Here is a 56,158-nt window from a genome sequence, read left to right on the forward strand (position 1 = left end):
CGCCATCTCGTCGATCCACCTGCTGCAGATATTCCTCAACGCCACCCAATACGAGAACGCCAAGCTGATGTGGCTGACCATCATGCACCTCGCTTTCGTCGCCTCGGCACTTCTGCTCGGCTATCTGGAGCGGATCATGGCTAAGGCGAAAAGCAAGGAGGCCTGAGGCGAAGGCATATTTACTCGCCGACGACAGGCGAAGCGGGCGGCCGGGCGGCACATTCCGCAATCGACTGCTTGCCCTTGCAATCCCTGGCGGCAACGAGTTGATCGGCAGCGGCAAGCTCCGTCGTCAATCGCAGCTTCAGCGCATCCATCTGCGCGATGAGATGGATCGACGTCGGCGCGGTGCCGAGCATCAGATCGACAAGCGATTTGTCGACACCCATTTCCTCCAGGAAATCGACGAGCCTCGCCGTCTGTCGCCTGTCGAGCTTGGTCGTATCGTGCTTACCGACGAATTTGCGCCCCACCTCCCGTTTGGAGAGGATCTTTCGCTTGCCATTCACCATTTCGTATTCGGTGCGGTACTGGACGCGCACCTCGCTGTAGGTCGTGGTGATCTGATGGACGCCGAGAAGCGCGAAGGGACTGGAGACGCGCTCGGCGCCGCCGGCAAAAAACAGCGGGCAGGCCGAAAAGCAGATGGCACCGAGAGAAAATGTCTCACCCTTGATGGAGCCATCCTTAGTGCGGGCGGCCGAACAGATCGGCTCGGCATAGGGACAATCGCGCGAGCGCGTCCTGCCGACGGCGATTGCGAGTTTCTGCTTGCGGATGGCATAGGCCATCTCCATGGCTGCCCGGACATCGCCGCCCGGCGAACTGACAATGATCGGCAGTTTCCTGCCGCCGAGGCGTTTCAGCAGCTTTTGCAACTTCTTCGGCGAATCCGCCATGATCTGCCCTTCGGCGGAGATCCAGTCCGGGCAATTGTTGTCGGCGCGGCACCAGGCCATGTCACCATGCACCAAAACAAAGTCCATGGACTGACCGGCGGCAGCGCCCGAAGCTTCAGCGGAGGTGAAAGAAAGCAACAGAAGAAAAACGGTTGTCAGGAACCACAAGGCCCTTTGGCAACACCGAGCGACACGCTGCGGGAACAAGCAGAAGATCATGAAATAGAAGCCTGGAAGCAATTGCTGTGAAAGACCGATAGCAATCGCTTTTGACCTTCGCAAGGCAAGCCTCGATAGTCTTCCGTCAGCCGTCACCAATGGCGATCAGCTTGGCATTTCCGCCGGCCGTTGCCGGATGTCCGCAGGCCCGGCGCCCATGCCGGAATGGAGAAATCAAGAAAGCAACATTTTTGCTCAAAAAACCACTTTTCGGAAAAGTAATACAAATCAGAACTTTACCATATTAAGACATATGAAAATGGAATTATTTCTGATTGGTGTCGCAAATTTGTCTCTAGCATTCGCCCGGAAATCCGGTATTTGATACCGATAACACGCTGTGGGCGCTTACATCAAAATGTCCTATTTCATCACCGCCGAGAGACAATTATTGCTTTCCGCCGAATTGGCCGCAGCCCGGACACAAACGGCTTTTGCGCAGGCTTTGGATCGTGCGAGCTCCGCTTTCGGCTTCAGCCACGCAGCCCTGATGAATGCTCCGGTTTCCGAAGATTCCATGTTGACGCCGCTGGTCATCGAAGGCTCGATGCCGGTGCAGTTTCTCCGTGATTTCGATCGTAACCAGTTGCTCCGCCAATGCTCGATCTTGATGCGCGTGCGGGACTCGGTCATGCCGCGTTCGTGGCATCTGCTGGAAAAAGGCGCCGCCCACGATGTGGACCTGCCGCGCGAGCTGCGGACGCTCTTCACCAATCACAATTGTCCGATGGGCGTCGTTATTCCCATCAACTCCTCTGACGGACAGCGTCTCGTCTTCTGGTTCATGGGCAATCGCAGCAGTCTCGGGCAGAGCGAGCTCAACGAGCTCACCATGATCATGCTACAGGGGCTCGACACCTACAACTGCATCAAGCGCAACGACGGTGCCGTGCCGCACATGCTTTCCGCCCGGGAGCTGGAAGTGGTTCGCTGGACGGCGCAGGGCAAAACTTCGGTCGAAATCGGCCAAATTCTCTCCCTCTCCGATCACACGGTCAACGCCTATATGACCAACGCGATCAGAAAGCTCGATTGCGTCAACCGCACACAGTTGGTCGCCAAGGCCATCCGTTTGAAACTGATTAGCTAAAGCAATTCCAGGAAAAGTGCGAAGCGGTTTTCCGTCCGGAATTGCGTGAAAACAAAGAGATAGAGCGGGAAAGCGATTCCGTGACACGCTTTCCCGCTCTAATCGTTTCAGCACATTCCCCTGACGACCGCCCGTCCTTTAACGGCCGCCAAGAACGCTACGCATTTCCACCAGATTCGAGCGCACACGCAGGATGTAGAATCCCATGGTCGCAAGATGGCTCGGCATGATCCAGCCATCTTCGCGCCCATTCGAAATGATGGCGGGCTGAATCCGCAAGGCGGCTTGCAACTGCTTCATCGTGCCGGTCCAGAGCGTACCCAGGTTACGCTCGGCGATGACCTGCTGGAAATCGGCACCAACCGCGCTCAGAATGCCGTAATAGCCATAGAGCTGGCCATAGGCGAACCAGAAACGGTCATCGGCGCGCATGTCAAACCAGCCGTAATTGTGGTTCTCCGAGCGCTCCGCCAGAATGTCCGACGTGCTACCGAGATCGTTGGCAACGCGATCGATGAATTGCAAGAGATTGTCGGCCCGGCTATCGAAAACGGCATTGCAGGCGCCGAGATCGGTATTGAACTTGCGCAAGCTGCCGATGGCAGCGCGATAATAGCTCGGCGTCGGCGTCTTCAGACCAAAGGGGCGCAGGCCGAAGTACCAGCTCGATTCGTCGAACTGCAGATTGCCACGAGCGCTCTGCAGGTCGCTGTTGACGCCGGATGTGCCACGCACGCGGACGAGCGTATCGACCAGCTCCACCGATGTGCGCCGCACAGCCTGATTCACGCCGCGCTGAAAAGCCGCCTTATTGTCGAGGAAAGGCGTGTCATCCCAGCTCATGCCGACGAACCCCAGCTTGAAGAGCAGCATCGAGGAGATCCACGCATTCTGGTTGACGTTGAAATCGGTAAGATCGGCCGTAACGTCGACGATCGCGGAGGTCTGGCAGGCCTTCGGCGCATTCGCGGCTGCTTGCTGCCCATTCACAGCCGGCAGTTCCTGCCCTGCCCCGACCTTGCGGTCTGAAAACTTGTAGACGTCGGGATAATTGGCATCGAAGCCGTTCCAGACCTGCGTCTGCCAGATGAAATAGACGTAGAGCACCGCCATCAGCGCCACGAAAGCGGCAATCGGCAGTTTGATCATCCAATTGCGCTGCCGGTACCAGCCGTGAGCGGCAAGGAAGGGCCAGAGTATCCCAACGAAGAGGAGCCCCAGGCCGCGTGCAATGGCGCTGCCGATCCGCTTGAAGAACGCAGTGATCGAATCAAGCATGAACCTCTCCTTTGCCGCGCTGCGCGCCTGTCGGACGAGCAATGAACGCGGGACACCTTGAGCTTCCCTTCTGCGCCGAAAATCGCTTCGGATTCTCGTGCATGTGGAGGCATGTCGTTATTCTCGTTCAAGCAGATATGTGTTCCCGGAGGAGACAGCAACCGGCTGTTGTCATTTTTCAATCAATGATCAGGTCTCCGGCTCGGTCTCTTCCGACGGCTCGACGACTGCCGCAGGCGCTGCCAGCAGATGCGGCTCCAGCCGCCGCGTAAAGATATCATCGGCACGAGCCTTGCGCGCTGCGAGATCATGCCCCGCAAGCACATTCGCTTCGAAGGCCGCAATCAAAGCGGAGACCGCGGCTGGCCTTTCGGTGGCCGGCAGCGGCGGCGCAGCTTCCGATATCACCGCCCGCAGCAAGGCAATCCGCTGCTCGATGTCGATGGCAAGCTTGCCCGCCATCGCATTGACGGCGGCAATTTGCGTGTTCAGGACGTTTGCCAGCTCCTCATAGATATCGATCAGCCGCTGTCGCGCTGCTCGCCCCGGCTGCAATGCCCGCTCCCGCTCATGCAGATCATCCCGCTCGGCGGTCAGCCGGCTATATTCCGCCTCCAATTCGGATCGTGAACCGGCATCGCGAGCCGACGAAATGCTGCTGCGCCGATCGAAAATCCTTGGAATCAAGACATCCGCCTGGCGCTGCACGTCCTCAATCTCGAAATCGATGTGTTGCCGCCGCTCGATGACCCGCACCAGATGCGCCTCGCAATCGCGAAAGGAGCGAACCAGCGCCGGTCGCGCGGTCCTGAACTGCGCATCGAGCGAAGCCGAAGCTGCCAGCGCCGCTTCGAGATCGGCCGCAATCGACGCCGGCTTGGCCTGACTTTGCCCGATCCTGCGCCCGAACAGCCCCGACGTGTCGATCCCGGCCGTCTCATCGAACAGCCGCCGGTGCTGCAAATCAGCGGTCGCGGTCAGTGAATCCAGTTGCTTCACCAGCGACAGGGCCAGATTTCTCCAGCGATCGAGCAGCTCGATCGTTTCACGCACCAGCGCCTCTTCCACCGGGAAATTGATGGCGTCGACGCGCCCGTTGCCCTTGGCATTGCCGCCGAGCCCGGCATTGGCCGCATCCATGCCCTTGATCGCGTCCTCGAGCGCCGCGCGGGCCTTGTCGATCTCGCCGTCGAAAGAGTGGGCCTTGACCATGAAAGCGTCTCTCAATTGCCGTTGTTGGCGAGACTAACCGCTTAAATGCACAAAGAAAATGCCTGAGCGTGCAAACCTGCCTCAGTGTGTGACAGAAGGGTTCTTCAAATAGGCGATCAGATTGTCCAAATCCTTGTCGCTCTTCAAACCGGGAAAGGTCATCTTCGTGCCTTTCACCAGGAATTGCGGACTGGGCAGGTATTTCCGCAGCAGCGCCTCGTCCCAAACCTTGCCATCGGCGCCGAAGGCCTTCATCGCCGGCGAGTAGTTATAATCCGGCACGGTGGCCACGGGACGACCGACCACGCCCATCAGCGATGGCCCGACATGGTTCTCATGTTCGGTTGCCGTGTGACAGACGGCGCACTTCTTGAAGACTGCCGCACCGGCAACTGCATCTCCGTCGGCAAGAGCGGCCGAAGCGGAAAGAAGAACGGCGGCCACGGCCGTCAGACAGCGCAATTTCATGTTTCCTCCACCATCGGATGTCTGGATGCGATTCCGATTGCCACGACCATAAAGAAATTCGCCGCCATCTACCGGATGACGCAATGCCGCGGACGCTTCATTCCCCGGCCATGGCTTCCTCCCAGTGACGGCGGCAGAGAGAAACATATTTGTCGCTGCCGCCGATCTCGATCTGCGCGCCCTCGTGCACCACCCTGCCCTGTCGGTCCAGGCGCACCAGCATCGTCGCCTTGCGGCCGCAGTGGCAGATCGTCCGCACTTCACGCATCTCGTCGGCAATCGTCAAAAGCTCCTGCGAGCCCGGAAACAGCTTGCCTTGGAAATCGGTGCGCAGCCCATAGGCCATGACCGGTACGCCGAGGCGATCGACAATGTGGGCAAGCTGCCAGACCTGCTCGCGCGACAGGAACTGCGCCTCGTCGACGAAGACGCAAGCAAGCGCTTCCTCGGCGTGCAGGTTGTCCACCATTGCAAAGAGATCGTCCGTTTCATCGAAGGGCGTGGCGGCCATCTCCAGGCCGATACGCGAAGCGATCTTGCCGCGGCCGGCGCGATCATCCAGCGCGGCGATGAAGGCAACCGTCCGCATGCCGCGCTCCTCATAATTATAGGCAGCCTGCAGCAGCATGGTCGACTTGCCGGCATTCATCGTCGAATAGTGGAAGTACAGCTTGGCCATGATATTCTCCTTGAGCGTCTCATGGGTTCTCCATCGCCGGAAGGAAAGACGCCTTCGGCGAAAACCACAGGAATTGCGCGGCCCGGACAGGACAGATCGGCTCGGCAATATATGGCTGAAAAAATATTGGGGAGTCGCAATCAGCCCCTACAAACCGACGCAAATACAATGAGGTCGCTTGAAAATGTCAGTTATTGGTGGTTGCTTGGGAACGTTAGACTGGGAGTCACACAATGATAAAAATGACTTTAACCGCATTTGCCTTCGCTTCAGCTCTTTCCGCGCTGATGCTGGGCGCAACCACCGCATCCGCCGCTGAGCCGGCAAGCTGTGGCAACGTACATTTTGCCGATGTCGGCTGGACCGACATCACCTCCACCACCGCGACGGCCTCCATCCTCCTGAAGGCTCTCGGCTACGACACCGACGTCAAGGTGCTCGCCGTGCCGGTGACCTATCAGTCCCTGAAGAACAAGGACATCGACGTGTTCCTCGGCAACTGGATGCCCTCCATGGCCGAGAACATCAAGCCGTTTGCCGCTGACAAGTCGGTCGAAACCGTACGTGCCAACCTCGAAGGCGCCAAATACACCCTGGCGACCAACGAAAAGGGCGCAGCACTCGGCATCAAGGACTTCAAGGATATCGCTGCCCACAAGGACGACCTTGACGGCAAGATCTATGGCATCGAGCCGGGCAATGACGGTAACCGCCTGGTCATCGACATGGTCGACAAGAACACCTTCGGCCTGAAGGGCTTCGAGGTGGTCGAGTCCTCCGAGCAGGGCATGCTGGCTCAGGTGTCGCGCGCCGACAAGGAAGGCAAGCCGATCATCTTCCTCGGCTGGGCGCCGCATCCGATGAACAACACCTACAAGATGACCTACCTCACCGGCGGTGACGACATCTTCGGACCGAACTTCGGCGGCGCGACCGTCTACACCAACGTCCGCGCAGGCTACCTGCAGGAATGCCCGAATGTCGGCACCTTCGTCAAAAACCTCGTCTTCTCGCTGCCGATGGAAAACGAGATCATGGGTAAGATCCTGAACGACAGCAAGGAGCCGGAAGCGGCTGCCACGGAATGGCTGAAGGCAAATCCGACTGCGATCACTCCCTGGCTCGCTGGCGTCACCACCAAGGACGGCGGCGACGGGCTTGCAGCGGTTAAGTCCAAGCTCGGTCTCTAACAACATCCGGGGATAAGGGGCGGCTCAACCGCCCCTTTCTCTTCCGGTGGACGAGAGACTGTTTCCTTCCTATTGCGCCACATATCCGGCAGTGACCGGGTGGCGCCATAGGCCGTTATTCTCCGGCGGCCCTATCCGGAATCATTTAAGACGCCCGGAATTGCCGCCCCAATGGTGGGCAAAGACGTGAACTGGTTAAACGATTACCGCATCCCCATCGGTCCATGGGCCAAGGCCGTCGTGGATTGGCTGACAAGCAATTTCATATGGTTCTTCGACGGCCTTTCCTTCGTTGCCTCACATGGGATCAAAGGACTGCTGTTCCTCTTGCAGGAACCACATCCGCTGGTCGTCGTCGTCATTTTCGCGGCCGTTGCCTACTGGTTGCGCCGGAGCATTCCGGTCACGATCCTGACCCTGGTCGGCCTGCTGATCACCATCAATCAAGGCTATTGGAAGGAAACGACGGAGACGCTAGCGCTGGTGCTGGCCTCGACCTTCGTCTGCATGCTCGTGGGCGTCCCCCTCGGGATAGCCGCCGCTCGCCGCCCCTGGCTCTATGCCTTCATGCGGCCGATCCTCGACCTGATGCAGACCATCCCGACCTTCGTCTATCTGGTACCGGCGATGATCCTGCTCGGCCTCGGCATGGTCCCGGGCCTGATCGCCACCGTCGTCTTCGCCATCCCCGCATCGATCCGTATGACCCGTCTCGGCATCATCTCGACACCGCCTTCTCTCGTCGAAGCAGCCGAAGCCTTCGGCGCGACGCCGCGACAGGTGCTGCGCAAGGTCGAGGTGCCCTTCGCCATGCCGCAGATTATGGCCGGCCTGACGCAGACGATCATGCTGTCGCTCTCGATGGTCTCAATCGCCGCCCTCGTCGGTGCGCCTGGCCTCGGCGTGCCGGTGCTGCGCGCGCTGAATAGCGTCAACGTCGCCAAGAGCTTCGATTCCGGCTCCTGCATCGTCATCCTGGCGATCATTCTCGACCGCATGTTCCGTGCCCCCGGCGAAGGAGAAAAATCATGACCACCGCCGTCGGCTTCAAAAATGTTAGCATTATCTTCGGCGACCGTCCCGAGGCAGCGCTCAAGCTTGCAGATGCGGGAAAAACGCGCGACGAGATCGGCAAGGCGACCGGCCTCGTGCTCGGCGTCGCCAATGCCTCGCTCGAGATCGAAGAGGGCGAAATCCTCGTGCTCATGGGCCTGTCCGGCTCTGGCAAGTCGACACTGCTGCGCGCCGTCAACGGCCTGGCGCCGGTCGTGCGCGGCGAGGTCGTCGTCAACAGCAAGACCGGACCGGTCAATCCCTATAGCTGTAATCCCAAGGCACTGCGCGACCTGCGTATGCATACCGTCTCCATGGTGTTCCAGCAGTTCGCGCTGCTGCCCTGGCGCACCGTCGCCGAAAATGTCGGCTTCGGTTTGGAGCTGGCGGGCGTGCCCGAGGCTGAGCGCAAGAAGCGTGTCGACGAGCAATTGCAACTCGTCAACCTGACGCAATGGGCAAACCGCAAGGTCAACGAACTCTCCGGCGGCATGCAGCAGCGCGTTGGCCTCGCCCGCGCTTTCGCCACCGGCGCGCCGATCCTGCTCATGGACGAGCCGTTCTCGGCGCTCGACCCGTTGATCCGTACCCGCCTGCAGGACGAGCTTCTGGAATTCCAGCGCCGCCTGAAACGGACGATCCTCTTCGTCAGCCACGATCTCGACGAGGCCTTCCGCATCGGCAACCGCATCGCCATCATGGAGAGCGGCCGGATCATCCAGTGCGGCACGCCGCAGGAAATCGTCAAGAACCCCGCTGACCAATATGTTGCCGACTTCGTGCAGCATATGAACCCAATCAGCATGTTGACCGCCCGCGATGTCATGCAACAGGGTCTCGGCCACTCCGGAGCAGGCGGCTCGGTCACTGCTACGGCCACGGCCACGACACCGCTCATCGATATCCTCGACGCGCTGACACATCAGCCAGGCAATATCGGCGTCGTTGACAACGGCGTGATTATCGGGACGATTTCCGCCCAGGATGTCGTGGCTGGCCTCACCAGCCACCGGCGGAGAGAGTAGTCTATCTCAGGCTCTCTCCCGTCTTGTAGAGAGAGCAACTATGAACGACAAACCGTCCGTATTGCGGGAAACCGATGACGAGGCGCGCAAGCAGGCACGTATCCTGCTGCGCGCCGCTCGCTATGCGGCCATGGCCGTCATCGATCCGGAAACAGGCTTCCCTTCCGTCAGCCGCGTGCTGACCGGCACGGATATCGATGGCGTGCCGGTCATTCTCGTCTCCGGCCTTTCCGCCCACACTAAAGCGCTATCGAAAGACCCCCGCGCCTCGGTTCTCTTCGGCGAGCCCGGCAAAGGCGATCCGCTCGCCTACCCGCGCCTCGGTGTTCAGTGCAGGGCCGAGCGCGTCGATCGCGAAAACCGTCTGCATGGACGCATTCGTTCGCGCTTCCTTGCGCGGCATCCCAAAGCCAAGCTCTATGCCGATTTTGCCGATTTCTGCTTTTTCCGCCTTATACCGCTTACCGCCAGCCTGAATGGCGGTTTCGGAAGAGCATATATTTTGCCCGGGAACGATCTGATGATTCTTTCAGCGGCGAACGAGATGCTTGCTGAACAAGCAGACGAGATAGTGCGAGAATTACTAGCCCACTACCCACGTATCATTACAACTATAGTGAGTAGTCTAAGAGGATCGGGCGGCAAAAATTGGCGGATTTGTGGCCTAGATATGGCAGGAATCGACCTAATTTGGGGAGATGAGGCCTTGAGATGGGAATTTGACCCACCTTTGGCGGAGCCGCACGACGCTCATACATACATATCTAAAATAGCATACTCGATACCTTAAATTTAGGTATATACAATCTTTGGCCTGTATTGGTATTGTTACTTATCGGATTAATTCCCCGATTAGAGCAAAAACCCGCAATTTCTGATGTACGCTCCGCATTAGGAAGATTAAAAAGATGAAGACAAGAAATTTGGCCGAACACTCCAACGTGGCGGCAGCATTATTATCTGCTATGGCGAACCCGAAGCGCCTCATGATTCTTTGCAGCCTGGTCAAGGGTGAAGTTCCGGTTGGTGTATTGGCCAATCAGGTGGGGCTCAGCCAATCTGCACTTTCCCAGCACCTTTCGAAGCTGCGCGCCCAGAAGCTGGTGAAGACCCGCCGCGATGCTCAAACGATTTACTACTCCAGTACTTCAGACTCGGTTATCCGGGTTCTGGAAACACTGGAAGACATTTATTGTGAACCGGAAAAAAGTAGATCGGCTGCTTAATAGCCAAAACTGGCTATGAGTATGTCGAGGCAAGGTCCGCAAGGAAAAGATAGTTTCCAACCTTAGGATCAAGCCTCTTTCATCACCACATATATAAATGATTTGGCTGGCAAATTACCCAATTTGCCAGCCTTTTCGTGTTCGGTGCCTTGCTCTTGGGCGAGCGCGGTGCGGCATGCGAGCATTGCGCCAAGCGCTGCGGCACGCGGGGCGGGGCAGGATCCACTATAGACCCGCGCGCTATCCTAACGCCCACCTTTGTCTTGACACCCATGTTTGTCTTGACGCCAAGGGGCCGGCTGATAATTTGACCAGGCAGTAAATAATCACGCGGCCCCACGGCTGCGATCGGGAAATGGCCCCCGAATGGCCATGGAGAACAGCATGTCCGACCGTCAGAATGCCACCCCCAACGATCTGCGCGCCTTTTGGATGCCGTTTACGGCCAATCGCCAGTTCAAGAAGGAACCACGTCTCTTCGTCGGCGCCAAGGATATGTACTATACGACCCATGATGGGCGGCAGGTGCTTGACGGTACGGCCGGCCTCTGGTGCGTGAATGCCGGCCACTGCCGGCCGAAGATCACTGAGGCCATTCGCGAGCAGGCGGGCGAACTCGATTATGCGCCGGCCTTCCAGCTCGGCCATCCCAAGGCTTTCGAATTGGCGAACCGGCTGGTGGACATCGCCCCCGAGGGCATGAACCACGTTCTCTATACCAATTCAGGTTCCGAATCCGTCGAGACCGCGCTTAAGGTGGCGCTCGCCTACCATCGCGTGAAGGGTAACGGCTCGCGTTTCCGCCTCATCGGCCGCGAGCGCGGCTATCACGGCGTCAACTTCGGCGGCATCTCCGTCGGCGGCATCGTTTCCAACCGCAAGATGTTCGGTACGCTGCTGACCGGCGTCGACCACATGCCCCATACGCATATTCCCGGCAAGAATGCCTTCACGCGCGGCCAGCCGGAGCACGGCGGCGACATTGCCAGCGAGCTGGAGCGCATCGTCACGCTGCATGACGCCTCCACCATCGCCGCCGTCATCGTAGAGCCGATCGCCGGCTCCACGGGCGTGCTGATCCCGCCGAAGGGCTATCTGCAGAAGCTGCGCGAGATCTGCACCAAGCACGGCATCCTTTTGATCTTCGACGAAGTCATCACCGGCTTCGGCCGCCTCGGCGCTCCCTTCGCCGCGCAATATTACGATGTCGTCCCGGACATGATCACCACAGCCAAGGGCCTGACGAACGGTGTCATCCCGATGGGCGCCGTCTTCGTCACCTCGGAAATCCATGATGCCTTCATGCAGGGACCCGAGCACATGATCGAGTTCTTCCATGGCTACACCTATTCCGGCAACCCGATTGCCTCTGCCGCCGCTCTTGCGACGCTCGATACCTATAAGGAAGAAGGCCTGCTGACGCGCGCTGCTGAGCTTTCGGACTATTGGGCCGATGCGCTGCATTCCCTGAAGGATTGCCCGAACGTTATCGACATCAGAAACACCGGCCTGATCGGCGCCATCGAGCTCGACCCCATCGCCGGCGAACCCACCAAGCGCGCCTTCACCGCCTTCCTGAAGGCCTATGAAAAAGGCCTGCTGATCCGCACCACCGGCGACATCATCGCACTCTCCCCACCGCTGATCATCGAAAAGCACCATATCGACGAACTCTTCGGCAAACTCAGGGATATCTTGCAGAATAATATCTGAGGCTTAGTCTCGTCAGAATCAGCCCCTCATACCCCCATTGCAATTGCAGAATGGTCGGGCATGAGGGGCAAACTTTATACGAGGAATGGACATGTCGGAAAAACTTGAACGCTATATCGACCAGGGTGTCGGCCGGGAGCCGGCGGATATCGTGCTCAAGGGCGGGCGGTTCTTCGACCTGGTGACGGGCGAGCTCGTCGCCTCGGATATCGCCATCTGCGGCGATCGCATCGTCGGCACCTGCGGCACCTATCAGGGCCGCGAGGAGATCGATATCTCCGGGCGGATTGTCGTTCCGGGCTTCATCGATACGCATCTGCATATCGAATCCTCCCTGGTGACACCGCATGAGTTCGATCGCTGTGTTCTGCCCTATGGCGTGACCACGGCCATCTGCGATCCGCATGAGATCGCCAATGTGCTCGGCACGGAAGGTATCCAGTATTTTCTGGATTCCTCGCTGGAAACCATCATGGACGTCCGCGTCCAGCTTTCCTCCTGTGTGCCGGCAACGCATCTGGAGACGTCGGGAGCCGATCTGCCGATCGAACGACTCCTGCCCTTCCGCGATCATCCGAAGGTCATCGGCCTGGCAGAATTCATGAATTTCCCGGGTGTCGTGCACAAGGATCCCATCTGCATGGCCAAGCTCGACGCCTTTCAGGGCGGCCATATCGACGGCCATGCGCCGCTTTTGCGTGGCAACGACCTCAACGGCTATCTCGCCGCCGGCATCCGCACCGAACATGAATCGACGACCGCCGAGGAAGCGCTCGAAAAGATCCGCAAGGGCATGCATATCTTGGTGCGCGAAGGCTCGGTCTCCAAGGACCTGCATGCGTTGATGCCGATCCTCACCGAGCGCCTGTCGCCCTATCTGGCGCTTTGCACTGACGATCGCAATCCGCTCGACATCGCCGAACAGGGCCATCTCGATTATATGATCCGCACTGCGATCGCCCACGGCGTCGAGCCGCTGGCGATCTATCGCGCAGCCTCCATCTCGGCCGCCCGCGCCTTCGGCCTGCGGGACCGTGGCCTGGTGGCGCCCGGCTGGCGCGCCGATCTGGTCGTCATCGACAGTCTGGAGAACTGCAAGGCGGAGACCGTCTTCTCCGCGGGCCGGCGCGTCACTGCAGAGCTTTTCGCCACCCGCAAATCCGTCGCCCCGGTCGGTCTCGACAGCGTCAAAGCGCGCCCGATCAACGCTGCCGATTTCGGCGTGCCGATGACCGAGGGCGAAAGCTCCGTGATCGGCGTCACCCCCGGAAAAATCATCACGCAGCATCGCCGTTACCGCCTGCCGGTCAAGGGCAACCAGACCGATATCGATCTCGGCAACGATGTCATCAAGGTGGCCGTCATCGAGCGGCACGGCAAGAACGGCAATCATGCTAATGGTTTCGTTCAGGGCTTCGGCCTGAAGAAGGGCGCCATCGCCTCGACGGTCGGTCACGATAGCCACAACATCTGCGTCGTCGGCGTCAATGAAGACGATATGGCTCAAGCCGCCAACCGCCTCAGCGAAATCAATGGCGGCTTCGTCGTCGTCGAAAACGGCGTCGTCACCGGCGAAATCGCCCTGCCAGTCGCCGGCCTGATGAGCCTCGAGCCCTATGAAAATGTGCGCGATACGCTGCATCACCTGCGCCAGGCTGCTTACGCCCTCGGCGCGACGCTGGAAGAGCCCTTCCTGCAGCTCGCCTTTCTGCCGCTGCCGGTCATCCCACATCTGAAGATTTCAGACCGAGGTCTTGTCGATGTCGACAAGTTTATGCTGATTGGGTGATGAAGCCCGCAATCAAACAATTCACGCGCTGGGACTCCAATTGAGTGGCGCGTATTGTTATCTTTTAATCGCAACGCAAAATCACTTGGCAACGGAAAATACTCGTGACGAAGCTTGAGCAGATTGAGAAAAACATCACCGAACTGGGACAAGAGGATTTCAAGGCGTTCACCGAATGGTTTGAAGCTCTCCAGGCGGCTCGCTGGGACAAGCAGATTGAGGCCGATATCAACGCCGGTAAGTTGGACCAGCTAGCAGACGGAGCCCTCGCCGATTTCCGGGCAGGAAAGACTAAGGCGCTGTGAAACATCATGCGGCGCCGACATTCTGGCAAGCTTATGAAAAGCTGCCAAAACACGTCCAAGAACTGGCTGATCGCAACTTCGAACTACTGAAATCGAACCCGAAGCATCCGTCGCTTCACTTCAAGCAAGTGGGACGCTTTTGGTCAGCCCGTGTAGGAATTTCCTGGCGTGCGCTTGCCGCAGCGGATGGGGAGGATCTCATTTGGTTCTGGATCGGCTCCCACACCGACTACGACAAACTCCTGCGCTGATCATCCCACCTGCCCGCAGAACACGTCCAGTGCCGCGAGGGTCACCGCCTCGCTGGCGTGGGCGGTCGCAAAGCCCGGCATCGGCACGGTCTTTGTCACTTTGATCCCCTTTGGCAAAGCGACCTTTACAGGCTCCCGGGACAGGTTGAAGACAAAGAGCAGTGTTTCGCCCCCCTTCTTGCGCGTAAAGGCGAGAACATCTGCTTTGGTATCGAGGAAGGTCATGTCGCCGTCGACCAGCGCTGCGTGCCGCTTTCGGAAGGCCAGCGTCGCACGGTAATGATGAAGAACGGACTGCGCATCCGCCTCCTGCTTGTCGACGGCGAGTGACGCGTGCTGATAGGGCACCGGCAGCCATGATTTCTCGGCCGTGCTGAAGCCCGCATGCACGCGGCCCGCCTCCCAGGGCATCGGCGTGCGGCACCCGTCGCGGCCCCTGAAGGCCGGCCAGAAGCGGATGCCGTAGGGGTCCCGAAGATCCTCGAAAGCGAGCTCCGCCTCGGGCAGGCCCAGTTCTTCACCCTGATAGAGACAAATCGAACCGCGCAAGGTGGAGAGCAAGGAGATCGCCAATTTGGCGACACGCGGCTGCTCGGCCTCCGTTTCGGCAAACCGGCTAACATGACGGTTCACGTCGTGGTTGGAGAAAGCCCAGCAAACCCAGCCGTCTGTGACGTTTTCCTGGAAATCGCCGACACAGCGGCAGAAATGTTCTGGCGTGAAGTCCGGGCCTAGCAGGTCGAAGGTATAGCACATATGCAGCTTGTCGCCGCCGCTGGTATAGGCGGCGACCGTCTGCAGCGAGCGGGCGCCATCGCCGACTTCGCCGACGGTCGTGCGTCCCTCGTACTGATCCAGCAGCTTGCGGAAGCGCTTCAGGAAGCCGATATTTTCCGGCTGCGTCTTGTCGTGGAGGTGGTTCTGCATGCCATAGGGGTTGCTTTCCGGCGCATCCAGTCCGCCAATGGCAACCGCGGCCGGCGGATTGTCCCGCAGCTTCTTGTCACAGAAATAATAGTTCACCGTATCCAGCCGGAAACCGTCGACGCCGCGATCGAGCCAGAACTTGACCGCCGCAAGCACGGCATCCTGGACCTCGCCATTGTGGAAATTCAAATCCGGCTGAGAGGTCAGAAAATTGTGCTGGTAATATTGACGGCGCACGCCGTCCCATTCCCAGCCCGGCCCGCCGAAGATCGACAGCCAGTTGTTCGGCGCCGTGCCGTCCGGCTTCGAATCGGCCCAGACATACCAGTCCGCTTTGGGATTGTTGCGGCTTGCCCGGCTCTCGACGAACCAGGGATGGCGATCCGACGTATGCGAGATCACCTGATCGATGATGACCTTGAGGCCGAGCGCATGTGCAGCCGTCATCATCTCATCGAAATCGGCGAGCGTGCCGAAGATTGGATCGACGTCGCAATAGTCGGCGACGTCATAACCCATATCGGCCATCGGCGAGGTGAAGAACGGAGCCAGCCAAATGGCATCGACGCCGAGTGAGGCAATATGCGGCAGGCGGCGGGTGATGCCTTTGATATCGCCGAGCCCGTTGGCGTCGGTATCCTGAAATGACCGCGGATAGACTTGATAGATCACCGCACCGCGCCACCAATCGGCTCCCGCCGCTTTGTCCGTTGATTTCATGAAACAATCCGCCTCGATTTCCTCTCGCCCTTCAGATTGCACACTAAGCCTTGGGCGGCAAGCTGCAACTCAGGCGAAGGGTGAGCCCGTGCTTATATGAGCAAAAATTTGTGAAGTGATTTCGGAAAACTGCCAATGTAGATATTCACAGCCGCGAGCCCGAGCTTGCTTTAGGACTTGAAAGCGACGTTGCATCGGATAACTTGCGACATTGACCTGCACGTACAGGTCACCTGCGGGATAAAAATAGCCTTAAAAAACAAGGCCCATAGCTCCAGAAAGGTGGGGAAAGATATGACTCATTTTAGCAAGAAGTTCATCGTGTCGGCATTCGTCGGCACGTTGTTAAGCGTCTCTGCACATGCAGCAACCCTCAATATCCACAACGGCGGCGACCCCACGTCGCTCGACCCGCAAAAAATTTCCGGTGACTGGGAAAACCGCATCGACGGCGACATTTTCGAAGGCCTGGTGACGGAAGATTCCAAGGACAACCCGATCCCTGGCCAAGCGGCAAGCTGGACCGTTTCCCCCGACCAGAAGGTCTATACCTTCAAGCTGCGTGACGGCATCAAGTGGTCCGATGGCCAGCCGGTGACCGCCGAGGATTTCGTCTTCGCCTTCCGGCGCCTGATGGACCCGAAGACCGCCGCCCAATACGCCTATCTGCAGTACACGATCTTGAACGCGGAGAAGATCAACAAGGGCGAGATCAAGGATCTGACGCAACTCGGCGTCAAGGCCATCGACGACAAGACGCTGGAAATCACGCTTGAGAACCCGACGCCTTACTTCCTCAATGCCCTGATGCACTACACGGCCTACCCGCTGCCGAAGCATGTCGTGGAAGCCAAGGGCGACGAATGGGTCAAGATCGGCAACATCGTCACCAACGGCCCCTATAAGCCCGTAGAATGGGTGCCCGGCTCGCACGTCGCCAACGTCAAGAACGATCAGTACTATGACGCCAAGAACGTGAAAATCGACAAGGTGAACTTCTACACGCTGGAAGATCAGGCAGCCGCGCTGAAGCGCTATCGCGCCGGCGAATTCGATGTTCTGACGTCGTTCCCCGCCGATCAGTTCGAGTGGATCCAGAAGAACCTTCCTGGCCAGGCACATGTGGTTCCGTTCCTCGGCACCTATTACTACGTCCTGAACGCCACCAAGCCGCCCTTCAATGACAAGCGCGTCCGCCAGGCCCTCTCCATGGCCGTTAACCGCGAGGTCATCGGGCCGAAGATCCTCGGCACCGGCGAGCTGCCGATGTATTCCTGGGTACCGCCGGGCACGGCCAATTACGGCGAGCCGGCTTACGTGAGCTGGAAGGATGAGCCTTATAAGCAAAAGGTCGAAGAGGCCAAAAAGCTGCTGAAGGACGCCGGCTTCGGCCCTGACCATCCGCTGAAGGCACAGCTTCGCTACAACACCAACGACAACCATAAGCGCATCGCCGTTGCGATCGCCGCCATGTGGAAGCCGCTCGGCGTCGATATCGAACTCTACAACACCGAAACCAAGGTGCATTACGATGAAATGCAGCGTGGCCAGGTGGAAATTGGCCGTGCCGGCTGGCTTGCCGACTACAACGACCCGATCAACTTCCTGAACCTGCTGTCCACCGGCGTCGAGATGAACTACGGCCGCTGGAGCAACCCGGATTACGATGCGCTGATCAAGCGGGGCAACGAACAAACCGACCTGCAGAAGCGGGCCGAAATCTACAAGAAGGCCGAGCAGCTCGCTCTCGACGACAGCGCTGCCATCCCGATCTACTACTACGTTTCCCAGAACATCGTCGCCCCGAAGGTCCAGGGCTTCGTCGATAATATCCAGGACATCCACCGCACGCGCTGGCTGTCGATCAAAGAATAATTGGGAACAGGCCCCCTCCCGGACACAACCGGGAGGGGGCCGTCTAAGACCATGTTTGGCTACGCTCTCCGTCGTTTGCTGTCTACAATCCCGGTCCTGTGGATTGCCGTGACAGTGTGTTTTTTCATTCTGCGCCTCGCTCCCGGCGGCCCTTTCGATGGCGAAAGGCCATTGCCGCCGGAAGTCAAAGCCAACCTCGCGGCTCACTACAACCTCGATAAGCCCCTGGTTGAGCAATACCTGATCTATGTCGGCGACGTCATGAAGGGCGACCTTGGCCCCTCCTTCGCCAATCAGGACTTCACCGTCACCCAGCAGATCATGTCCGGCTTCCCCTATACGCTCACCATCGGCGGCGCCGCCTTCGTGCTCGCAACCATCGTCGGGGTGTTTATAGGCTGTCTTGGGGCGCTCTATCAGAACCGCTCGGCCGACTATTGGCTGGGCGGCGGGCTCTTGATCGGCCTGGTCATGCCAAGCTTCCTGATCGCCCCGATCCTTCAGCTCGTCTTTGGCAATACGCTCGGCTGGCTGCCGGTCGGCGGCTGGGGTGATGGCTCGATCCGGTTCCTGATCCTGCCCATCGTCGTCCTGACGCTGCCGCATGCGGCACGCATCTCGCGGCTGATGCGCGGCTCGATGATCGAGGTGATGAGCCAGAACTTCATCCGCACCGCCAAGGCCAAGGGCATAGGCCCGCGGCTCACCGTAATGCGGCATGCGTTGAAACCGGCCATGATGCCCGTCGTGTCCTATCTCGGACCGGCGGCAAGCTACCTGCTCACCGGTTCACTGGTCGTCGAAAGCATTTTCGGCCTCCCCGGCGTCGGTCGCTACTTCGTCGGCGCAGCGCTGAACCGCGACTACGGCATGGTCCTCGGCACGGTCATTTTCTACATGGTCCTGATCGTGGTCCTCAATCTGCTGGTCGACATCGCCTATGCCTGGCTCGATCCGAAAGTGAGAATGCGATGATCCTCAATTCCGCCAAGAGAGAATTGCTGGAAGCGGAATTGCTTTCGGCAGAAGGGCTTGCACCCAAGGGGCGCTCCCTCACCGGCGATGCGATGCGTCGCCTGCTCCGCAACAAGGCCGCAGCACTTTCCCTGATCGTGCTGGGGCTGCTGGTTCTTGTCGCCATTTTCGGCCCGTACTTCCTGCCCTTCAACTATGAGGACCCGGACTGGAACTCCTTTCGAGGCGCGCCAGACTTTGCCGCCGGCCACTATTTCGGTACCGATGGCAACGGTCGCGACCTTCTATCGCGCACGCTCTACGGTACGCGCGTTTCGCTGACCGTCGCGCTCGTCGCCACCCTCGTCTCGGTGGTCATCGGCGTGCTCTACGGTGCCGTCTCGGGTTATTTCGGGGGCCGTGTGGACGCCATCATGATGCGCTTCGTCGATATCATGTACGCGCTCCCCTACGTCCTCTTCGTCATCCTGCTGATGGTGATCTTCGGCCGCAACGTCTATCTGCTGTTTGCGGCGATCGGTGCGCTCGAATGGCTGACCATGGCGCGTATCGTGCGTGGCCAGACGCTCTCCATCAAGCAGCGGGAGTTCATCGAAGCCGCGCGGGCCTCCGGCCAGCGATCGTTCAAGATCATCCTCAAACACATCGTGCCGAACCTCGTCGGTCCGGTCGTCATCTACGCGACGCTGACCATTCCCGAGATCATCGCAACGGAGAGCTTCCTCTCCTATCTCGGCTTCGGCGTGCAGGAACCACTGACCTCCCTCGGCACGCTGATTGCGGAAGGCTCGGCCGGCATGGAGACGACGCCCTGGCTGCTGTTCTTCCCGGCCGGCTTCTTGGTCGCGCTGTTGATGAGCCTGCTCTTCATCGGCGATGGCCTGCGCGACGCTTTCGATCCGAAGGATCGCTGACATGACAGATACACTTCTCGAACTCAAAGACTACTCCATCACCTTCCGCACCCCGGAAGGCGAAGTCGCCGCCGTCTCAAAGATGAACCTCAAGATCGGCCGTGGCGAACGCATCGCCATCGTCGGTGAATCCGGTTCCGGCAAGAGCCAGACCTTTCTCGGCCTGATGGGCCTGCTCGCCAAGAACGGCCGCACCAGCGGCCAGGCGCTGCTCGACGGCAAGGACCTGCTGACGCTGAAGCCCCGCGAACTCGACCATGTGCGTGGCAAGGACATGGCCATGGTCTTCCAGGACCCGATGACGGCGCTCAATCCATCGCTGCGCATATCGCGGCAATTGACCGAGCAGCTCGAGGTCCATGGCGGGCTTTCGGCGCGTGCGGCTTCGGCGGCAGCACTCGACATGCTGAAGCGGGTCGGTATCCCTGACCCGACGCGCCGCTTCAACCTCTATCCGCATGAGCTCTCGGGCGGCATGCGCCAGCGCATCGTCATCGCCATGGCGCTGCTCACCAAGCCGAAGCTCCTGATCGCCGACGAGCCGACGACGGCGCTCGACGTGACGATCCAGGCGCAGATCCTTGATCTCTTCAACGAGCTGACGGCGGAAATGCACACGGCGCTGGTGATGATCACCCACGATCTCGGCGTCGTTGCCGGCCTCGCCGACCGCGTCGCCGTCATGTATGCCGGCCGCATCGTCGAGGAAGCACCGGTCGAGGAGCTGTTCGAAAATCCGGCCCATCCTTACACCGCGGCGCTCCACGCCTCCATCCCGCGGCCGGATCAGGATGTCGATGATCTCGCCGTCATTCCTGGCCGGCCGCCGAACCTGATGCATCTGCCACGCGGCTGCTCCTTCTCGCCGCGCTGCGCCCATGTGCAGGACGACTGCCTGGACGCACCGCCGCCGCTCGACCGGCTTGCGCCGCAACGCTGCGCCGCCTGCTTCCATCCTCTTTCCGCCCAGCAGGAACGGAGCCTCATCCATGGCTGAACCCACGCTTCTGAAGGTCGAGCATCTGACCACCGAATTCGAGCTGCCATCGAAATCCTTCTTCAAACCGCCGTTGGTCCTGACGGCGGTCAACGACGTCAGTTTCGAACTGAAGACCGGACGCACGCTCGGCATCGTCGGCGAATCCGGCTGCGGCAAGTCCACGCTCGGCCGCTCCATCCTGCGGCTGATCAAGGCGCAGAAGGGCCGCATCATGTGGCAGGGCGGCAACCTGCTAGATCTTTCGGAGGAGGAAATGCGCGCCGCCCGCCGCGACATGCAAATCATCTTCCAGGACCCGATCGCCTCCCTCGACCCGCGCATGACGGTCGGCGACATCATCGCCGAGCCGCTGACCGTCTTCGAGCCAAAGCTGACGAGAGCTGAGCGGCAGGACCGCGTCCGCGAGATCATGGCAGCGGTCGGCCTCGTGCCGGAGATGATCAATCGCTATCCGCACGAGTTCTCCGGCGGCCAGGCGCAACGCATCGGCATCGCCCGCGCTGTGGTGACGCGGCCAAAGCTGATCGTCTGCGATGAGCCGGTCTCGGCCCTCGATGTTTCGATCCAGGGCCAGGTGATCACGCTGTTGCGCAAGCTGCGCAAGGAGTTCGGTCTGACGCTGATCTTCATCAGCCACGATCTCTCCGTCGTGCGCCTGATCTCGGACGACGTGCTGGTGCTTTACCTTGGCAAGGTGGTGGAAGCGGGCGACGCTGCCACCGTCTTCGACCATCCGGCCCATCCCTATACGCAGGCGCTGTTCTCCGCCGCCCCTATCCCCGACCCGAAACGGGCGCGGGGCCGCGAGCGCATTCGCCTGCAGGGCGATCCGCCTTCGCCGCTCAATCCACCAGCCGGCTGCGTCTTCTCGCCGCGCTGCTGGAAGGCGACGGATATCTGCAGGACAAAGATGCCGCCGACCGAACAGGTTCGCCCCGGCCAGACCGCGGCGTGCTATCATATGGACAGGCCGTAAAGCTCAAAAAAGGTGGACGGCGCAGCCCGCCGTTCGCCTTGCTCAAGCAGCCACATACGCGTATGCAGCAGCGAAGGGAAAACGCAGGAGGACGTCTTGGGCGGGCATTTTCTATCGATCGGCGAATGCATGGTGGAGCTGTCGCAGGCCCCGGACGGGCATCTGCGCAAGGGCTTTGCCGGCGACACCTTCAACACAGCCTGGTACGCCCGCGCCTGCCTGCCGGCGGATTGGTCCGTCGATTATTTCACCGCGCTCGGCGATGACCCGATGTCAGACGAAATGCTGGATTTCATGAAAGCGCATGACATCGGCATTTCGAATATCCGCCGTCTCCGTGGCAAGACGCCTGGCCTCTACATGATCAACCTGAAGGATGGCGAGCGCTCTTTCAGCTATTGGCGCGATAGTTCGGCTGCCCGCCAGCTTGCCGCCGATGGCGACCGGCTTCGCACCGCGATCGAAGAGTCCAACGTCCTCTATTTCTCCGGCATCACCCTGGCGATCCTGTCGCATGAAGACGCCGAGACGCTGCTTGCCGAGCTCCGCCGCGCCAAGGCCGTCGGCAAGCTGGTGGTCTTCGACCCCAACCTGCGCCCGCGTCTTTGGTCGAGCTTCGACGCGATGCATACCATGATCGGCGAAGGCGCACGGGCCTCGACGCTAGTGATGCCAAGCTTCGACGACGAGGTCTCTCATTTCGCCGACGACTCGATTGCCGGCACCATCCGCCGCTATCGGCAGCATGGCGCCAATATGGTCGTCGTCAAGAATGGTCCAGACGGCGCGACCGTCGGAACCGATGCCGGCGAAACGCTTGTTCCAGCCGTCAAGGTCGCCAAGGTCGTCGACACCACCAGCGCCGGCGACAGCTTCAATGGCGCGTTCCTCGCGCATTATCTGGAGCATGACGACCCCGTTGCCGCCGCCCATTTTGCCGCAGGGATCGCCGCAAAGGTCATCCAGGAACACGGTGCCTTGGTGCCGCCGGAAAAGCTGCAGGCCGCCGGCTGAACACTGTAATATTTCCATCATAGACACCCCGCACAATAAGGCAGGCGCGGGAATCATCTTTACTGCACCGGAATTGGTTGTACCGACACCATGAGGGTGCGGTGCGGATGGAACGTTTTTGGATATGTTGCAGCGCTTGTCGGACATCGATCACAGAGCATGGGCCGAAGCGGCTACCCCGGTCGCGACGCCGGAGCGCTTGCTCATCGTCAGCGATGCCTGGCACCCGCAGGTGAATGGCGTCGTCCGCTCCATCGAAAATACCAACCGCGAACTGGCGCGTATCGGCGTGGATGTCGTCATGATCACGCCGGAAGGTTTCCGCAACGTCCCCTGCCCGACCTACCCGGAAATCCGCTTGTCGATTGCAAGCTACCGCAAAGTCGCCGCCAGGATCGAAGCGGTCCGGCCAACCTATGTGCATATCGCGACAGAAGGTCCACTCGGGCTGACGGCCAGGCGCTGGTGCTTGAAAAACGGCATGCCGTTTTCGACGAGCTATCACACCCGCTTCCCCGAATATGTTGCGGCCAGGCTGCCGATCCCACAGAGCTGGCTCTACGCCTTCGTCAAATGGTTTCACAATGCCGGCTCCGGCTGCATGGTGGCGACACCGAGCCTTGCCAGTGAGCTCAAGCAGAAGGGCATCCATAATCTGCTGCCCTGGAGCCGCGGCATCGACTCGACGCTTTTTCGCCCCCAGCCGCTCGAGGAAAACCCCTTCGGCCTGCCTCGCCCGATCTTCATGACCGTCGGCCGGGTAGCGCTCGAAAAGAACCTGCCGGCCTTCCTCGATCTGGACCTTCCCGGTTCGAAGGTGGTCGTCGGCGACGGACCGGCGCGCGCCGAGCTGCAGAAACTTTATCCAAAGGTGCTCTTCCTCGGCTCGAAGTTCGGCGAAGCGCTAGCGCATGCCTATTCGCAAGCCGACGTTTTCGTCTTCCCGTCAAAGACCGATACGTTCGGCAACGCTATTTTGGAGGCCTTGGCGAGTGGCGTCCCCGTCGCCGCCTATCCCGTCACCGGCCCCGCCGATATCCTTGGTGGCAACGATGCAGCCGGCGTCGTCGATGAAGACCTGGCGAAAGCCTGCCGTGCCGCACTCTCCTCTTCCCGCGAAGAGGCTCGCGCGCTGGCACTCAACTACTCCTGGGAAGCCGCCACGACGCAATTCATCAGCAACGTCCGTCTCGCCAATCATCGCGGCCGGACGTTGCCTCGAAACGACTGAGTGTGGGCCATTCGCCGTCGCCCGACGGCCGCTGTTGCGTGTCAGGCACGCATGAATTCACGATTCTCTTCGATCTTTAGCTGACAAGGAATGAGGTTCGCATCGCAACCGGCTCTGGCCGGCGCAGGCGTGACGTCATATTGCGCAATGCGGCGAGGGAACAGTTAGCCGGTCCACCGCGTTCACTGGCACGCATAGCGACGTTTTGCCTTCATCCGCGAACGTCACAACATTGAATTCTTTGGCATGTTCCGCCACAGACTTGGCATCGGCACCAATGTTGGTGACCATCCGCGAACCGCGTGGCCGGCTCTCCAAGGCAACTTACATTGCGCAGGACTCTTTATCGCTAAAATCAAGAAAATGCATAGCTGTCATGCATTTTTATGTATACGATTATTTATCGCACGATTTAAGTAAAGTCGCTTATGGAGTGCTAAACATGACAGACGACCCGCTGAAACTGGATACTTTCATATGCTTCGCCCTTTATTCGGCGAACCATGCGATGAATCGGCTATACAAGCCCATGCTCGACGAGCTGAACCTCACCTATCCGCAATATCTCGTCATGGTGACGTTGTGGGAGGAGGATGGCCAGACCGTCGGCGGCATCGGCGAAAAGCTTTTTCTGGAATCAAGTACGCTGACGCCGCTGCTGAAGCGCCTGGAAGCCGCCGGCTTCATCCGGCGTACCCGCAGCAAGGAAGATGAACGCCAGGTGCTGATCCGCCTGACGAGCGAAGGCACGGCTTTGAAGAAGAAAGCCACAGGCATTCCCGCCTGCATTCTCGATGCATCGGATACGACGGCGAACGAGCTGACGCGGTTGAAAGTGGAAATCATTAAGCTGCGCGAAGCACTGAGCAAGAACGCGGCCTGATCCCTCAGCCACTGATCCCCTGGGCCGTCACCGCTTCTTTTTGCTCTCGTACGGATTTTCCGACGAGCGGAAATGGATGCGGATCGGCACGCCCGGCATGGCGAAATCTTCGCGCAGGCCGTTGATCAGGTAGCGCACATAGGATTCCGGCAGCGCATCCGAGCGCGTACAGGAAATCATGAAGGCCGGCGGGCGCGCCTTCACCTGGGTCATGTATTTCAGCTTGATGCGCCGGCCGGAAACCGCCGGTGGTGGATGCTGGACCTGCTGCGTCTCCAGCCAGCGATTGAGCCTTGCGGTGGACACGCGCTTGTTCCAAACCTTATCGGTATCGACGACCGCTTGCATCAAGCGATCCAGCCCCTCGCCCGTCTGACCGGAAATCGGGACGGCGCGAATGCCGCGAGCCTGCGGCAGCAGCCGATCGGTCTTTTCGCGCAGATCGGCAAGCACCGCCTGGCGATCCTCGATCATGTCCCACTTGTTGAAGGCAAGCACGGCGGCCCGGCCCTCGCGGACGACGAGATCGACGATCTGCAGATCCTGCTTCTCGAAGGGAATGGTGGCGTCGAAGACGATGACCACGGTTTCCGCGAAACGAATGGCGCGCAACGCATCGGCGACGGAGAGCTTTTCGAGCTTTTCGGTCACCCTGGCCTTGCGGCGCATGCCGGCGGTATCGAACATTTTCACGGTGCGGCCGCGCCAGCTCCAATCGACCGAGATCGAGTCGCGGGTAATTCCGGCTTCCGGACCGGTCAGCAGCCGGTCCTCACCAAGGAAGCGATTGATCAGGGTCGACTTGCCAGCATTCGGGCGGCCGACGATCGCGACACGCAGCGGCCGCGTGTCGTCATAGGCCGGCTCCTCGTCGATCTCTTCACCGTCTTCGCCGACGGCAGGACGCGGAATGTTGACATTCGTCTCCGCCTCATCATCCCTGGGCGGAAAGGCGCGCTCATGGCCGAGCGCCTCGACGATGGCATCGCGCAGATCCATCATGCCCTGGCCATGTTCGGCAGAGATCGGGCAAGGCTCGCCAAGGCCGAGCGTGAAAGCATCGTAGAAACCGCTATCCGAACCGCGTGCTTCCGACTTGTTGGCGACGAGCACCACCGGGCGTCCGCGCTTGCGCAGCATTTCGGCCAGCGCCTTGTCGACATGTGTCAGGCCCATCTTGGCGTCGACGACGAAGAGCGTCAGATCGGCTTCGTCGATCGCAGCCTCCGTCTGGGCGCGCATGCGGCCTTCCAACGTCTCCTCGCCGGCTTCTTCAAGACCAGCGGTATCGACAATGCGAAAACGAAGATCGACGAGGCGCGCATCGCCGGGACGGCGGTCGCGCGTCACACCCGGCGTGTCGTCGACAAGCGCCAGCTTCTTGCCAACCAGACGGTTGAAAAGAGTGGACTTACCGACATTCGGGCGACCGACGATCGCAACCGTGAAACTCATTTAGTGATTTACCCTTCAGCCTTTCGCGACCGGTGCCTTGCCGGATGCGGTAATGAGATCAAGCAGCATCTGGGCGCGGTTGCCGACATTGCGCGGGCTCTGGGGATCGTCGACGATCGCCTGGAACCATTGACGCGCCTTGGCAAAATCGCCGGCCTTGTAGGCAGCAAGACCGAGCACGTCACGTGCGGAATGCCGGAAGGCATTGGCCGGCACGGCCAGTTCCTGGGCTTCCGCGGCAACTTGGTCGTACGTGCCCGTATCGACAAGCAAATAAGCAGCGCGCAGGCGAGCCGCATCCTGGATAACGGCCGGAACGCCGGATTCCTTGCCGATCGCCGAGAAGGCGGCGATCGCGCCGGCCGTATCGCCCTTCTGCGCCTGCAGCGTAGCGGCGCGCATGCGCGCCAGCAGCGGATAAGAACCGCTGCCGCTCTTCTCGATGGCGGCCAATGCAGCCAGCGCATCGTCCGTCTTGTTCTGGTCAGCCAGCGTCAACGCGGCGATGAACTGATCGCCGCTGCTGCCGGCCTGACGACCCGACCAGTAGCGGTAGCCGCTAAAGGCCGCAGTGCCGAGAACGATGAGCACGGCAGCACCGATGATAAGCCGGCCAAAACGGCGCCATACGAACCGCAACTGGTCCGAACGCAGTTCCTCGTTCACCTCGCGGATGAAGCTATCGTCGTTGAATGCCATTCTCGTCTCCGGCCCAGGCCAAAATATTGCAAAGAGCTTATGGGTAGTGGGGCCTTCTACTCCATTTTGCGGCCGTTGTAAGGGGGAATGGCAGAAATCGTCACATAACGAGCGGCGAAACCCCGATAATCCACGCGTGCAGCTTCCAAATGATCAATCCCCAGACCACGATGCCGATGACGATGGCATAAAGATCGTATTTCGCCGAAACGAAGGGCCGCAGGGAAATCTCGCCCGCGCGTTCGCGCCGCTTCAGCGATATCCGCATGATAACGCCCCAGGCCAGGAAGGCGGCAAACAACAGCATGGCGGCGCCATCGCCATTGGAAAGCAGATGCGCGAAGGCCCAGATCTTCACCGACAGCACCATCGGATGCTTCGTCCTGACCGCGATATGCCCTGCCGGCAGCAGAGAGGCGACAAGACAGATCAGTGCAAAAAGCATTAGCAGGATGGTGATATGGCTCATCCAGAATGGCGGAGACCAGATCGGGGTCGAATCGCGCGCTTGCCCGAAGCCGTAGATCAATAGAATCAGCGTGACGATGCTGGCAATCGAATATCCGATCTTCCAGCCGCCCTCGCCGAGACTCTCGATCATCGAGCGGCGGAAGCCGGGTATCACGACGCGGATCAGATGAATACCAAGGAAAAGGATGATGCCAAGGATGAGCAGTGACATGAGTGAAATCCTGTTCGTGTCTTATAGAGACACCAGTATCGACTATGGCGAAAAATTGCCAGCGGGACCGCAGCTTTGCCGCATTTGACCGGCAGGGAGGCAAGAAAGCTAAGCATCTCTCCCGAACCGCATGTTCACGCTGCGAAAAGCGTGAAGCGGATTACGGACAAGATCATGCCCACCTCCACAATTTTCACGGTGCCCATGTTTCGTTTTGTCTCTTTCACCTCCCTCGCCCTCTCCTTTGCCTTGCCGGCAATTGCCGAGGCTCAAGAAAAGCCGAAGCAATTGGTAATGATCTCTTTCGACGGCGCACATGACAATGCGCTGTGGACGAAGAGCCGCGAGATCGCTTCGCGCAACGGCGCACATTTCACCTACTTCCTGTCCTGCACCTTCCTGATGAACCGCGATCAGGCCAAGGTCTATCAGGCGCCGGGACAGAGAGCCGGCAAATCGAATGTCGGTTTCGCCAAGAGCGAGGACGACGTGCACACGCGTATCGCCAATATCTGGGGCGCACATCTCGAAGGCCACGATATTTCCAGCCACGCCTGCGGCCATTTCGACGGCAAAGCATGGACATCGGCAGACTGGCAGCAGGAATTCATGAATGCCCGCATCGCGCTACGCGATGCCTGGAAGAACGTCGGCGAAGCGGACAAGGAACCACCGGGCTGGCAGGAATTTGCGACGAAAGACGTCAAAGGTTTCCGCGCGCCCTATCTTTCGACCAGCGACGGCCTGATGCCCGCCGAAAAGGCCGTGGGTTTCCAGTACGACGCCAGCCTGGTGACCAAAGGCCCGGCATTGCCGCAGGTGGTCGACGGCATCTACCGCTTTGGCCTGCCGCTGATCCCTGAGGGTCCGGACCACCATCCGGTGATCGGCATGGACTATAATCTCTATGTTCACCATTCCAAGGGCGTCGAAGACAAGGCGGATTCCAAGTCCTTCGAAGACCGCACCTTCGATGCATTCGAAGCCGCCTTCGCCAAGCAATATAATGGCGACCGCATCCCGCTGCAGCTCGGCTTCCATTTCGTCGAAATGAACGACGGCGCCTATTGGCGCGCGCTTGATCGCTTCGTCAGCGACGTCTGCCACAAGGACGGCGTTGCCTGCGTCAGCTATTCCCAGGCGATCCCATTGATCGCGGCGCGAGGCAAAGCGCAACAGGGGTGAGGAGCGGTTGGGCGAGCCCGAGCAAAGCTAAGGCCGGTGGTGCGGCAAGCGGAGGCTCCTCGATTAGCCTAACGCTCCCAATTTCCCGCCATTGGTATCATTGAAAAAGGCTCCGCTTCCGGAGCCTTTTCCTTGTTTCATTACCCATCGACATGCACGATGCCGGTCTCACGCTCCAGATAAGTCTGGTCGATCTTCGGTAACGGCTCATCATCGATCGCCGCTTCGAAAGCCTTGAGGCGCTTGTGGATCGACAGGAGCTCGATGATCGTCGTCCAGGAGTTGACGAGATACTGGAACGAATTGCTGACCTGGCCAAAGGCGGTCGCGATCTGCTGATAGATGCCGTAGGTGATCGCGCCGGCGACAAAGGTCGGAACCAGCATGAACAACACGAACATCGAGTCCGCCTGCAGATAGAAATAGCGGGCGACGTTGAAATAGACGTAGTGGAAGTAAATGCGGTAATAGTTCCGCCTGACATTCGCGAAGAGCTCTCCGACGGTCGCCGGCTGCGCACGCTCGCCATTGTCTTCGCCGTAAACGAGCTCCTTGCGGTAAGCTGCTTCCACACGCTGGTTCTTAAAATTCAGGCCGGGCAGCTTGATGCCGGCAACCGCCAGCAACACCGTGCCGAAAGCCGACCAGAAGAGCGCCAGCCAGAAGAGCGAATGGGAAATCTTGCCGATGATCGGCAGTTCGGTGACATAGCTCGAAAGCGCAAGCAGAATCGGCAGAAACACGATCAGCGTCATCACCGAGTTGATCAGGCTGATGCCCAATCCTTCCAGGGTGCTGGAAAAACGCATCGTATCTTCCTGCACACGCTGCGAAGCGCCTTCGATGTGACGCAGCTTTTCCCATTTCGACATGTAGAAGCTGTTCATCGCCGTACGCCAGCGGAAGATATAATGGCTGGTGTAGAAATCCGTCAGGATGGAGACGAACATGCTGAGGAAGGCGATCTGCGCGAAGATTATCATCAACGTGTAGAAGCTCTCCACCGTCACCCCAGGCTGTTTCGTGAGCGCAGCCTGCAGGAGGTCACCGAAAGGACGGCGGAAGTTGTTGACGACGACGGACACCTGGACACCGAAATAGGTGACCAGAATGATCAGCGCCGAGCCCCAGATCGACCAGAGCTTCCAGGGATGATCCCAGGCTTTGATGTGCCATGCCCCGCAGAAAATCGCGGTGCATAAAAAGAAAAACCCGTAGAACCAGAGATTCCCCCACAACACGAAATAGCTGAGGTCATAGGGCTCCTGCCCTTCCGCAGGCATGACGAAACCGAGATGCGTCCCCAAATCGGAAAGAGACGCATACCAGACTGCTATGCAGAGAATCGTCCAGACCACCATCGAGGTGAAGAACAGCTTTGGCTGGGGGAAGAAAGAGTGAAACACGGGAGGCAAGCTTTCTTGATTGGGTCAGCGACCGCAATGACGTTTATTCGCGGCGAACCTAAGGCACTTCGCTGGAGGCGGCAACCGGCCTTGGCTTATTCTTACATAGATGTAATCGCTTATCCCATGATCGTGATGCGATTGTTCAGCCACGGTTTCCCTTTTTAGGAAGGCCACCCTGTCGCCGTTCAGAGATCCGGCAACCCCTTCACTGCAAAAATCCCGTGCCCTCTTGCAGAATTCTATCTTACGATATATATCGTACGACATGACGAACGATATAAACCCTCGTCATCAAAGGAGATACATTATGAGAGGCTTTAGAGATCGCATGTGCGGCGATAGCTTTGACACCATCGAGGCATATATCCTACGACATGGCGAAAGCCGTGATTCACACGGGAGGCACAGGAGAGACTTCATGAGAGGCTTCAAGGGCGGCATGTTCGGCGGCGGCTTTCGCACCGGCCGAAAATTCGATGCCGCTGATCTGCAGCTCATCATTCTCGCCCTGCTTTCCGAGCAGCCGCGGCATGGCTATGAACTGATCAAGACCCTGGAAGAGCGCTCCGGCGGCTTCTATGTGCCGAGCCCCGGCGTCATCTACCCCGCCCTCACCTACCTGGAAGAGACGGGCCTGGCCGAAGTCGAAGCGAGCGGCACGAAGAAACTCTACCGCATCACTGAAAACGGTCAGAAGCGCGTCGAGGAAAACCAGGCGCTGGTCGAGGCGACGCTCGCCAAGCTCAGCGCCATTGGCGAGAAGATGGCGCATGTCAGGCGCGTCTTTGGCGGCGAAGATGCCGGCGACGATGAAGGCCGCGAAGGCCCGTTCGGCCGCGATGCCGGCGATGTTCACCTCGCACGCCAGCTTCTGCGCTCGGCGCTGCGCTCGAAATATCCATGGAGCAAGGCTGAAGGCGCGCGCATCGCCGCAATTCTCGAACGCGCCGCCGCCGATATCATCCGCGGCGAGACGAAGGCGGAAGACTAAGGTCTAGCCGCTTAGTTGTCCGCCAAGGTCAGGATGACAGGCCCGTTGCGGGTGGCGACGACGGTATGCTCGAACTGAACCGTGGGCGCGCGCGGATCGGCATAGAGCGTCCAGGCATCATCGCCGCCCTCCGCCCAGCTTGCGCCGAGCGATAGGAACGGCTCGACGGTGAAGACGAGGCCGTCCTGCATGATGCGGGTCTCGTCCGGATCAGCCCAGGTAGACACTTCCGCCGGTTCCTCATGCAGCGAACGGCCGATGCCATGGCTCGCAAGATTGGCGATCAGCGTATAACGGTTCTTCTGGGCGAAAGCACCAACGGCGTGGCCGATCTTCGAGAAAGGCGCGCCGCTGCGCACCTGGTTCAGCCCAACCCAGAGCGCCCGCTTGCCGTCGCGGCAAAGACGTTCGATCTTCGGCTTGACCGGCGGCACGGCAAAGGACGAGCCGGTATCGGCGAAGAAACCATCCTTCTCCGCGGAAACATCGAGATTGACGAGATCGCCGGCCTGGATCACCCGCGGACCGGGAATGCCATGCGCCACTTCCTCATTGACGCTGATGCAGGTGGCGCCGGGAAATTTGTAAACAAGTTCCGGCGCCGAGCGGGCGCCGGCATCGTCCAGCACCTTGCGGCCAATATTGTCGAGTTCCAGTGTGGTGATGCCCGGCTCCAGCGCCGCAGCCATCGCCTGTATGGCGTTGGCGCAGATGCGGCCGATTTCTTTCAGCTTGGTCAGTTCGTCGTCGTTCGAGATGATCATTCAAAGCTTCCGGATAGCATGCGTCTGTTCGGACAGGCGTTCAAGCCGTCGCTTTCGCCTCTTCGCTTTCTTCAGTCAATGCCTTTCTGACAAGCGGCGCGACTTTCGTGCCGTAAAGCTCGATCCCGCGCATGATCTGCTCATGCGGCATTGTGCCGATCGCCATCTGCAGCAGGAAGCGATCATTCTTGAACAGCTTGTGATGAGCGACGATCTTCTGCGCCACCACTTCGGGATCGCCGACGAAGAGCGCACCATGCGGCCCGCGCGATTGGTCGAAATGTGCCCGGCTCGTCGGTCCCCAGCCGCGCTCGCGGCCAATCCGGTTCATCACCTCGGCCTGCGGGCCATAGAACTGATCGGCGGCGGCCTCAGTCGTACCGGCTACGAAGCCGTGAACATTGATGCTGGTTTTTAGCTTGGCTGCATCCTGCCCGGCGCGGCGGGCGGCCTCGCGGTAGAGATCGATGAGCGGCGCAAACCGGCGCGGCTCGCCGCCGATGATGGCAAGTGCCATCGGCAGACCAAGGGCACCGGCGCGCGCAACTGACTGCGGCGTGCCGCCGACTGCCACCCAGATCGGCAAGGGATCCTGCAGCGGTCGGGGATAGACCCCTCGCCCATGGATCGGTGGGCGGAGTTCGCCTGTCCAATTCACCTGTTCGCTCTCACGGATCGCCAACAGCAGGTCGAGCTTTTCCTCGAAAAGCTGGTCGTAATCTTCGAGATTGTAACCGAAGAGCGGGAAGGACTCGATGAACGAGCCTCGTCCCGCCATGATCTCGGCGCGGCCGTTGGAAATGAGGTCGAGCGTCGAAAACTGCTGGAATACGCGCACCGGATCGTCCGAACTCAGCACCGTCACGGCACTGGTCAACCGGATGTTCTTCGTCTTTGCCGCAGCCGCCGCAAGGGCGACGGCCGGAGCCGATGCTGCGTAATCCGGGCGATGATGCTCGCCGAGCCCGAAGACATCGAGACCGACCTGATCGGCCAGCTCGATCTCCGCGATCAAATTCTTCAGGCGACGCGCCGCTTCCGCACCCTTGTTGAGGGCGGGATTGGGATCGACGTCCGCGAAGGTATAGAGACCAAGTTCCATGATAAAAATCCCATCTGTCATTGACGGACGAAATAGGAAGGCAAGGCTGATACCGCAAATATGAATTGTCGAACGGTTTGTTCGACAATGTTGATACTAAGCCTCTAATTCGAATCCGAATTCAACAGCTTGTCCGCCGCTTCGGAATCGACATCGGAAGCCCTTGATGCTGGACATCAAAGGCGCGGATCGTCCGACAGCAACGCCCAGCGTTCATGGTCGCACCAGACGCCGCCGATCCTCAGATATTTGGGTGAGAAACCTTCCTTGCGGAAGCCGAGCCTTTGCACCAAGGCGATGGAGGCATGGTTCGCGGGCTGAATATTAGCCTCCAGCCGATGCAGGCCGATATCGTCGAAACCATGGGCGACTGCCAGACGTAGTGCCTCGGTCATGAAACCCTGGCCGGCAAAGGCCACCATGCCGTGATAGCCGAGAAAGGCGCTGCGGAAACCGCCCCAAACCACCTGGCTGATATTGACCACTCCGACGATACCGCCCGAACCGGCATCGCGCGCAACCAGGCCGATATTGGATCCGGTCACGGTTTGCCCGAACCAGGCATCGAAGCCATCCCGATCCAGGAAGGGATAGGCCCATGGCGTATGATAAGCGCGGCTCGCTATATTCGCCGCGATCAGTTCGCCAGCATCGGATTGCCTGACTGGTGCGATGGTGACTTGCGGCATGGCTCGCTCCACAAATAGATGTGGCAGCGAGGCATAGCAAATCGAATCCAAAATCAACAGCTTCAACGCAGGAACGGAATCATTTTCCGAACCGCTTCATAGCGAAGATAAAGTCCGCCCCAGGCGATGACGCCGAGGTAGAAACCGAACAGCAGATGCGAGAACACCGGGCTGCCGACCCTGAGATGCGTCGCCATCGCCCCACCGAGCAGACCGGTGAGAAGGATCGCGCCGAGAACCGATGTCTGGGGAATGGCGTATAGAACTGCGCAAAGAAGCGTGATGGCACCGAGCAGCCGCGCCAATGCCGGATCGGCGGAATAGCCGAGAGCTTCCATAGTCTCCGTAACCACAGGCAAAGGAATGAGCTTGATCGCGCCGTCAAAAACAAGAAAGGCGACGATCAGGCCGCTGAGGATCGTGCCGGCCACACGCTGCACCCGAGAACTGGATGGTGATTCCATTGCATAAAACATTGCTGTATCCCCCGGAATTGAATCAACAATTCAGATCTTCGACGCCAGCGCCGCGAGCTGGTCGGTGCACTGGCCCCACCCCTCGTGAAACCCCATCTTCTCATGCGCCTCGCGATCCTCCGCCGTCCAATGCAGGACCGTCGCGGTATAGCGTGTCTTGCCATTGCCGAGATCGTCGAGCTGGATGGTGCCCACCATGAAGGGTTTGGCCGAGGGTACCCACGCGCTGGTGAAGGCATCCGTGAACACGATCCGCTCGTTCGGAACGACCTCGAGATAGACGCCGACGTTCGGGTACTCCTCCCCGTCCGGACTGCGCATGGTGATGGAGCTTGTGCCGCCGGCGCGAACGTCGAGTTCGGCCGCCGAAATCGTCCAGGGCAGCGGCGCAAACCATTGCTTCACAAGGTCCGCTTCCGTCCAGCATCGATAGATCTTCTCGCGCGGAGCATCGATGATGCGGGTAAGAGAAAGTTCGAGGCGTGCATTCTGTTCGGTCACGGCGTGTTCCTTTCTTTCGCGTGAAACGGCCTGATCGGCCTATGTCTCAAGGACGTTGACGTCAGCCTCTTCCCGACATGGAAGGACGGATTTTTTGATTATTTTGCAATTGCCGGAACCGCGGCGCTGAGGCGGTCGAGCTGATGACGGATATGGGCGGCTTCGGCGGGCGAATGGGCCAGCGCGATTGCACGGTCGAAGGCAACGTGCGCCTCACGCGGCCGCCCTAATTGGGCAAGAAGACCGCCCCGAAGCCCGTGAAAATAGAAATAGCCATCGAGTTTATCCGTGAGCGCCTCGACCAAGGCCAGCGCCTCCTCCGGCCCTTTAAGCTTGGCAACTGCGACGGCGCGGTTCAGCGTCACGACTGGCGACGGGTGCAGCCGCTCCAGCGTTTGATAGAGCAGATCGATTTCCGCCCAATCCGTATCCTCGGCTCGCTTGGCGCGCGAATGCAGCGCGGCGATGGCGGCCTGAAGCTGGTAGGGTCCGGGGCGGCGATGGCGGATTGCCTTGTCGAGCAGAGCAAGCGCCTCATCGATCAATTGGCGGTTCCAGAGCGACCGGTCCTGGTCCTCCAGTAGAATGATCTGGCCGTCCGCATCGAAGCGGGCAGCATTCCGCGATTGCTGCAGCAGCATCAGCGCCAGCAGACCCATGATCTCAGGTTCCGCCTGAAAGATGCGCAGCAACAACCGACCCAACCGGATTGCCTCATCGGCAAAGGCGGACGCCTCGCGGCCCGGTCCGCCGGCGGAATAACCCTCGTTATAGATGAGATAGATCATGGCGCTGACAAGCGCCACGCGCTCGGCCCGCTCGACCGCACCCGGCGTCTCGAAAGGCACGCCGGCGGCCGCAACACGCGCCTTGGCGCGGGTGATGCGTTGCTCCATCGCGCTTTCGCTGACGAGGAAGGCACGGGCGATCTGGGTCACCGAAAGGCCGGAGACGACGCGCAGCGCCAATGCGATCTGCTGCGTCGCCGGCAGGTCGGGATGACAGCAGATGAACAGCAATCGCAGAATATCGTCACGATAGTTGGAGCCGTCGAGCCGCTCGGCAATATCGCTTTCGGCGTCGCCGGTATCGGAGATCACCTCCTCATCCGGCAAGCCCTGCGTCTTCGACTGTTTGCGCACGGCGTCGATGCCGCTGTTGCGGCCGACGAAGATTAGCCAGGCGACGGGATCGCGCGGCGGCCCCTTATCCGGCCATGTCTTCAAAGCTCTAAGACAAGCCTCCTGAAACGCCTCCTCGGCAATATCGAGATTACGGAAATACCGCAGCAACGCGCCGAGCACCTGCGGCCGGGCATTGGTGAATGCGATATCGATCCAGGCGAGGTCCGTCATGTTGCGATCGTCCCTGGTCTAAAGACATAAAGCGGGCGGATTTCATAGGAACCGGCGCCGGGATTGGCGATGGCCAGTTTCTTTGAAAATTCAATCGCTTCGTCAAGCGTCTCAAAGTCGACGACGTAGAAGCCGAGCAATTGTTCCTTCGTTTCTGCAAAAGGTCCGTCGATGACGAGGGGTTCGTTCTTGCCCTTGCGCAGCGTCGTTGCCGCCGTCGTCGGCATCAGCCGCGCGACCGGACCGAGCTTGCCGGCTTCGCCAAGCGGCGCCTGCACCGCCAGCAACCGGTCCATCGTCGCCTCTTCCTCCTCCTTGGACCAGGAAAATACGGCGTCTTCGTCGTTGTAGCATAGGATCGCGTAGAGCATGAGGACCTCCTTCTCATGTAAGACGAGGGAGTATCGCCCGCGCCGACAAGCCGCGTCAAAAAATTATCGCAGCAGAAAGCTATGCATCACCGCGGCGGACCGTCAGCGTCCCCGCTTTCGCATCGAGAATGGCAGCCGCGCCGATCGGTACGTTCAGCGGGCTGTGCCCATGCCCCAGCGGCAGGCCGCCGAGGACCGGCACGCCGAGCGCATCGAGATGCTCACGCAAGATATCGATGACCGAGAAGCGGCGATCGAATTCGAAGCGGGTGAACTGGCCGACCGCAACGCCCGCCAGACCGTTCAAATGCCCCGCCTTGCGCAGCATCGTCAATTGCCGGTCGACCTGCCCGCGGTACATGTTGACCGCTTCGAGCAACAGGATGGCACCGCGCAGATCCGGCAGAGCCCAGCCGGCGGCTGTTGCGACCATATCGAGATTGCCGCCGATCAAGCGTCCGGTAACCGTACCCTCGGTCGTCAGCGCCACCGTCGGTTCCTCCGGGCGCGCGCGAATGACGATGTCCTCTGATGTCATCAGCACCCGGCGAAGGGACAAGCTGGTTTCCAAACTGACCTCCTGTTCGCCGTCACCGACGAAAAGCGCGCCGTGGACACCCACCTGCCGGCAGTGCATCCACAGGCTGAGATGCAGTATGGTGATATCGCTGAAACCGACGAGAAACTTGGGATCACGCCGGACGGCTTCGAAATCCAGCCGGTCGGCGATACGGTAAGACCCCTTGCCGCCGCGCGTAGCGAAAATCGCCCGAACCTCCGGATCACGAAGCGCCGCATTGAAATCCGCCAGCCGCTCCTCGTCGGTTCCGGCAAGATAGTCGTGCTTGCAAAACGCATGTTCGCCGAAATCGACGTTGAGCCCCCACTCCTTCAGTATCTCCACCTGCTTCAAAATGAGGTCCCTGTCGGGCGGGCTTGCGGGCGAAACAAAACGGATTTTATCGCCCAGCCGGAGCAGCGGCGGCGTCAGGACGAGATCGGTTTCGGCGCGATCGGGTGATTCCATGCGGGGATTTTGGCATGGAACGCTGATGGGCGTTAGCCTCTGGCTGCGCATCACGCGGCCGCCTGGATTGAGACCGGAATTCCCCTCTTCAGGGAATTGCTGACCATGCATCTCGCCTTGGCTTCATCGATCACCGGCTGCGGATCGGAACCATCGAGCGTTTCGCAGGATACCGTCATCATCGCTGCCTTGGTAAACGACAGATCGCTCTCGAGTTCCACCCGCACGGAGATCGCGATTTTTCGCAAGCCGACACCCATTTCGGCTGCGATGTAATACAGGTCGTTGCAGAAACATCCGCCGATCGCCAATCCCAGCAGTTGGGCGCCGTTGAAGCCGAGCCCCTGCCCGCCGGCACGGCCTGGCGGACGGTCGACGGCAAGCGTATGGCCGCTGGCCCAGCCCAGTGCCGCCTGCGTATCCTCCACATTGCGCAATTCAACGGTCACGGACACCATGGCTGATCTCCTCATTCGCCGGAAAGACGAATGATTGCGCGATCAACGCAGCGATGGAGTCAAGTGAGTAGCCCCTTTGGAGGTCAGCCCTTCAGCATTCGCGGAGGCTTGCGTCTCCCGCCGGGCCGACGCCTTGCCCTGCCACAAAGGCAATCCGAGGGATTCCGATACGGTTGGATCGGCCGTAAAGACGGGGTAACCCTGCTCCATCAACCGCAACAGAATTTCCCTGTCCTTTTGAATATGCAGCCGGGCCAGATTGACCTGGTTGTAAATGTGACCGCCGGAAGCTGGATTGATGCCGGTAATGATCACCGCCGTCGCACCGTTATAGAGCGCGAAAAGTACCGCATTGATACCGTTCGAACATTTGTCATCCGCACCCAGTTCGCTGCATTTTACGCCGCCGATCCGGTCGAGAAGCGCCATCCGCTTATAGCGGTCGACGATTTCAAGATCGTCATATTGGTACTTGAAGGCCTTCAGCCCATTCTCCAGCCGCTCACGGCTCTTTCGCCACAGGAGAATGTAAAGCTTCTTCGTGCGCTCGCCATTGAGAACGCGGCGCACTTCGACGGCGTTCGTATTCGTCCCCTCGATCTGGTTGAATTGAACGAACGAGACATCCGGCACCTCAATGCCCCATGCCTTGGTGACGACCTGAGAGCCGTTGATGGTGATAACCTTGAAGGTCTCGTCGAAATCCGCGGGCTTATGAGACACCGGCGCCGATCCGACCACAAGAACGGGTCCGCAGAAAGGCTCGGCCAGCGTCGGAGGTTTCGGCCGGCAAAGCCAGTATTTGACACTCCGATAAAGGTGTCTCTTCAATTCCGTATAATTAGCAGCCATGCCTCGCCTTGATGTCCCCAAAAGGCGTTCATCGGAAAACAGTCGAATCCAGCCCCCCACTCGAAGGGCGCACTATCACCGCTTCGAACTACATTAGGAAAATAAAATTATCTTACATAATCAAACCGTAGGTGATCTGCCGGCTGGCTTCTGCCGCCTTCAACCCGCACTCAAGGTGCGCGCCACGGCGTTCTTCCATCCCTTGAGCTTCGCGCTTCGCGTCTTCTCGTCCATATCGGGCTCGAAGCGCCGGTCGCGAGCCCAGGCCTTGGCAAAGCTCTTGCGGTCGGGCCAGACACCGGCACGGCTGCCGGCAAGCCAGGCGGCACCGAGCGCGGTGGTTTCCAGGATGGTGGGGCGATCGACGGGCGCGTCCAGCAGGTCGGCGAGCCGCTGCATCGTCCAGTCGGAAGCGACCATGCCACCGTCGACCCGCAAAACGGTCTCCTTGCCGCTGCCGCTCTTCCAATCCTTGTGCATGGCGTCCAGCAGGTCGCGCGACTGATAGCAGACCGCCTCCAGCGCAGCGCGAACGATTTCCGCGGGGCCGGTATTGCGCGTCAGCCCAAAGATCGCACCGCGCGCATCCGGATCCCAATGCGGCGCGCCGAGACCGGTGAAGGCCGGCACGAGATAAACCTCCTGCATCGGATCAGCCTTTTCCGCAAACCCATCGGAATCGGAAGCGCGCTTGATCGCCTTCAGTCCGTCGCGCAGCCATTGCACGGCCGCGCCCGCGATGAAGATCGAGCCTTCCAGCGCATAGGTCGTCTCGCCGTTCAACCGATAGGCGATGGTGGTCAGCAGACGATTTTTCGAGCGCACCATGTCCGTGCCGGTGTTAAGCAGCGCGAAGCAGCCGGTGCCGTAGGTAGATTTCATCATGCCGCGCTCGAAACAAGCCTGGCCGATGGTCGCCGCCTGCTGATCGCCAGCAACGCCGAGGATGGGGATTGCCGCCCCGAAGATGGATGGATCGGTGATCCCGAAATCGGCCGCGCAGTCCTTCACCTCCGGCAGCATCGCGGCGGGAACACGCAGGATCTCGAGCAGATCCTCGTCCCATTCATTGCTGCCGATATTGTACATAAGCGTCCGCGAGGCGTTGGTCGCATCGGTGACGAAACTCTTGCCGCCGGTCAGTCGCCAGATCAGGAAGGTGTCGATCGTGCCGAAGCAGAGTTCGCCCTTGGCGGCACGCGCGCGGGCGCCCTTCACATTGGCCAGCATCCACGAAAGCTTCGTGCCGGAAAAATAGGGATCGAGCAGCAGGCCTGTGTGGCGGGTGAAGAGCTTTTCCAGATCCTGCCGCTTCAGCTTGTCGCAATAGCTCGCGGTGCGGCGGTCTTGCCAGACGATGGCATTGTGGATCGGCTTGCCGGTCGCGCGGTCCCATACGACGACGGTTTCGCGTTGGTTGGTGATGCCAAGAGCGGCGATGTCCTTTGCGGTGATCCCAGCAGCTTTGATCGCCTTATTGACGGTCGCAACCACGGAAGCCCAGATTTCCTCCGGATCATGCTCGACCCAACCGGGCTTCGGATAGTGCTGCGTGAACTCCTTCTGGTCGACGCCGGCAATCTTCATGTCACCGTCGAAAACGATAGCCCGCGTCGACGTCGTTCCCTGGTCGATCGCCAAGACATAACCGCTCATGCATTCCTCCCCGATTGTTCCTGTCCTTGAAACAACAGATACGGCAGCAAAACGAATGTGAAAAGAAAGCAAAACGAAATTTTTGACGAAAATTCCTTATTCCAGCTCGCGGATATATGAAGGGAACTGTCTCCAAAGAGTCTCGCCGGGATGCGATTGCCATATCCGCCGGTTTGAGACTAACCTCAAAGCCGCTATTGCGCTGCAACAACAGCCGCGCCGTCCAAGGAGAAAATCATGGCAAGAACAGTTGTTGTCACCGGTTCTACAAGCGGCATCGGCCTCGCCATTGCGACCGCCTTTGCCGCGAAAGGTGAAAACATCGTCCTCAACGGCTTCGGCAAGCCTGAAGAAATCGATGCCATCAGAAACACGCTCGAAGCCTCCGGCGGCGGCAAGGTGATCTACCATCCGGCCGACATGACCAAGCCCGCGGAAATCGCCGACCTGATCGCGAGCGCCAATTCAACCTTCGGCAGCGTCGATGTCCTCGTCAACAATGCCGGCGTTCAGCATGTCGAGAAGATCGAGGACTTTCCGATCGAGAAGTGGGACCAGATCATTGCCATCAACCTCTCAAGCTCGTTCCATACGATGCGCGCCGCCATTCCGCTGATGAAGGCGAAGAAATACGGCCGCATCATCAATATCGCCTCGGCCCACGCCCTCGTCGCCTCGCCCTTCAAATCCGCCTATGTCGCGGCAAAACATGGTATTATGGGTCTGACCAAGACTGCGGCACTCGAGCTTGCCGAGTTCGGCGTCACCGTCAACGCCATCTGCCCCGGCTATGTCCTGACCCCTCTCGTCGAAAAGCAGATCCCGGATACGGCCAAGGCGCGCGGCATGACCGAAGAGCAGGTGAAGACCGAGGTCATCCTCAAGGCGCAGCCGACGCGTGAATTCGTCAAGGCCGAAGAAATCGCGTCATTGTCGATCTATCTTGCCAGCGACGATGCCCGTCAGGTCACCGGCACGCACGTCTCGATTGACGGTGGCTGGACTGCGGCATAACCATAGACGGTCGAGCATGATCCGAAAAGTGCGGAGCGGTTTTCGGATCAGATTATGCTCAACCGAACAGATGGAACGAGATGACGGTTCGAAGGAAAGTTATCTCGTTCTAGAGTCCGGACTGGGGTTATCCCGTGACCGGCCTTGAAAGACCAAAATAATTGGGAACGACATGAACGACAGCATCCGCCTTATCCTCAACGGCGAGGATATTTCACTTTCCAGCCTGCGCCCGACCGAGACGCTCCTCGATTTTCTGCGTCTCAACCGGCATTTGACCGGCACGAAAGAAGGATGCGCGGAAGGCGATTGCGGCGCCTGCACTGTGCTGGTCGGCCGGCTGATCGATGGCGGATTGCATTACGAGTCGGTCAATGCCTGTATCCGTTTCGTCGGATCGCTGCATGCCACCCATGTCGTCACCGTCGAACATCTGGCCGCCAAGGACGGCACGCTACACCCCGTACAGCAGGCCATGGTCGACTGTCACGGCTCGCAATGCGGTTTCTGCACGCCGGGTTTCGTCATGTCGCTTTATGGCCTGTGGCTCGCGACCGAAAAGCCGAGCCGGGCACAGATCGAAAAAGCCCTGCAAGGCAATCTCTGTCGCTGCACCGGTTACGAGCCGATCGTCAAGGCGGCCGAACAGGTAAGCCAGGCGCGTCCGAGCGCTCTGTTCGATCCTCTTGAAAAGACAAGGGCGGACATCATCGCCCGCCTCTGGGCCATGCAGGGCGGCGATACCATCACCATTGCCTCCGGCGAAGATCGCCTGATCGTGCCGGGCTCGGTCGCAGCCCTTGCGCAAGTGTTGGCCGACGAGCCGAAGGCGACCGTCGTTGCCGGCTCCACCGATGTCGGCCTCTGGGTCACCAAGCAGATGCGCAAGCTCGACCCCGTCGTATTCATCAACCATCTGACGGACTTGCAAAAGATTGTTATGGAAGACACCGGCCTCACCATCGGCGCCGGCGTCACCTACACCCAAGCCTTTGCAGCCATGGCCGAAAAGATCCCGGCGATCGCGAACCTCATCAACCGCATCGGCGGCGAGCAGGTGCGCAACATGGGCACGATCGGCGGCAACATCGCCAACGGCTCGCCCATCGGCGACACGCCGCCGCCACTGATCGCGCTCGGCGCGACCGTGAAACTGCGCTCCGTTGCCGGCACCCGCACGCTGCCGTTGGAAGACTTCTTCATCGATTACGGCAAGCAGGACCGTAATCCCGGCGAATTCGTCGAAAGCATTTTCGTGCCCTATCCCGCCGAAGACATTCATTTCGCCGTCTACAAGATCTCCAAGCGCCGGGATGAGGATATTTCGGCGCTCTGTGGCGCTTTCCACTTGGCACTGGATGCAGCCGGTAACGTCGCCGATATCCGCATCGCCTTCGGCGGCATGGCCGGCACGCCGAAGCGCGCCCGCACGGTGGAAGCCGAACTGATCGGCAAGCCCTGGACGGAAGCAACGGTCACCGCCGCCCGCTCGGCCTTCGATGCCGATTACACACCGCTCACCGACTGGCGCGCCAGCGCCGAATACCGGCAGTTGACCGCCAAAAACCTGCTCATCCGCTTCTATCTTGAAACGGCTGGTGCGCCGCAGGAATTGAAGCGCTTCGCAACGGTGGAGGCATAATCATGGACAAATCCACCTTCGAAGAACGCAAGGTCATCAACGGCTCGATGCATGGTTCGCTGAAGCACGACTCGGCGCACAAGCATGTAACGGGCGCCGCCGACTATATCGACGACCTGCCGGAGCCGGCGGACCTTCTGCATGGCGCACTTGGCCTTTCCGACCGCGCCCATGCGGACATCGCCGGCATCGACCTCTCCGCCGTGAAAGCCTATCCGGGCGTCGTCTGGGTGTTCACTGCAAAGGACATTCCCGGCGCCAACGACACCAGCTCCAACGGCATGCATGACGAGCCGCTGCTGGCCGACACCAAGGTCGAGTTTCACGGCCAGCCGATCTTCGCCGTGATCGCCGAGACCCGCGATGCAGCCCGTCGCGCCGCGCGCCTTGCCAACATCGACTATCGCGATCTGCCCCATTGGAGCGACATCGATGGCGCGCTCGCCAATGGCGCACCGGTGGTCTACGAGCCGATGACCCTGAAGCGCGGCGAGCCGGAAACCGAGATGGCCAATGCCAAGCACCGCATCAAGGCGCAGATGCGCATCGGTGGCCAGGAGCATTTCTATCTCGAAAGCCACATCGCCATGGCGATCCCCGGCGAAGACGACGAGGTTGCCGTTTGGTCGTCCACCCAGCATCCGAGCGAGATCCAGCACATCGTCGGCCATGTGCTCAACATTCCGTCCAACGCCGTCACCGTCAACGTGCGCCGCATGGGCGGCGGCTTCGGTGGCAAGGAAACGCAGGGCAACCAGTTCGCAGCCCTCGCCGCTGTCGCCGCCAAAAAGCTTGGCCGCGCCATCAAATTCCGCCCCGACCGCGACGAGGACATGGCTGCCACCGGCAAGCGCCACGATTTCCTGGTCGATTACGAGATCGGCTTCGACGACGACGGCCGCATCCACGCCGTCGACGCGACCTATGCCGCCCGCTGTGGCTTCTCCTCTGATCTCTCCGGCCCGGTCACCGACCGCGCCTTGTTCCATGCGGATTCGAGCTATTTCTATCCGCATGTCCATCTCGTCTCGAAACCGCTGAAGACGCACACTGTTTCCAACACCGCCTTCCGCGGCTTCGGCGGCCCGCAGGGCATGGTCGGCGGCGAACGGTTCATCGAAGAGATCGCCTATGCGCTGGGCAAGGACCCGCTGGAGGTCCGCCGTGCGAATTTCTACGGCCAGCCGGGCTCCGGCCGCACGCTGACGCCCTATCATCAGGAGGTGGAGGACAACATCATCCACCGTATCGTCGACGAGTTGGAAGAGAGCTCCGACTATCAGGCGCGGCGCAACGCCATCATCGAGTTCAACCGCTCCAGCCGCTTCATCCGCAAGGGTATCGCGCTGACGCCGGTGAAATTCGGCATCTCCTTCACCATGACCGCCTTCAACCAGGCCGGCGCGTTGGTGCACATCTATCAGGACGGCTCCATCCATCTGAACCATGGTGGCACGGAAATGGGCCAGGGCCTCTATACCAAGGTGGCGCAGGTTCTGGCCGACAGTTTCCAGGTGGATATCGACCGGGTGAAGATCACGGCCACCACCACCGGCAAGGTCCCGAACACCTCGGCGACGGCAGCATCCTCCGGCTCCGATCTCAACGGCATGGCAGCCTTTGACGCCGCCCGACAGATCAAGGAGCGGCTGGTTGCCTTTGCCGTCGAGAAATGGGGCGTCGCCGCCGAAGAAATACAGTTCCTGCCGAACCGGGTGCGGGTCGGCGACATGGAAATTCCCTTCCCGGATTTCATCAAGCAGGCCTATTTCGCGCGCGTGCAGCTTTCCGCCGCCGGCTTCTACAAGACGCCGAAAATCCATTGGGACCGCAAGGCCGGCCGCGGCACGCCGTTCTATTACTTCTCCTATGGCGCCGCCTGCTCCGAAGTGTCGATCGACACGCTGACCGGCGAATATCTGATCGACCGCACCGATATCCTCCACGATGTCGGCCGGTCGCTGAACCCGGCGATCGACATCGGCCAGGTCGAAGGCGCTTTCGTGCAGGGCATGGGCTGGCTGACGACCGAAGAGCTTTGGTGGGACGCCAAGGGGCGGCTGCGCACGCACGCGCCTTCGACCTACAAGATCCCCCTCGCCTCCGACCGGCCGAAGATTTTCAACGTCCGCCTTGCCGAATGGTCCGAAAATGCCGAGGCCACCGTCGGCCGCTCCAAGGCCGTCGGCGAACCGCCTTTCATGCTCAGCATCTCGGTGCTCGAAGCCTTGTCCATGGCCGTCGCTAGCGTCGCGGACTACCGCGTCTGCCCGCGGCTCGACGCGCCGGCAACGCCGGAACGGGTGCTGATGGCGGTAGAGCGGCTGAAGGGGATGTGACCATGGCGGTCCGCGAAGTGCTTTCCGGCGTCATACCCAGGAGCGACTTCCGCGCATTTCTCGCGACACGCCCCTCTTCCATCCTCATCGAGATCGTTGAAACACAGGGTTCAACGCCGCGCGAGGCTGGCACCTTCATGCTCGTTTCCGAACGTGCCATCTGGGGCACGATCGGCGGCGGGCAGTTCGAATTTTTGGCGATCCAGAACGCCCGCGAATTGCTGGCGGGCAACGGCGTCGAACTGATGGACATCCCGCTTGGGCCGGAGATCGGCCAATGCTGCGGCGGTCGCACGCAACTGTGCTTTCAGAAGATGACGGCACAATTGCTCGAAGAACTCGAAGCCAAACGGGCCAGCGAAGCGGAACATCGGCCCGAGACCTATCTCTTCGGCGCGGGACATGTCGGCCATGCTCTCGCGGCCGCGCTGGCACCTCTGCCGCTTGCGGTGACGGTGATCGAGACGCGGAAGGAGGAATTGGCAAACCTGCCGGCAGAGACGAAAACTGTGCTTTCGCCAATGCCGGAGGCGCTGGTGCGAGATATTCCGGCCGGCTCGGCCATCGTCATCCTGACCCATGATCACGCCCTCGATTTCCTGATCGCCAAGGAAGCGCTCGCTCGCACCGATCTTGCCTATGTCGGCATGATCGGCTCGGCAACCAAGCGGGCCACCTTCTCCCGTTGGCTGACCCGCGAAGGCGGCGACAAGGCCTCGCTTGAGCGACTGACGCTGCCGATCGGCGGGGCCACGGTGAAAGACAAACGTCCGGAAGTGATCGCCGCCATGACGGCCGCCGAGCTGCTGACGGCCTTCGCGGCTTACCCCATACGATCATCCTCATAACGCGGCTCGCGCCCGTCCAGAAAACCCAGATCGCGCTTAAGCCGATCCGGCATTCCCTCCAGATCCAAGTGTGGCGAAGGCTCTGTGCCCCTCATGAAGACCTGCGCCAGTGTTTCCAACATGCGGGCCAAGGCTGATGGCCCGGCGTTCGTCTGTTCGACGGCATAGCAATCCATGACAATACCTCAATCCAATCGGTGATGTGGATTGCAGTTTGCCGCTGAAAATGCTGAAATTCCAATCGAACAATCGTCTGCATACATAAAGAGAACTTATCCATGAAGCTCTCGAAACAGTTTCCGCTGAATGCGCTGCGGGTCTTCGAGGCCGCTGCCCGACACGGCAGTTTCACGCGCGCCGGTAAAGAGCTCGGCATGACGCAGACGGCCGTCAGCTATCAGATCAAGCTTCTGGAGGAGAATGTCGGCGAGCCGCTGTTCCTGAGGCGGCCGCGCCAGATCGAGTTGACCGACGCTGGCCAGCGCTTGGCGCCGAAGGTAAGCGAGGCCTTTGGCATGCTGCATGAGGCGATGGCTTCGGTCAGCAGCGATGCCGAAACCACGCTCCTCATTCACTCGACACCGACCTTCGCCTCACAATGGCTTGCTCGCCACCTGGGCTCATTTCAACTGCTGCACCCGAATGTCGCGGTACGGCTTGCCACATCAGACAAGATCATTGATTTCTCTCGCGAGTCGTCCGACATCGCCATTCGCAGTGGCCGCGGAACTTGGCCGGGGCTGCGCGCGCATCTTTTGATGAAAATGAACTTCACGCCCATGCTGAGCCCAGCGCTCGGAGCCAGCATCGGCGGCGTCCATACGCCGGCCGATCTTCTCAAACTTCGGATCATCGATGCCGGCGACCCGTGGTGGGTGCAATGGTTCGAAGCGGCTGGGGTTCCGGATCCCGGCCTGCAAGGCCGGCCGAGAAGCAGGCTTGGGGCACAATCCTTCGAAGCAAGCGCCGCCATCGCCGGACAAGGCGTCGCCGTCCTGACGCCTGAATTCTATGCCGACGACCTAGCCGCCGGCCGGCTTGTCCAGCCCTTCGATATCCTCTGCAACGATGGCTCGAATTATTGGCTCGCCTATCCCGAAAACAGACGTCACATGCCAAGAATCCGCGTTTTCCGGAATTGGATACTCGGCGAGTTCGGCATGCCGCTGGAATAGGCGTCGTTCAATAGGCCATATCCGGCGCATAGAAGCAGCGCGGCGTGTTCTCGTCCGGAAACAGACAGAGATGATAGGCTCCGTCCGGCGAACGCATCGTCTTGCGCTGTGGCAGCGTGAAGATATGGGCGTGCGTCACGTAGCGATGATCTCCGGGATAGAGTGTGATCCGATAGCCGCCCGGGATAACGGTAACCGTGCGCGAGGGGATCATCTCGCAATCACCGGTCTTGCTGTCACCGTTGCAACAATAAGGATCGTAGGACCAGCCGGAGGGCGCATCGTGCGCCATGGCGGAAGTTGCGAAGAGGAATAGTGCAAACGCCAGTATACCACGCATGGGCAAATCTCCGACGATGCGGCGAACCGGGGGCTCCGCTGCCCGTTTATCGCCGACGGCGCTGAAAAAAGCGTCCGATTTTGATCTATGGCGAACTTAACGCTCGACAAGAGCGGCAGTATATCGGTCACGGAAGTGTGTGATAATACGAAAAGTAGTCCCTCGCTCAAACTCCGCTTCCCTCTGCGCCCAACATTTTGCAAGGTGTCGAGTCGGAGGAAGAAAAGGGGACCTGAATGTATGAATACGCCATAGCGTGGGAATGGCTGGCCTTTGCTGCCCGCTGGTTCCACGTCATAACCGCCATTGCCTGGATCGGCTCGTCTTTCTATTTCATCGCGCTTGATCTTGGGCTGGTGAAGCGCCCGCATCTTCCGCCCGGCGCCTACGGCGAGGAATGGCAGGTGCATGGCGGCGGTTTCTACCACATCCAGAAATATCTGGTGGCGCCGGCCACGATGCCCGAGCACCTGACGTGGTTCAAATATGAGAGCTATTTCACCTGGCTTTCAGGCTTCCTGATGCTCTGCATCGTCTATTACGGCGGCGCAAATCTCTTCCTCATCGACCGGCATGTGCTCGATGTCAGCGTTCCCGTCGCCATCCTGATTTCGCTGGCTTCGCTCGCTGGCGGTTGGATCGTCTATGATCTGCTCTGCAAGTCGCCGCTCGGCAACAATACCTGGGGCCTGATGGTGGTGCTCTACGCCGTCCTCGTCTTCATGGCGTGGGGCTATACGCACCTGTTCACCGGCCGCGCCGCCTTCCTGCATCTCGGTGCCTTCACGGCGACGATCATGTCGGCCAATGTCTTCATGATCATCATTCCCAATCAGAAGATCGTCGTCGCCGACCTTATCGCCGGACGCACGCCCGATCCGAAATATGGCCGCATCGCAAAGCAGCGCTCGTTGCACAACAACTACCTGACGCTGCCCGTCATCTTCTTCATGCTGTCGAACCACTATCCGCTGGCCTTCGGCACCGCCTATAACTGGATCATCGCGGCGCTGGTGTTCCTCATGGGCGTCACCATCCGCCACTGGTTCAACACGACCCATGCCCGCAAGGGGCGGCCGACCTGGACCTGGATCGTCACCTTCATCCTCTTCATTCTCATCATATGGCTCTCGACCGTGCCGAAGATTCTGACCGGCGAGAAGGATGCCAACGCCATCGCACCGGCTTTCCAGCAGTTCGCATCGGATGCACACTTTCCGGCCGTGAAGCAGATGATCTCGACGCGCTGTTCGATGTGCCATGCCGCCGAGCCGGCGTTTGAAGGCATTGCGCGGGCGCCGAAGGAAGTGATGCTGGAAAACGACGCGGAAATCGCTATGCATGCCCGAGATATCTATATTCAGGCCGGCCGCAGCCACGCCATGCCTCCCGGCAACGTCACCGATGTGACGCCGGAGGAACGCAAGCTGCTGGTCGCCTGGTTCGAAAGCTCCGTCGGAGAAAAAGACCAATGATTACCCTTTTGCGCGGCCGCCTGCTCTCCTTCAAGCGTGCGCCGCAGAGCCTGAGCGACACGGACAGCTACTCGTATGAAAGCGATGGCGGCCTGCTGATCGAGAATGGCATCATCGCAGCCGTCGGTCCCTATACGGAGGTCAAAGCGAAAGCGCCCGCAGACGTCGCCGAAGTCGACCACCGGCCGCACCTGATCCTGCCGGGCTTAATCGACATGCACCTGCATTTCCCGCAGATGCAGGTCATCGCCTCCTATGCCGCAAACCTGCTGGAGTGGCTGAACACCTATACCTTCCCCGAGGAATGCCGCTTCGTCGAAAGCGCGCATGCTGAGCGTATCGCCACCCATTTCTACGATGAGCTGATCCGACACGGCACGACGACGGCAGTTGCCTATTGCTCGGTGCACAAGACCTCCGCCGATGCTTATTTTGCCGAGGCCATGCGACGCAACATGTGCATGGTCGGCGGCAAGGTGATGATGGACCGCAATGCACCGCAGGGCCTGCTCGACACACCGCAGATGGGCTACGACGAGACCCGGCAGGTGATCGCCGACTGGCATGGCAAGGGCCGCAATCATGTCGCCATCACCCCACGCTTCGCCATCACCTCAACGCCTGAGCAGATGGAAGCGACCGCCGCACTCGCGCGCGAATTCCCGGATCTGCATATCCAAACGCATCTTTCCGAGAATGACGACGAGATCAAATTTACCTGCGAGCTCTATCCGGAAGCGATCGATTACACCGATATCTATGCGCGCTACGGCCTGCTCGGCCGCAAGAGCCTGTTCGGCCACGCGATCCACCTTTCCGAACGCGAAGCCGACGCCATGAGCGAAGCCGGCGCCGTCGCCGTCCACTGCCCCACGTCCAACCTCTTCCTCGGCTCCGGCCTCTTCCCGCTGAAAGCGCTTGCTCGCCGCGAAAAACCCGTCCGCATCGGCGTCGCCACCGATATCGGCGGCGGCTCCAGCTATTCGATGCTGCGCACGATGGACGAGGCCTACAAGATCCAGCAGCTTCTCGGCGAACGGCTGAACCCATTGGAAAGCTATTACTACATGACCCTTGGCAATGCCGAGGCCCTGTCGCTGACCGATAAGATCGGCACTCTCGATCCCGGCACCGACGCCGACCTCGTGATCCTCAACGCCTCGGCAACGCCGGCCATGGCGCTGAAGATGGAAGTGGTGAAGAGCCTGACCGAGGAGCTCTTCCTGTTGCAGACCATGGGGGATGATCGGGCGATCATCGAAACCTATGTCGCTGGAAAGCCGATGAAATCGATCCTGCAATAAAGCGATCCGACCTCGCCGCAATGTAACCGCCCAGAGGACAAACAGCCATGACCGCGCCGCTCACCATTGCCGAACTGAAGAAGCTCGCTCAGCGGCGCGTCCCGAAGATGTTCTTCCAGTATGCCGATTCCGGTTCTTGGACGGAGTCGACCTACCAGGCGAACGAGGCTGACTTCGCCAAGATCAAGCTGCGTCAACGCGTGCTCGTCGACATGTCCGACCGGTCGCTGGCAACCAGCATGGTCGGCCAGAAGGCTGCCATGCCGGTGGCGCTGGCGCCGACGGGTCTTACCGGCATGCAGCACGCCGATGGCGAGATGCTGGCGGCTCGCGCGGCGGAAGAATTCGGCATTCCTTTCACGCTCTCGACGATGAGCATCTGCTCGATCGAAGACATCGCCGCGGTCACGAAGCAGCCCTTCTGGTTCCAGCTCTACGTCATGAAGGACCGCGATTTCGTCTTGAACCTGATCCAGCGCGCCAAGGCGGCGAAATGCTCGGCACTCGTGTTGACGGCCGACCTGCAGATTCTCGGCCAGCGCCACAACGACATCCGCAACGGATTGTCGGCGCCGCCGAAAATGACGGCGAAAAATCTCTGGCAGATGGCAACACGGCCCGGCTGGTGCATAGGCATGCTGAAGACGAAGCGTCATTCCTTTGGCAATATCATCGGCCATGCCAAGGATATCTCCGACATGACGACGCTGTCGCACTGGACGCATTCGCAGTTCGATACCAAGCTTTCATGGAGCGATGTCGGCTGGATCAAGGAGCGCTGGGGCGGGCCGCTGATCATCAAGGGAATCCTCGACGTCGAGGATGCGAAGGCCGCCGTCGCTACCGGTGCGGACGCGATCATCGTTTCCAACCACGGCGGCCGGCAGCTTGACGGCGCTCCTTCGTCCATCAGCATGCTGCCGAGGATCGTCGACGCCGTCGGCGACAGGATCGAGGTACACCTCGATGGCGGCATCCGCTCCGGCCAGGACGTGCTCAAGGCCATGGCCCTCGGCGCCAAAGGCACCTTCATCGGCCGCCCTTTCCTCTATGGTCTGGGTGCCATGGGTAAGGAGGGCGTGACCCTCGCGCTTGAGATCATCCGCAAGGAGCTGGATATCTCCATGGCGCTCTGTGGCAAGCGGGATATCAAGACGGTGAATCGATCGATCCTCGCCGATCTCTAACGCAACCAGCCCGTCGCCAGACCGCTAGCCCATTCCATGCGGCCATTCTGCGCCGCCAGCTTCGCCATCGCCATGTGATCGTAGGCCACCTGCCGGAATATAGGCAGCCACATGCCGTCCACCTTCTCCAGAATGGCATAGGAGGCGAAGGGATGGCCTGCTTCAACCTTATGAAAATGAGGCAGATCGTCGTCGTAGGCGGGGCAGCCGACGCTGCCGGGATTGACGATCAGGCGGCCATCGGCAAGCCTGACAACGCGCTGAATATGAGTATGTCCGCACAGGATCAGTGGAAAATCGATGCCGGCGGCCAGTGCTTCGATTTCCTCGATGGGCTTCTGATAGACATGACCGTCTGGCGAGACGGATTCGAGCCAATAGGTATTATCGTCTTTGGGCGTCGCATGGCAAAGATAGGCCTCGTCCCTATAGACGGCACTGAAGGGCAAGCTACGCAGCCAATCGAGATGACGCTCGGCCAGTTCGGCATGGGCGGCACTATCCGAAGCGTGCATCTGCTCGGGCATCTGCTCGATCAGATACCGATCATGGTTGCCGCGAACCGTCACGGCATCAAGCGCAAGGAGAATATCCGCTGTCTTTCCCGCCGTCAGCGGCCCGCTAAAGCAGTCACCGAGATTGACGATGTCGGCAATGCCCTCCCCGCGGATATCCGCAAGCACCGCCTCCAGAGCCAGATGATTGCCATGTACATCCGCAATCGCCGCAAAACGCAAGTCTCAGCTCCCGCGATAGGTGGAATAGCCGTAGGGCGAGATCAGCAGCGGCACATGGTAATGCGCCGTCGTATCGGCAATGCCGAAACGGATCGGCACAAGATCGAGGAACGCCGGCTCCGGCAGCTTGGCGCCGGTTGCTCGTAGATAGTCGCCGGCGCGGAAGAGCAGCTCGTAAGTCCCGGCGATAAAACTGTCGTCGACCAGGATCGGCCCGCCGTCGACGCGCCCATCCGAATTGGTCGTGACCGTCTTCAGATGCCTCCGCGTCTCACCCTCGATCTTGAAAAGATCGATCGTCAAGCCTTCGGCGGGCTTACCGAGAGCAGTGTCGAGCACATGGGTGGTCAATCCGGTCATAGCGTCGGCGCTCCGATGATGAAGGGGGTGTCGAAGAAATATTCCTCGAGATTATTTCCAGGCCCGTCGCGATCCACGATGAGAAAATCACTCCGCTCGCCGAGCGCCATGAGGGGATAGTGCCAGACATTGCGGTAATAATTCACGCCCTGATCGCCTTGCGCCAGGAAAACTTGCGGCCTGCCGGGCTTGCCGCCCTCATCACGCGCGACCACAACGAGGAACGGCCAGCCGTTCAACGGTACGAAGCACTGGCTGCCGAAGGGATGACGCTCCATCATGTCGATCGAGAAGGGAAAGGCACGCGGCTGGCCGCGAAACAGATTGATGATGACCCTCGCTTCGTCGCCCACGGCCTCCGCGCTCGAAAGCGCATGAAACCGCTCCGTCGTGCCGCCATTGATGAATCGCATCGTGGTCGGATCAGCCTCGATCACATCGCCGAACGGCGCGAATGCGGCTTTTGTCAAAGGCTTGATGTCCAGATGCTGTGTCATTGAATGATCATTCGCCTTCCGCGCGCCAATGGCGAATGGACTCCAATCGCAGGAGCAGCTCCGGAAGAGATTTCTGTGCGATGTCCCATAGGGTCGTCAACTCGATGTCGAAATATCCCTGCATAATCCGATTCCTGAAGTCGCGCATCTCATCCCAAGACAACTCCGGATGGTCAACGACAAACTCAGGATAGTCCTCCGCAATGCGCGCAGCCGCCTCGCCGATCAACATGAGATTCATGCCGGTAGCACGCTGCTTCTCAACATTTTTGAAAAACGCTGCTTGATCGACTCCTCGAAGGAATTGATCAATTTCAGATGCAGCCCGCTGCATGCGCTCAAGGTAAATGATCAGCCGATCCAAACTCATACCGGCTTCACTTCGTCGACAATGGTCTGCCGTCTGCTTCCAGCTCTATCCAATGCTTTCCAAAGCCTCATCACAGCACCCTACCGAGCGGATACTAAGCCATGAACGGACCGAAACATAGCGTGCAGGCCGCGCATCAGCCTTCAGGAAGCATGGATTGCAGCCGCAGCAGGGCGATCTTCTCCACCTGCGCCGTCGCGGTCGCAAATTCCGCGTCCCGGTCATTGCCGATCCGTGTTTCGAAGGCGGCAAGAATGTCGTCTTTGCCCAGCCCCTTGACCGCAATGATAAAAGGGAAGCCGAATTTCGCTACGTAAGCCGTATTGAGCTCGGTGAAGCGCGCATGCTCGGCCGGTGTCAGCCGGTCAAGCCCGGCGCCTGCCTGCTCCTTGCGGCTGTCTTCGGTGAGCTTGCCGGCGATTGCGAGCCGACCGGCGAGATCGGGATGCGCGCGCAAAACGCCAAGCCGCTCGTCAGCGCTGGCAGCGCGGAAGATGGCGGTCAGCGCGCCATGGACACCGCCCGATGTCAAAGGCTCGGCAATTTTTCCGGTGTCATAAGCGCGTTCGGCGATGAACGGAGAGTGCTCAAAGACGCCGCCGAAGTGGGTCACGAAATCATCACGCGATATCATCTCAGGGCGCGCCTACGGGAAGGTGATGCTGGTGCCAATGGTTGGCGATCTCGATGCGCTTGGGTATCCAGACCTTGTCGTGCTTCAGCACATATTCAATGAAGCGCCTGAGCGCCGCTGCGCGACCCGGTCGCCCAACCAGACGGCAATGGAGGCCGACCGACATCATCTTCGGGCTCCCCTGCTTGCCCTCTTCATAGAGCGTGTCGAAAGCATCCTTGAGATAGGTGAAGAACTGATCGCCGGAATTGAAGCCCTGTGGCGTGGCGAAGCGCATATCGTTGGTTTCGAGCGTGTAGGGGATGATCAGAAATGGCTTACCGTCGATGCCATCGACCCAATAAGGCAGATCGTCGGCATAGGAATCCGACGAATAGAGGAAGCCGCCTTCCTCCATCACCAGCCGCAGCGTATTGTCGGAGGGCTTGCCCTGGTACATGCCATAGGGCCGCTCACCGGTCAGCTCTGTATGCAGGCGCACGGCTTCGAGGATGTGCTTGCGCTCCAGATCCTCTGAAAAATCCTTATATTCCAGCCAGCGATAGCCATGACTGGCAATTTCCCAACCGGCTTCCTTCATGGCGGCGACCGCTTCAGGATTGCGCGCCATGGCGAGCGTCACGCCATAGACGGTCGCCTGTACCTTGAGTTCGGTAAACATGCGCCACAGCCGCCAGAAGCCCGCGCGCGAACCATATTCGTAGATCGATTCCATGTTGAGATTGCGCTGGTTTGGCCACGAGGCCGCACCCACGATCTCGGAGAGCAGGTTTTCGGAGCCACCATCACCATCGAGAATGCAGCTTTCCCCGCCCTCTTCGTAATTGATCACGAACTGCACCGCGACGCGGGCGTCACCCGGCCATTTCGGATCGGGTGTATTGCGGCCATAGCCGACGAGATTGCGGGGATAGGTATCGGACATCAAAGCACCTTCTCGAATATGCGAGGACGGTAGCATTCACGGCCGGAATGTCGAGACGGAAAGTGTGAAATCTACTTTCCTTTCAACGTCGAGGTCTCAGGCGATCTTACGGGCGCTGACCTTGCCCATGGGATGCAGCGAGTGCACCCGGAACGGCCCGCCCGTGCCCTCTTCCATCATCAGCGCGATGTTCGACACCGGCATCGGCTCGGCAAGCACCGGCTCGAAGAAATCGCGCAACACCCGCTCCATCCGCGGCAGATCGGCGGGGCTGACCGTGCCGGTCAACATCATCTGGAAGCGGAATTCGTCCATCACATGCGGATGGCCCCATCGATGCAAATTGGCGAACTGCGCTGCCGACAGGCCGTCGGGATCGCTGCGCTCGATTTCCGCTTCGGTCAGCGGCGCGCGATAGTGATCGAAGGCCTGGATCAGCGACGCCGCCAGGAAATTCATCTGCTGAGATGGTTCTGATGGCACCAGCCCGAATGCACCGCCGAGACGCGCGACCTCCATCCGCGGAATCTCAAACGGCGTCACGGTGCCGGAAAAACGCATGAGATCGCGCAGAAGCGCCGCCTCGGACATATCCTCAGCCAGGCGAAACGGCGCTTTCAAAGTGCCGTTGAAGCCATAACGGCGCGGCACGGCGGTATGGAAGGCGATTTCATGAATGCCGAGGCCGCGAATAGCGGGCGGATCGACCATCTCGCCGGAATAGACA

At 59.8% G+C, this 56,158-nt stretch carries 58 protein-coding genes (2 of these 58 cut by a window edge); 29 read left to right on the plus strand and 29 right to left on the minus strand.

All coding sequences use genetic code 11. The annotated features are described in order from the left end of the window. Positions 1–166 carry the end of a TIGR00645 family protein gene (locus C9E91_RS13045; protein ID WP_107108708.1) on the plus strand. The gene continues 344 nt to the left of window position 1, outside the view, so the window shows 166 of its 510 coding nt (coding positions 345–510); its start codon lies off the left edge, out of view; its stop codon occupies positions 164–166. 13 nt (positions 167–179) lie between these two features. On the opposite strand, the gene C9E91_RS13050 is transcribed toward C9E91_RS13045, so the two are convergent. Further along, positions 180–986 carry a COG3904 family protein gene (locus C9E91_RS13050; RefSeq protein ID WP_245407488.1) on the minus strand — a complete coding sequence of 269 codons (807 nt, stop codon included), beginning with the start codon at positions 984–986 and terminating at the stop codon, positions 180–182. Positions 987–1,476: 490 nt separating this feature from the next. Here C9E91_RS13050 and C9E91_RS13055 point away from each other — a divergent pair, with 490 nt between their 5' ends. After that, complete coding sequence (locus tag C9E91_RS13055) at positions 1,477–2,208, plus strand: helix-turn-helix transcriptional regulator (RefSeq protein WP_107108853.1); 732 nt, start codon at positions 1,477–1,479, stop codon at positions 2,206–2,208. 138 nt (positions 2,209–2,346) lie between these two features. Here C9E91_RS13055 and C9E91_RS13060 read toward each other — a convergent pair whose 3' ends face one another. The 4 genes from C9E91_RS13060 to C9E91_RS13075 all read right to left on the minus strand — a co-directional run bounded on the left by C9E91_RS13060 (position 2,347) and on the right by C9E91_RS13075 (position 5,845). After that, positions 2,347–3,486, minus strand: a complete 1,140-nt coding sequence (locus C9E91_RS13060; RefSeq protein WP_107108709.1) for a DUF2333 family protein — start codon at positions 3,484–3,486, stop codon at positions 2,347–2,349. Between the two features lie 189 nt (positions 3,487–3,675). Further along, positions 3,676–4,698: a hypothetical protein gene (locus C9E91_RS13065; RefSeq protein WP_107108710.1), complete on the minus strand. Its 1,023-nt coding sequence runs from the start codon at positions 4,696–4,698 to the stop codon at positions 3,676–3,678. Between the two features lie 81 nt (positions 4,699–4,779). Continuing rightward, complete coding sequence (locus C9E91_RS13070) at positions 4,780–5,166, minus strand: c-type cytochrome (RefSeq protein ID WP_107108711.1); 387 nt, start codon at positions 5,164–5,166, stop codon at positions 4,780–4,782. 97 nt (positions 5,167–5,263) lie between these two features. Continuing rightward, positions 5,264–5,845: a thymidine kinase gene (locus C9E91_RS13075; RefSeq protein ID WP_107108712.1), complete on the minus strand. Its 582-nt coding sequence runs from the start codon at positions 5,843–5,845 to the stop codon at positions 5,264–5,266. Positions 5,846–6,087: 242 nt separating this feature from the next. On the opposite strand from C9E91_RS13075, the gene C9E91_RS13080 reads away from it, so the two are divergent. The 9 genes from C9E91_RS13080 (at position 6,088) to C9E91_RS13120 (ending at position 14,397) form a co-directional block, all read left to right on the plus strand. Continuing rightward, positions 6,088–7,035: a choline ABC transporter substrate-binding protein gene (locus tag C9E91_RS13080; RefSeq protein ID WP_245407493.1), complete on the plus strand. Its 948-nt coding sequence runs from the start codon at positions 6,088–6,090 to the stop codon at positions 7,033–7,035. 171 nt (positions 7,036–7,206) lie between these two features. Continuing rightward, positions 7,207–8,067, plus strand: a complete 861-nt coding sequence (gene choW / locus C9E91_RS13085) for a choline ABC transporter permease subunit (RefSeq protein ID WP_210318951.1) — start codon at positions 7,207–7,209, stop codon at positions 8,065–8,067. After that, positions 8,064–9,113, plus strand: coding sequence for a choline ABC transporter ATP-binding protein (choV, locus tag C9E91_RS13090; protein WP_107108714.1), 1,050 nt, complete (start codon positions 8,064–8,066; stop codon positions 9,111–9,113). Before choW ends, choV begins: the two co-directional genes overlap by 4 nt. A 40-nt stretch (positions 9,114–9,153) precedes the next feature. Further along, positions 9,154–9,903, plus strand: a complete 750-nt coding sequence (locus C9E91_RS13095; RefSeq protein ID WP_107108715.1) for a HugZ family pyridoxamine 5'-phosphate oxidase — start codon at positions 9,154–9,156, stop codon at positions 9,901–9,903. 118 nt (positions 9,904–10,021) lie between these two features. After that, on the plus strand, positions 10,022–10,339 hold the full coding sequence (locus C9E91_RS13100; protein ID WP_028751732.1) for an ArsR/SmtB family transcription factor: 318 nt from the start codon (positions 10,022–10,024) through the stop codon (positions 10,337–10,339). Positions 10,340–10,723: 384 nt separating this feature from the next. Next, on the plus strand, positions 10,724–12,052 hold the full coding sequence (gene aptA / locus C9E91_RS13105) for an omega-aminotransferase AptA (RefSeq protein ID WP_107108855.1): 1,329 nt from the start codon (positions 10,724–10,726) through the stop codon (positions 12,050–12,052). Positions 12,053–12,143: 91 nt separating this feature from the next. Continuing rightward, positions 12,144–13,841: an adenine deaminase gene (ade, locus tag C9E91_RS13110; RefSeq protein WP_107108716.1), complete on the plus strand. Its 1,698-nt coding sequence runs from the start codon at positions 12,144–12,146 to the stop codon at positions 13,839–13,841. Between the two features lie 104 nt (positions 13,842–13,945). After that, on the plus strand, positions 13,946–14,146 hold the full coding sequence (locus tag C9E91_RS13115; RefSeq protein WP_107108717.1) for a hypothetical protein: 201 nt from the start codon (positions 13,946–13,948) through the stop codon (positions 14,144–14,146). Then, positions 14,143–14,397: a type II toxin-antitoxin system RelE family toxin gene (locus C9E91_RS13120; RefSeq protein ID WP_107108718.1), complete on the plus strand. Its 255-nt coding sequence runs from the start codon at positions 14,143–14,145 to the stop codon at positions 14,395–14,397. The genes C9E91_RS13115 and C9E91_RS13120 overlap by 4 nt, the downstream gene beginning before the upstream one ends. Here C9E91_RS13120 and bglA read toward each other — a convergent pair whose 3' ends face one another. Further along, entirely contained in the window at positions 14,398–16,044 is a 1,647-nt protein-coding gene (bglA, locus tag C9E91_RS13125; RefSeq protein WP_107108719.1) for a beta-galactosidase BglA, read from the minus strand. A 294-nt stretch (positions 16,045–16,338) separates the two neighbouring features. On the opposite strand from bglA, the gene C9E91_RS13130 reads away from it, so the two are divergent. The 8 genes from C9E91_RS13130 to C9E91_RS13165 all read left to right on the plus strand — a co-directional run bounded on the left by C9E91_RS13130 (position 16,339) and on the right by C9E91_RS13165 (position 24,912). Then, positions 16,339–17,919, plus strand: coding sequence for a peptide ABC transporter substrate-binding protein (locus C9E91_RS13130; protein WP_107108720.1), 1,581 nt, complete (start codon positions 16,339–16,341; stop codon positions 17,917–17,919). Between the two features lie 51 nt (positions 17,920–17,970). Further along, positions 17,971–18,894, plus strand: a complete 924-nt coding sequence (locus C9E91_RS13135; protein WP_107108721.1) for an ABC transporter permease subunit — start codon at positions 17,971–17,973, stop codon at positions 18,892–18,894. After that, the gene (locus C9E91_RS13140; protein WP_107108722.1) at positions 18,891–19,808 is read left to right on the plus strand and encodes an ABC transporter permease; all 918 of its coding nucleotides are present in this window, start codon (positions 18,891–18,893) and stop codon (positions 19,806–19,808) included. Before C9E91_RS13135 ends, C9E91_RS13140 begins: the two co-directional genes overlap by 4 nt. Before the next feature lies 1 nt (position 19,809). Further along, positions 19,810–20,805 (plus strand): ABC transporter ATP-binding protein, encoded by a 996-nt coding sequence (locus tag C9E91_RS13145; protein WP_107108723.1) that lies wholly within the window; start codon positions 19,810–19,812, stop codon positions 20,803–20,805. After that, entirely contained in the window at positions 20,798–21,784 is a 987-nt protein-coding gene (locus C9E91_RS13150; RefSeq protein ID WP_107108724.1) for an ABC transporter ATP-binding protein, read from the plus strand. The genes C9E91_RS13145 and C9E91_RS13150 overlap by 8 nt, the downstream gene beginning before the upstream one ends. A gap of 96 nt (positions 21,785–21,880) precedes the next feature. Beyond that, positions 21,881–22,798, plus strand: a complete 918-nt coding sequence (locus C9E91_RS13155; protein ID WP_107108725.1) for a sugar kinase — start codon at positions 21,881–21,883, stop codon at positions 22,796–22,798. A gap of 124 nt (positions 22,799–22,922) precedes the next feature. Further along, positions 22,923–24,029: a glycosyltransferase family 4 protein gene (locus C9E91_RS13160; RefSeq protein ID WP_107108726.1), complete on the plus strand. Its 1,107-nt coding sequence runs from the start codon at positions 22,923–22,925 to the stop codon at positions 24,027–24,029. Positions 24,030–24,471: 442 nt separating this feature from the next. Next, positions 24,472–24,912: a MarR family winged helix-turn-helix transcriptional regulator gene (locus C9E91_RS13165; RefSeq protein ID WP_107108727.1), complete on the plus strand. Its 441-nt coding sequence runs from the start codon at positions 24,472–24,474 to the stop codon at positions 24,910–24,912. 27 nt (positions 24,913–24,939) lie between these two features. Here the strand turns inward: C9E91_RS13165 and der are convergent, their stop codons facing one another. From der to C9E91_RS13180, 3 genes are all read right to left on the minus strand, one after another. Next, positions 24,940–26,367 carry a ribosome biogenesis GTPase Der gene (der, locus tag C9E91_RS13170; protein WP_107108728.1) on the minus strand — a complete coding sequence of 476 codons (1,428 nt, stop codon included), beginning with the start codon at positions 26,365–26,367 and terminating at the stop codon, positions 24,940–24,942. 15 nt (positions 26,368–26,382) lie between these two features. Continuing rightward, complete coding sequence (locus tag C9E91_RS13175; RefSeq protein WP_107108729.1) at positions 26,383–27,066, minus strand: tetratricopeptide repeat protein; 684 nt, start codon at positions 27,064–27,066, stop codon at positions 26,383–26,385. 100 nt (positions 27,067–27,166) lie between these two features. After that, positions 27,167–27,748 (minus strand): NnrU family protein, encoded by a 582-nt coding sequence (locus tag C9E91_RS13180; RefSeq protein ID WP_107108730.1) that lies wholly within the window; start codon positions 27,746–27,748, stop codon positions 27,167–27,169. A 204-nt stretch (positions 27,749–27,952) separates the two neighbouring features. Between C9E91_RS13180 and C9E91_RS13185 the strand changes: the two genes are divergently transcribed. Continuing rightward, positions 27,953–28,933 (plus strand): polysaccharide deacetylase family protein, encoded by a 981-nt coding sequence (locus C9E91_RS13185; protein WP_107108856.1) that lies wholly within the window; start codon positions 27,953–27,955, stop codon positions 28,931–28,933. A gap of 140 nt (positions 28,934–29,073) precedes the next feature. On the opposite strand, the gene sbmA is transcribed toward C9E91_RS13185, so the two are convergent. Then, complete coding sequence (sbmA, locus tag C9E91_RS13190; RefSeq protein ID WP_107108731.1) at positions 29,074–30,339, minus strand: peptide antibiotic transporter SbmA; 1,266 nt, start codon at positions 30,337–30,339, stop codon at positions 29,074–29,076. 421 nt (positions 30,340–30,760) lie between these two features. Between sbmA and C9E91_RS13195 the strand changes: the two genes are divergently transcribed. After that, a complete protein-coding gene (locus tag C9E91_RS13195; protein WP_107108732.1) occupies positions 30,761–31,333 on the plus strand; it encodes a PadR family transcriptional regulator in 573 nt (190 codons plus the stop codon). Positions 31,334–31,344: 11 nt separating this feature from the next. Here C9E91_RS13195 and map read toward each other — a convergent pair whose 3' ends face one another. The 11 genes from map to glpK all read right to left on the minus strand — a co-directional run bounded on the left by map (position 31,345) and on the right by glpK (position 40,584). Next, positions 31,345–32,097: a type I methionyl aminopeptidase gene (gene map / locus C9E91_RS13200; protein ID WP_107108733.1), complete on the minus strand. Its 753-nt coding sequence runs from the start codon at positions 32,095–32,097 to the stop codon at positions 31,345–31,347. Between the two features lie 40 nt (positions 32,098–32,137). Further along, a complete protein-coding gene (locus C9E91_RS13205) occupies positions 32,138–33,199 on the minus strand; it encodes an LLM class flavin-dependent oxidoreductase (RefSeq protein WP_107108734.1) in 1,062 nt (353 codons plus the stop codon). 176 nt (positions 33,200–33,375) lie between these two features. Further along, positions 33,376–33,888, minus strand: a complete 513-nt coding sequence (locus tag C9E91_RS13210) for a GNAT family N-acetyltransferase (protein ID WP_107108857.1) — start codon at positions 33,886–33,888, stop codon at positions 33,376–33,378. A gap of 62 nt (positions 33,889–33,950) precedes the next feature. Continuing rightward, positions 33,951–34,364, minus strand: a complete 414-nt coding sequence (locus C9E91_RS13215; RefSeq protein WP_107108735.1) for a DoxX family protein — start codon at positions 34,362–34,364, stop codon at positions 33,951–33,953. Between the two features lie 30 nt (positions 34,365–34,394). Beyond that, the gene (locus tag C9E91_RS13220; RefSeq protein WP_107108736.1) at positions 34,395–34,865 is read right to left on the minus strand and encodes an SRPBCC family protein; all 471 of its coding nucleotides are present in this window, start codon (positions 34,863–34,865) and stop codon (positions 34,395–34,397) included. 98 nt (positions 34,866–34,963) lie between these two features. Next, entirely contained in the window at positions 34,964–36,220 is a 1,257-nt protein-coding gene (locus C9E91_RS13225; protein WP_107108737.1) for an RNA polymerase sigma factor, read from the minus strand. Next, positions 36,217–36,591 carry a YciI family protein gene (locus C9E91_RS13230; RefSeq protein WP_107108738.1) on the minus strand — a complete coding sequence of 125 codons (375 nt, stop codon included), beginning with the start codon at positions 36,589–36,591 and terminating at the stop codon, positions 36,217–36,219. The genes C9E91_RS13225 and C9E91_RS13230 overlap by 4 nt, the downstream gene beginning before the upstream one ends. Positions 36,592–36,670: 79 nt before the next feature. Further along, the gene (locus C9E91_RS13235) at positions 36,671–37,618 is read right to left on the minus strand and encodes a S66 peptidase family protein (RefSeq protein WP_107108739.1); all 948 of its coding nucleotides are present in this window, start codon (positions 37,616–37,618) and stop codon (positions 36,671–36,673) included. Positions 37,619–37,668: 50 nt separating this feature from the next. Next, the gene (locus C9E91_RS13240; protein ID WP_107108740.1) at positions 37,669–38,076 is read right to left on the minus strand and encodes an OsmC family protein; all 408 of its coding nucleotides are present in this window, start codon (positions 38,074–38,076) and stop codon (positions 37,669–37,671) included. A 42-nt stretch (positions 38,077–38,118) separates the two neighbouring features. After that, positions 38,119–38,928: a membrane-anchored protein gene (locus C9E91_RS13245; RefSeq protein ID WP_107108741.1), complete on the minus strand. Its 810-nt coding sequence runs from the start codon at positions 38,926–38,928 to the stop codon at positions 38,119–38,121. A 159-nt stretch (positions 38,929–39,087) separates the two neighbouring features. Further along, positions 39,088–40,584 (minus strand): glycerol kinase GlpK, encoded by a 1,497-nt coding sequence (gene glpK, locus C9E91_RS13250; protein WP_107108742.1) that lies wholly within the window; start codon positions 40,582–40,584, stop codon positions 39,088–39,090. 237 nt (positions 40,585–40,821) lie between these two features. Here glpK and C9E91_RS13255 point away from each other — a divergent pair, with 237 nt between their 5' ends. The 5 genes from C9E91_RS13255 (at position 40,822) to C9E91_RS13280 (ending at position 47,602) form a co-directional block, all read left to right on the plus strand. After that, positions 40,822–41,598, plus strand: a complete 777-nt coding sequence (locus C9E91_RS13255) for a 3-hydroxybutyrate dehydrogenase (RefSeq protein ID WP_107108743.1) — start codon at positions 40,822–40,824, stop codon at positions 41,596–41,598. A gap of 172 nt (positions 41,599–41,770) precedes the next feature. Further along, a complete protein-coding gene (gene xdhA / locus C9E91_RS13260; protein ID WP_107108744.1) occupies positions 41,771–43,240 on the plus strand; it encodes a xanthine dehydrogenase small subunit in 1,470 nt (489 codons plus the stop codon). A 2-nt stretch (positions 43,241–43,242) separates the two neighbouring features. After that, complete coding sequence (xdhB, locus tag C9E91_RS13265) at positions 43,243–45,579, plus strand: xanthine dehydrogenase molybdopterin binding subunit (protein WP_107108745.1); 2,337 nt, start codon at positions 43,243–43,245, stop codon at positions 45,577–45,579. A 2-nt stretch (positions 45,580–45,581) separates the two neighbouring features. Beyond that, positions 45,582–46,427 carry a xanthine dehydrogenase accessory protein XdhC gene (xdhC, locus tag C9E91_RS13270; protein ID WP_107108746.1) on the plus strand — a complete coding sequence of 282 codons (846 nt, stop codon included), beginning with the start codon at positions 45,582–45,584 and terminating at the stop codon, positions 46,425–46,427. Between the two features lie 278 nt (positions 46,428–46,705). Beyond that, the gene (locus C9E91_RS13280; RefSeq protein ID WP_107108748.1) at positions 46,706–47,602 is read left to right on the plus strand and encodes a LysR substrate-binding domain-containing protein; all 897 of its coding nucleotides are present in this window, start codon (positions 46,706–46,708) and stop codon (positions 47,600–47,602) included. Positions 47,603–47,609: 7 nt separating this feature from the next. Here the strand turns inward: C9E91_RS13280 and C9E91_RS13285 are convergent, their stop codons facing one another. Then, on the minus strand, positions 47,610–47,942 hold the full coding sequence (locus tag C9E91_RS13285; RefSeq protein ID WP_107108749.1) for a hypothetical protein: 333 nt from the start codon (positions 47,940–47,942) through the stop codon (positions 47,610–47,612). 236 nt (positions 47,943–48,178) lie between these two features. Between C9E91_RS13285 and C9E91_RS13290 the strand changes: the two genes are divergently transcribed. Genes C9E91_RS13290 through C9E91_RS13300 form a run of 3 tightly spaced genes read left to right on the plus strand, consistent with a single transcriptional unit; the run spans position 48,179 to position 51,908 of the window. Further along, a complete protein-coding gene (locus tag C9E91_RS13290; RefSeq protein WP_107108750.1) occupies positions 48,179–49,417 on the plus strand; it encodes a urate hydroxylase PuuD in 1,239 nt (412 codons plus the stop codon). Then, positions 49,414–50,721 (plus strand): guanine deaminase, encoded by a 1,308-nt coding sequence (gene guaD / locus C9E91_RS13295; protein WP_107108751.1) that lies wholly within the window; start codon positions 49,414–49,416, stop codon positions 50,719–50,721. The genes C9E91_RS13290 and guaD overlap by 4 nt, the downstream gene beginning before the upstream one ends. A 47-nt stretch (positions 50,722–50,768) precedes the next feature. Continuing rightward, positions 50,769–51,908 carry an alpha-hydroxy acid oxidase gene (locus tag C9E91_RS13300; RefSeq protein WP_107108752.1) on the plus strand — a complete coding sequence of 380 codons (1,140 nt, stop codon included), beginning with the start codon at positions 50,769–50,771 and terminating at the stop codon, positions 51,906–51,908. Here C9E91_RS13300 and C9E91_RS13305 read toward each other — a convergent pair. From C9E91_RS13305 to C9E91_RS13335, 7 genes are all read right to left on the minus strand, one after another. Continuing rightward, positions 51,905–52,645, minus strand: coding sequence for a metallophosphoesterase family protein (locus C9E91_RS13305; RefSeq protein ID WP_107108753.1), 741 nt, complete (start codon positions 52,643–52,645; stop codon positions 51,905–51,907). The two genes, C9E91_RS13300 and C9E91_RS13305, sit on opposite strands and share 4 nt — an antisense overlap. A 3-nt stretch (positions 52,646–52,648) precedes the next feature. Beyond that, on the minus strand, positions 52,649–53,005 hold the full coding sequence (gene uraH / locus C9E91_RS13310; protein WP_107108754.1) for a hydroxyisourate hydrolase: 357 nt from the start codon (positions 53,003–53,005) through the stop codon (positions 52,649–52,651). Then, on the minus strand, positions 53,002–53,502 hold the full coding sequence (locus C9E91_RS13315; protein ID WP_107108755.1) for an ureidoglycolate lyase: 501 nt from the start codon (positions 53,500–53,502) through the stop codon (positions 53,002–53,004). Before C9E91_RS13315 ends, uraH begins: the two co-directional genes overlap by 4 nt. Before the next feature lie 7 nt (positions 53,503–53,509). Next, positions 53,510–53,872, minus strand: a complete 363-nt coding sequence (locus C9E91_RS13320; RefSeq protein ID WP_107108756.1) for a HepT-like ribonuclease domain-containing protein — start codon at positions 53,870–53,872, stop codon at positions 53,510–53,512. Positions 53,873–54,008: 136 nt separating this feature from the next. Then, complete coding sequence (gene uraD / locus C9E91_RS13325) at positions 54,009–54,506, minus strand: 2-oxo-4-hydroxy-4-carboxy-5-ureidoimidazoline decarboxylase (RefSeq protein WP_107108757.1); 498 nt, start codon at positions 54,504–54,506, stop codon at positions 54,009–54,011. A 1-nt stretch (position 54,507) separates the two neighbouring features. After that, on the minus strand, positions 54,508–55,434 hold the full coding sequence (gene puuE, locus C9E91_RS13330; RefSeq protein WP_107108758.1) for an allantoinase PuuE: 927 nt from the start codon (positions 55,432–55,434) through the stop codon (positions 54,508–54,510). Between the two features lie 93 nt (positions 55,435–55,527). After that, positions 55,528–56,158: the 3' portion of a DUF1045 domain-containing protein gene (locus C9E91_RS13335; RefSeq protein WP_107108759.1), read on the minus strand. It continues 77 nt past the right edge of the window; 631 of the gene's 708 nt are visible here — the last part of the coding sequence; the start codon falls outside the window, past its right edge; it ends in the stop codon at positions 55,528–55,530.

Source organism: Rhizobium sp. SEMIA4064, from assembly GCF_003025035.1.
Lineage (GTDB): Bacteria > Pseudomonadota > Alphaproteobacteria > Rhizobiales > Rhizobiaceae > Rhizobium > Rhizobium paranaense.

Excerpts from the sequence above, each read along its gene's own strand:
- C9E91_RS13050 (WP_245407488.1), bottom strand. The coding sequence starts at position 986 with ATGGACTTTGTTTTGGTGCATGGTGACATGGCCTGGTGCCGCGCCGAC.
- C9E91_RS13055 (WP_107108853.1), top strand. The coding sequence starts at position 1,477 with ATGTCCTATTTCATCACCGCCGAGAGACAATTATTGCTTTCCGCCGAA.
- C9E91_RS13060 (WP_107108709.1), bottom strand. The coding sequence starts at position 3,486 with ATGCTTGATTCGATCACTGCGTTCTTCAAGCGGATCGGCAGCGCCATT.
- C9E91_RS13065 (WP_107108710.1), bottom strand. The coding sequence starts at position 4,698 with ATGGTCAAGGCCCACTCTTTCGACGGCGAGATCGACAAGGCCCGCGCG.
- C9E91_RS13070 (WP_107108711.1), bottom strand. The coding sequence starts at position 5,166 with ATGAAATTGCGCTGTCTGACGGCCGTGGCCGCCGTTCTTCTTTCCGCT.
- C9E91_RS13075 (WP_107108712.1), bottom strand. The coding sequence starts at position 5,845 with ATGGCCAAGCTGTACTTCCACTATTCGACGATGAATGCCGGCAAGTCG.
- C9E91_RS13080 (WP_245407493.1), top strand. The coding sequence starts at position 6,088 with ATGACTTTAACCGCATTTGCCTTCGCTTCAGCTCTTTCCGCGCTGATG.
- choW (WP_210318951.1), top strand. The coding sequence starts at position 7,207 with ATGGTGGGCAAAGACGTGAACTGGTTAAACGATTACCGCATCCCCATC.
- choV (WP_107108714.1), top strand. The coding sequence starts at position 8,064 with ATGACCACCGCCGTCGGCTTCAAAAATGTTAGCATTATCTTCGGCGAC.
- C9E91_RS13095 (WP_107108715.1), top strand. The coding sequence starts at position 9,154 with ATGAACGACAAACCGTCCGTATTGCGGGAAACCGATGACGAGGCGCGC.
- C9E91_RS13100 (WP_028751732.1), top strand. The coding sequence starts at position 10,022 with ATGAAGACAAGAAATTTGGCCGAACACTCCAACGTGGCGGCAGCATTA.
- aptA (WP_107108855.1), top strand. The coding sequence starts at position 10,724 with ATGTCCGACCGTCAGAATGCCACCCCCAACGATCTGCGCGCCTTTTGG.
- ade (WP_107108716.1), top strand. The coding sequence starts at position 12,144 with ATGTCGGAAAAACTTGAACGCTATATCGACCAGGGTGTCGGCCGGGAG.
- bglA (WP_107108719.1), bottom strand. The coding sequence starts at position 16,044 with ATGAAATCAACGGACAAAGCGGCGGGAGCCGATTGGTGGCGCGGTGCG.
- C9E91_RS13130 (WP_107108720.1), top strand. The coding sequence starts at position 16,339 with ATGACTCATTTTAGCAAGAAGTTCATCGTGTCGGCATTCGTCGGCACG.
- C9E91_RS13135 (WP_107108721.1), top strand. The coding sequence starts at position 17,971 with ATGTTTGGCTACGCTCTCCGTCGTTTGCTGTCTACAATCCCGGTCCTG.
- C9E91_RS13140 (WP_107108722.1), top strand. The coding sequence starts at position 18,891 with ATGATCCTCAATTCCGCCAAGAGAGAATTGCTGGAAGCGGAATTGCTT.
- C9E91_RS13145 (WP_107108723.1), top strand. The coding sequence starts at position 19,810 with ATGACAGATACACTTCTCGAACTCAAAGACTACTCCATCACCTTCCGC.
- C9E91_RS13150 (WP_107108724.1), top strand. The coding sequence starts at position 20,798 with ATGGCTGAACCCACGCTTCTGAAGGTCGAGCATCTGACCACCGAATTC.
- C9E91_RS13160 (WP_107108726.1), top strand. The coding sequence starts at position 22,923 with ATGTTGCAGCGCTTGTCGGACATCGATCACAGAGCATGGGCCGAAGCG.
- C9E91_RS13165 (WP_107108727.1), top strand. The coding sequence starts at position 24,472 with ATGACAGACGACCCGCTGAAACTGGATACTTTCATATGCTTCGCCCTT.
- der (WP_107108728.1), bottom strand. The coding sequence starts at position 26,367 with ATGAGTTTCACGGTTGCGATCGTCGGTCGCCCGAATGTCGGTAAGTCC.
- C9E91_RS13175 (WP_107108729.1), bottom strand. The coding sequence starts at position 27,066 with ATGGCATTCAACGACGATAGCTTCATCCGCGAGGTGAACGAGGAACTG.
- C9E91_RS13180 (WP_107108730.1), bottom strand. The coding sequence starts at position 27,748 with ATGTCACTGCTCATCCTTGGCATCATCCTTTTCCTTGGTATTCATCTG.
- C9E91_RS13185 (WP_107108856.1), top strand. The coding sequence starts at position 27,953 with ATGTTTCGTTTTGTCTCTTTCACCTCCCTCGCCCTCTCCTTTGCCTTG.
- C9E91_RS13195 (WP_107108732.1), top strand. The coding sequence starts at position 30,761 with ATGAGAGGCTTCAAGGGCGGCATGTTCGGCGGCGGCTTTCGCACCGGC.
- map (WP_107108733.1), bottom strand. The coding sequence starts at position 32,097 with ATGATCATCTCGAACGACGACGAACTGACCAAGCTGAAAGAAATCGGC.
- C9E91_RS13205 (WP_107108734.1), bottom strand. The coding sequence starts at position 33,199 with ATGGAACTTGGTCTCTATACCTTCGCGGACGTCGATCCCAATCCCGCC.
- C9E91_RS13210 (WP_107108857.1), bottom strand. The coding sequence starts at position 33,888 with ATGCCGCAAGTCACCATCGCACCAGTCAGGCAATCCGATGCTGGCGAA.
- C9E91_RS13215 (WP_107108735.1), bottom strand. The coding sequence starts at position 34,364 with ATGTTTTATGCAATGGAATCACCATCCAGTTCTCGGGTGCAGCGTGTG.
- C9E91_RS13225 (WP_107108737.1), bottom strand. The coding sequence starts at position 36,220 with ATGACGGACCTCGCCTGGATCGATATCGCATTCACCAATGCCCGGCCG.
- C9E91_RS13230 (WP_107108738.1), bottom strand. The coding sequence starts at position 36,591 with ATGCTCTACGCGATCCTATGCTACAACGACGAAGACGCCGTATTTTCC.
- C9E91_RS13235 (WP_107108739.1), bottom strand. The coding sequence starts at position 37,618 with ATGGAATCACCCGATCGCGCCGAAACCGATCTCGTCCTGACGCCGCCG.
- C9E91_RS13240 (WP_107108740.1), bottom strand. The coding sequence starts at position 38,076 with ATGGTGTCCGTGACCGTTGAATTGCGCAATGTGGAGGATACGCAGGCG.
- C9E91_RS13245 (WP_107108741.1), bottom strand. The coding sequence starts at position 38,928 with ATGGCTGCTAATTATACGGAATTGAAGAGACACCTTTATCGGAGTGTC.
- glpK (WP_107108742.1), bottom strand. The coding sequence starts at position 40,584 with ATGAGCGGTTATGTCTTGGCGATCGACCAGGGAACGACGTCGACGCGG.
- C9E91_RS13255 (WP_107108743.1), top strand. The coding sequence starts at position 40,822 with ATGGCAAGAACAGTTGTTGTCACCGGTTCTACAAGCGGCATCGGCCTC.
- xdhA (WP_107108744.1), top strand. The coding sequence starts at position 41,771 with ATGAACGACAGCATCCGCCTTATCCTCAACGGCGAGGATATTTCACTT.
- xdhB (WP_107108745.1), top strand. The coding sequence starts at position 43,243 with ATGGACAAATCCACCTTCGAAGAACGCAAGGTCATCAACGGCTCGATG.
- xdhC (WP_107108746.1), top strand. The coding sequence starts at position 45,582 with ATGGCGGTCCGCGAAGTGCTTTCCGGCGTCATACCCAGGAGCGACTTC.
- C9E91_RS13280 (WP_107108748.1), top strand. The coding sequence starts at position 46,706 with ATGAAGCTCTCGAAACAGTTTCCGCTGAATGCGCTGCGGGTCTTCGAG.
- C9E91_RS13285 (WP_107108749.1), bottom strand. The coding sequence starts at position 47,942 with ATGCGTGGTATACTGGCGTTTGCACTATTCCTCTTCGCAACTTCCGCC.
- C9E91_RS13290 (WP_107108750.1), top strand. The coding sequence starts at position 48,179 with ATGTATGAATACGCCATAGCGTGGGAATGGCTGGCCTTTGCTGCCCGC.
- guaD (WP_107108751.1), top strand. The coding sequence starts at position 49,414 with ATGATTACCCTTTTGCGCGGCCGCCTGCTCTCCTTCAAGCGTGCGCCG.
- C9E91_RS13300 (WP_107108752.1), top strand. The coding sequence starts at position 50,769 with ATGACCGCGCCGCTCACCATTGCCGAACTGAAGAAGCTCGCTCAGCGG.
- uraH (WP_107108754.1), bottom strand. The coding sequence starts at position 53,005 with ATGACCGGATTGACCACCCATGTGCTCGACACTGCTCTCGGTAAGCCC.
- C9E91_RS13315 (WP_107108755.1), bottom strand. The coding sequence starts at position 53,502 with ATGACACAGCATCTGGACATCAAGCCTTTGACAAAAGCCGCATTCGCG.
- C9E91_RS13320 (WP_107108756.1), bottom strand. The coding sequence starts at position 53,872 with ATGAGTTTGGATCGGCTGATCATTTACCTTGAGCGCATGCAGCGGGCT.
- uraD (WP_107108757.1), bottom strand. The coding sequence starts at position 54,506 with ATGATATCGCGTGATGATTTCGTGACCCACTTCGGCGGCGTCTTTGAG.